Origin of the sequence: Actinoplanes sp. G11-F43 (assembly GCF_050589265.1) — a bacterium.
GTDB lineage: Bacteria > Actinomycetota > Actinomycetes > Mycobacteriales > Micromonosporaceae > Actinoplanes.
Genome location: NZ_JBNZCE010000008.1, coordinates 113,245 through 167,952, shown reverse-complemented (window position 1 = coordinate 167,952; position 54,708 = coordinate 113,245). Strand labels below are relative to the sequence as shown.

Genomic DNA, 54,708 nt, shown 5'->3' with positions numbered 1-54,708 from the left:
CGGTGGCCGGGCACGGCGTCGTGCACACCTGGGAGGTGCTTGCCGACCCCGCGTTCACCCGCATCGGCCACGGGCGCTATCCGGCGGCGCGGAGGGCCCTGGCCGAGCGGGCGCTGGCCCGCGGCCTCAGCGAGGTGTTCGCCGCGGTGCCACGCCCACCGGCGGGTTCCCCGGTGCCGGTGCTGCTGGCCGGGGCCGACGGCCGCCGCGCCACGGCCGGACTGGACGCGCTCGCCGCGGCCCTGGCCGAACACGGCACGATGCCGATGCACCTGGGAGCCGGCCTGGAGCCGGAACTGCTCGCCGAAGCCGTCGCCGGCGCCCGGCCGGTGGCCGTCGTGGTGTGGAGCCCCACCTGGTGCCCGGAGGTGGCCGCCCTGCTCGCCGGGCTGGCCGGGACGCCGGGCGTGGTGACCGCGGGCTGGCCGGGGGCGGACGCCCCGAGACTCGCCGACGCGGTCGCGGTGACCCTGAACCTGGCCGGACGTTGACCGCCGACGCGGGCGCCGCCCTGGACGCGGCGGCTCGGCTCGGGCCCTATTTCGCCTGGGAGCGGTACGACGGCGCACCCGGCTGGCGGCCCCTGCCCGACCTGCTCGACGCCGGTGTGCTGGAGCAGCGGGTGGACCTCGGGCGGCGCATGCTCGCCAGGATGGGCGGGTTCGGCGTCGGCGACATCGAGGAACGGGTGGTCGCGTCGACGATCTTTCTCGGTCTGGCGTCGCGGCTGCTGTCCCCGCTGCTGGGGGCGGTCGCGTCGACCGGGGTGCTGCCGCTGCCCGACCCCGCGCGACTGTGGTGGCGGCCGGTCGAGTCGGGGCCGATGCCGGTGGCCTTTCACGACCTGCCGGTGGAGACCGGGGTGGATGGGTTCGGGGCGGCGTTCACCCGTACGGCGACGCGGGGTCTGATCGTGCCCTTGGCCGGCGCCGTCCAGCGCCGCTTCGTGCTCTCACCACAGGTGGTCTGGGGAAACGTGGCCTCCGCGCTGGGCGGCGCGCTCCGGATGATCCCCGATGCGGGGCCGGCCGTCGCGGTGGTGGGGTCCGCCCTGTCGGTGCCGCCGCTGCGGGGGATGGCGACGCTGACCGGGCGGTCGCTGATGCGCAACAACTGCTGTCTCTACTACCGGATCCCCGGCGGCGGAACCTGCGGCGACTGCGTGCTCAACACCCGCTGACCCAGGACCACCCCGGCGACGGCCAACCCCGCGTGGAGAGTTGCGGTCCGATTCGAGCCGAAAATCACCACCATTGGTACGCCCGACGGCTCCACGGAAGACGGACCGTTCTGTCTCGTCCACGCGAGGTGGGCGGCACACCGGACCGTCCGGCGTCCGCCGGGCCGAATGCGGTGGCCCGGGCGGACGCCGGCGATGTCGGCGTTACGGCCGTGACGCGGTGGCCCGGGCGGACGCCGGCGATGTCGGCGTTACGGCCGCGGATCGGTGCGCACGGCCCCGGTCCGTGGATCCAGCGGGAAGGACAGGTGCTGATGCGTCATCGACCATCCCGAGCCGGTGCGGCGGAACACGCGGGTGCCCCGCGACCACGACTCGACCGGCTCTCCGTCCGGGCCTTCGATCCGCACCCGGTTGAGCCCCCAGGCGACGGCGAGGTCGTCCGCGGCGACCACGGTGAGGTCCGGCACCCGCCAGGTCACCTGACCGGTGCCCGCGTCCAGCCCGTCCCGGCACACCTGCCGGACCTGCTCCCGGCCGACGTGTTCCAGGGGCGCGACGTGCTCGTAGGAGACGACGTCCTCGGCGATCCCGGCCATCAGGGCATCGAGGTCCTTCGCCGCCGTCCCCTCGAACCACCTGTCGTGCAGCGCCCTGATGTCGCGTTCCGCTGCCACCCGGTCCGCCACCTCGGCCAGCGGAAACGAGTGGTGTTCGTGGGCGACCAGCCACCGGCCGGCCTCCTTGCGCAGCCCGAGGGTGATCCGCAGCCGCTGGTCCGGCCGGCGCGCGAGGTCATCGGGTGTGCCGCACCGCGCCAGCACGTGCGCGAACGCGACCTCGGCCCCGGCGGTCACCTCGATGGTCACGATCTCGAACACGGCGCCGCCGGCCAGCCACCGGAAGAACGGCGGCCAGGTGTCCCGGTAGGCGTCGATGCCCCGAACCCCGTCCCGGGGCGGCGGCACGTCGAACATCACGATGTCGTCGGCGTGACCGGCGAGGACGCCCGGCAGGTCACCCGCCCGGATCGCGGCGGCCCAGCCCTCGATCAGTTCGGTGATGGTCTTCTCGTCGTCCCGGTGTCGTTGCACATCCATGTGTGCCTCCTTTCACCGGTACAACCCGGCGCGGGCGGCGGATCCATCGCTGTGTGGAAGATCGGGCAGGCTAGCCGGCAGCCCGAACGCCGGCAGGTCGGCGTCCAGGAACGACACCACCTCGCCGATCCGTCCGTCGCGCAGGGTCAGCACGTCGAGACCACCGGGTAGGTGGACGGCCCGCTGCCGATCCCAGCGGTAGGTCCCGAAGGCGAGCTGGCCGTTGGCGGTCGCCGGCACGAACCGCCACCGGCACCGCAGCGGGCCGTCCAGCAGGAATCCGCGGATCGCCGCCCGGCCGGCGAACCACGTCGGCACCGGCGGCATCGAGTACCGCGCGTCGTCGGTGAGCAGCGCGACGATGGCCCCGACATCACCGGACTCCCAGGCCCGCGCGTACCGCCGGGCCAGCTCCCGGACCGCCTCGTCACCCAGCTCGCGCAGGGTGGCCCGCTGTGTCGCGGCGGGCAGTGCCGGGCCGAGGGCCGCCCGGGCCCGCTGCATCGCGCTGTTGACGGCGGCCACGCTGGTGTCGAGCTGCCCGGCCACCTCGCGGGCGCTGAAACCCAGCACGTCGCGCAGCAGCAGCACGGCACGCTGCGTCCCGGTCAGCCGTTGCAGGGCGGCCACGAACGACAGCTCGACGCTCTCCCGGGCCACCGCCGACGGTTCCGGGCCGAGGTGCTCGTCCGCGTACGGCTCCAGCCACCGCGCCTCGGCGCCGTCGGTGCCGAGGTGGACCGGCAGTGCCCGGCGGCCGCGCTGCTCCAGCATCGACAGGCACCGGTTCGTGGCGATCCGGAACAGCCACGGCCGCACCGAGCCGCGCGCCTCGAACCGGTCGAAGGCCCGCCACGCCCGCACCAGCGTCTCCTGGACGGCGTCCTCGGCGTCGTGGACCGAGCCCAGCATCCGGTAGCAGTGCGCGTGCAACTCGCCCCGCAACGGGCCGACCAGTGCGGTGAACGCGGGATCACCGCGCTGGTCCTCGTTCAGACGTCCGCCTCGGTGGGGTGGAAGAGCAGGTGCAGCTGGCCGTCCAGTTCTACCCGGTGGATGCCGATGCCGTACACCGGCTCCAGGATCTTCGGCTCCAGGACCTCGTCGACGGTGCCGGCGGCGACCACCCCGCCGTCGCCGAGCAGGACCAGGTCGTCGCAGTAGCGGGCGGCCAGGTTCAGGTCGTGCAGCACCACCACCGAGCAGGTGCCCAGTCCGTGGACCAGCCGCAGGATCTCGTGCTGGTAGCGGATGTCCAGGTGGTTGGTCGGCTCGTCGAGCAGCAGGTGGGTGGCCTCCTGGGCGAGCGCGCGGGCGATCAGCACCCGCTGCCGTTCACCACCGGACAGGCCGGTGAACGGGCGGGCGGCCAGATGGGTGGCGCCGACCCGGGCCAGACAGCGGGCGGCCACCTCGTGGTCGGCCGCGCCGGTGCGCTGGAAGGTGGACAGGTGCGGGCCCCGGCCCAGCAGCACCATCTCGGCCACGGTCAGGGCCGTCTCACCACCGGTCTCCTGGACCACCACGGCCATCCGGCGGGCGGACTCCCGTGGGGACAGGGCCGGCAGCGCGTCGCCGTCGACGGAGACGCTGCCGGTGGGCGAGCGCAGGGCCCCGTACAGCAATCTCAGAAGTGTGGTCTTGCCACTGCCGTTGGGGCCGATCAGACCGAGCAGCCGTCCGGGGCGGGCGGTGACGCCCACCCCGTCGATCACCGGGTTCGCGCCGTAGCGCCAGGAGACTCCGGCGGCTTCGATCATTTGAAGCGCTGCACGATCTTCTCCAGGCCGTCGACGGACAGCGGGCTCGGCGGCTCGGTGAAGTTGAACAGCTGCGGCATCACGTTGCCACTGGACACGGCCTTCAGCTTGTCGGCGCCGGGCAGGCTGGTGACGGCCTGCTCGACGGCCTTGGGGTCGCCGTCGCCGTACAGCAGGATCAGCACGTCGGGGTTGCGCCCGAGCAGCTCCTCCAGGGTGACCTCGAAGACCCGCTCGGTGCTGTCGGCGAACACGTTGGTGAACCCGGCCGCCTCCAGCTGCGGGTGGGCCATGCTGGCCGTGCCGTACGCGTAGGTCACACCCCCGCCGACGGTCGGGTAGAGGACCGCGGCGGTGCGCTTCCCACCCGTACCCACCTCGGATTTGATCTTGTCGAATCGGGCCTTGAGGGCGGTGACCGCGGTGGCCGCCTCGGACTCGCGCCCGAACACCTTGCCGTACGCCTCGGTCTGCCGGTAGATGTCGTCGAACGTCGGCACGGCGGTGCTGTCCGGGCACATCGCCGGCTCTTCCAGGAGCGGGATGTCGACGGCGGACAGGGTGTCGCGGGACAGGTTGTCCACCTCGCCGAGCACCAGGTCGGGGGTCTGCGCGATCACCACCTCCTTGGAGATCTGCAGGTGGCCGCTGGTGTCGGTCTTGTCGGTGAGCAGCGGGATCCTCTCGATCTCGGCCTGGGTGGCGGCGTCGTAGTACTCCTTCGGGTACTGCCCGGCCCGCGACACCACCCGGTCCATCACGCCGATCGAGTGCAGGTACGGCACGGCGGCGCTCTTGAGCATCACCACCCGCTCGGGGGCCTTGTCGAAGGTGACGTCGACGCCACAGTTCTTCAGCGTCAGCGGGAAGCCGCCGGCCGTGGCGCCGGCGTCGTCGCCGGTGGCGGAGCCGGTCGAGGAGCCGCACGCGGTGAGCGTGAGCATCAACGCGGCGGAGGCGGCCAGAAGTGCCCTCATCGGGTTATCACCTTTCAGTTCGCGTGCATGCGGCGGATCAGGATCAGCAGGAACGGGGCGCCGAGCAGGGAGGTGATGATCCCGATCGGGATCTCCTGCGGGGCCAGCAGCACCCGGGCGACCAGGTCGGCGCCGACCAGCAGGATCGCGCCGAGCAGGGCGGCCACCGGAACGACGCGCACGTGCGGGGCGCCGACCAGGCGGCGGGCCAGGTGCGGGACGACCAGGCCGACGAAGCCGATGCTGCCCGCGGCGGACACCAGCACACCGACACAGAGTGACACCAGGATCAGCAGCCGCATCCGGAACCGGTCCGGGGAGACCCCGAGGGTGTGCGCGGTCTCGTCACCGACGGCGAGCACGTCCAGCCGGCGGCCGAGGATCGTCAGGTAGGCGATGGTGCCCAGGATGATGATCGCGGCGACGGCGAGCAGGGCGTCCCAGCGGGCCAGGCCGAGCGAGCCGAGCAGCCAGAACATCACCGAGCGGGAGCCCTCGGCGCTGTTCGAGGCGAAGATCAGGAAGCTGGTGGTGGCGTACAGGGCGTAGCCGACGGCGACACCGGACAGCAGCAGCCGCATCGAGGTGATCCGGCCGCCGGCCCGGGCGATGGCGAAGACCAGCAGGGAGGCCGCCAGGGCTCCGGCGAAGGCGCTGGTGGACAGCGCGTACTGGCCGAACCCGGCGCCGGCGCCGAACAGGATGGCCGCCGCCGCGCCGGACGAGGCGCCGGAGTTGATGCCCAGCAGGTACGGGTCGGCGAGCACGTTGCGGACCATGGCCTGCAACGCGACACCGCAGACGGCCAGGCCGGCGCCGACGAGGATGCCGAGGATGACGCGGGGGAGCCGGACCTGCCAGACGATCGCCTCCTCCGGCGGTGCCCAAGTGATCTCACCGAGGCCGAGGAGCTGGTGCAGGATGATGCGGGCGACGGTGACCGGGCTGATGCCGATCGCCCCCGTGCCGACGGCGACCAGCCCGGTCACCACCAGGGCCGCGGTCAGCACGACCAGCCAGAGGCTCGTCCGGCGCCGTTGTGTGCCGACGCCGAGCAGGTCCGTTGCCACCAGCGGCTCCCTTGTTGTTGCCAAGTATGTGCAGCAAACTAACATCATGATCAATGCTGATTGAAGGGGCTGTGTTGCTTCTCTAGTGCAGTTGCAAAGTGACTGCATCGGTGCTTAGCGTGCCCGCATGTTCAACCGCAGACTCCTCGGCCTCGCCGCCCGGCAGCGGGCCGGACTCACCGGCCTGGTCCTGATCGGACTGGCGATCACGGCCACCTACGCCGGCCAGGGTCTGCTCATCGCCCGGGTCATCGCCCAAGTCCTCGACGGTGCCGTCTCCTGGCCCACGATGGCCGGCATCGCCGCCCTCCAGGCCGCCCGCGCCGGACTCCTCTGGGCCCGCGAAACCACCGCCACCACCGTCGCCGCCCGGATCCAGGACGACCTGCGCGGCCGGCTGCTGGCCAGACTGTTCACCCTCGGACCCGGCTGGACCACCGGCACCCGCACCGGCCGCATCCAGTCGACAGTGGTCGACGGCGTCGAGTCGATGCGGGGCTACTTCGCTGACTTCCTGCCCCAGCTGATCTCGTCACTGCTCGGCGCGGCCGTACTGATCGGCTACGTGTGGACGCTCGACCCGGTCGTCGGCGCGACCATCGCCGCCTGCGCGCTGCTCGCCGGCGCCGCCCCACGGATCTCCCGGCGGCTGATGAGCGCGCCGCTGACCAGGTGGTTCACCGAATACCGGGCGCTGTACGCGGACACCCTCGACATCCTCCAGGGCATGGTCACCCTCAAAGGCGTCAACGCGCACCGCCGCCGCGGCGCGCAGATGGCCGCCCAGTCCACCACCTTCGCCACCACCTCCACCCGGCTCACCGCCGCCGTCGCCGCGTACGAGATCGTCGTCGGGCTCGCCGCCGGTGCCGGCACCGGCCTCGCCGTCGGCGTCGGCGCCCTGCGCACCGCCGACGGCCAGCTCGACGTCGCCACCCTGCTGATCGTCCTGCTGCTGTCGAGAGAGTGCTTCCGGCCGCTCACCGACCTGTCCCGGGCGTTCCACGGCGCCTACCCCGGCCTGGCCGCCGCCGACGGCGTCTTCGAACTGCTGGACACCCCGCCGGCGATCCGGCCCGGGTCCGCCGTGGCGATCAACGGCCCCGGAGAGGTACGGGTGGAGAACGTCACCTTCGCGTACGTCCCCGGCCAACCCACCCTGACCGACGTCACCTTCACCGCCGCCGCCGGGCGCACCACCGCGATCGTCGGCCGCTCCGGCGCCGGCAAGAGCACCGTCATCGCCCTGCTGCTGCGCTTCTTCGACCCCGGCACCGGCCGGATCCTGATCGACGGCCACGACATCACCGGCCTGGCCGACCCGCGCGCCCTGGTGTCGGTGGTCTCCCAGGACACCTACCTGTTCCACGGCACCGTCCGCGACAACCTGCTGCTCGCCCGGCCCGGCGCCGACGACACGGCACTCCGGCAAGCCGCCCGCGACGCCGCCGCCCACGACTTCATCACCGCACTACCCGAGGGATACGACACGATGATCGGCGAACGCGGCACCCGGCTGTCCGGCGGCGAACGCCAGCGGATCGCGATCGCCCGCGCCCTGCTCAAGGACGCGCCGATCCTGGTCCTCGACGAGGCCACCTCGGCCATCGACTCGGCCAACGAGGCGACCATCCAGGAAGCGCTGGCACGGCTCGCGCGACGGCGCACCACACTGGTCATCGCCCATCGGCTGTCCACCGTGCGCACCGCGGACCACATGGTGGTTCTCGACGACGGAACGGTGGCCGAACAGGGCCCACCCGATCAACTGTTGGCCAGATCCGGTGGTGCCTACCGTCGGCTAGCCGTAGCTCAGACAGGTAACGCGGCATGACCGAAACCGTGAAACGCCTGCGTACCATGCTTTTCCTGCTGCGCGCCCACCGACTGCTTCTGGCCAGCGCGATCGGCTCCGGCGCCCTCAACCAGCTCCTCACCATCGCCGGCGCGGCCGTCGGCGCCTACCTGGTCGGCCTGGTCGCCACCGGCGCCGGCGCCGACACGCTGATGCCGTGGTTCTGGCTGCTGGTGGTGCTCATCCCACTACGGGCGATCACCCCGTGGCTGGACAACACGCTGTCCCACACGATGGCGTTCCGGGCGCTCGCCGACACCCGTACCCGCGTACACGCCGCCTTCGAACGCCTCGCCCCCGCCGGCCTGGCCGGGCGCCGCAGCGGCGACCTCGGCACCGCCATGGTCGCCGACGTGGAAGCCCTCGAAGTGTTCTTCGCCCACACACTGAGCCCGCTGGTCGTCGCGGTCACCGTGCCGTTCAGCACCCTGGTCGCGCTCGGCCTGATCCACCCCGTACTGCCGCTGGTGGTCCTGCCGGTCCTGCTCGCGGTGGCCACCGTGCCGATGTGGCTGGCCCGGCGCGCCCGCACCCAGGGCGACGCGGTCAAGGCGGCCGCCGCCGACGTGGCCGCCGAAACCGTCGACGCCGTCCAGGGCCTGCGTGAACTCGCCGTCTTCGGCGCCACCGGCCGCCAGCAGAACCGGATCGCCGCCGCCGTCGCCCGGCTGCGGGCCGTGCAACGCTCCCACGCCGGCCGCGGCGGCGTCGAGAAAGCCGCCATCGACACCCTGGTCACCGCCGGAACCCTGGCCGTGCTCGCCACCACCGCGCTGCTCACCGCCGACGGCCGGATGAACCCGGCACTGTTCCCGGTCGCCGTGGTGCTCGCCGCGTTCTCGTTCACCCCGGTCACCACCGTCGCCGAAGTCGCCAAGGACCTCAACCTGGCCGCCGCGGCCGCCGCCCGGGTCGCCGAACTACTCGCCCTGCCGTCCCCGGTCTTGTCCGTCACCACCGCGCCGCCCGCCGTGACGGGCGCGGCGGTCGCCTTCCGCGACGTGGCCTTCCGGTACGGCGATGATCTGCCGTACGCGCTGTCCAGCCTCGATCTGGACATCCCCTCCGGCGGCAGTGTGGCGTTGGTGGGGCATTCCGGTGCCGGGAAGTCCACCACCGCCCACCTGCTGCTGCGCTTCCAGGACCCGTCCCGGGGCGTGGTCAGCATCGGTGGGGTCGATCTGCGCGATCTGCCGTTGGAGCGGTTGCGGGAGCTTGTCGCGTTCGTGCCCCAGGACCCCTATCTGTTCCACGGCACGATCACCGAGAACCTGCGCCTGGCCCGGCCCGATGCCACCATCGCGGAGTTGGAGGCGGCGGCCCGGGCGGCTGGGGCCCACGAGTTCGTGATGGGGCTCGCCGAAGGGTACGAAACCACGGTGGGGGAGCGGGGCACCCGGTTGTCCGGTGGTCAGCGCCAGCGGATCGCCCTGGCCCGTGCACTGCTGACGGACGCTCCGGTGCTGGTCCTGGACGAGCCGGTGTCGAACCTGGACGCCGAGACCGAGCGCGTCCTGGCCGAGGCGATGTCCGGAATCATCGCCGGCCGAACCACCCTGATCATCGCCCACCGCCTGTCCACCATCCGCACAGCCGACCGGGTGGCGGTCCTGTCCAACGGCCGCCTGACCGAAACCGGCACCCACGAGGAGCTACTGGCCACCAACGGCCCCTACGCCCAGCTGATCAGCGCCCAGCTGGCCGTTCATTGACCGTCCGGCCCTCGCCCGCACAAGTGGCCGTTTCCCGGCCCGGCCTCGACCGATCTTGGATGATCTACCACCTTTGTAGAGCCTTGCTCCTGGCCGCCTGATCACTTGCGGTCAATTGCTCACGCGGGCGGCCCGTCCAGCCGAGACCTTGGTGGATTTACCACCGTTTTCGGTGGTAAATCCACCAAGATCGGCTGGGGTGGAGCTGGAAGGTGGACACTCGCGCGGGGAATTGACCCGAGCGGGCCAGCAGCCGAGAAGCAGGCTCACTCCGACAAGGTAGGACACCTCGTCCAGCGGATCTTGCCGTGCTAGGGTGCGGCACGAGTCGACCGCATCCCATGGATGCCAGGGAACTCCGGTGTGATTCCGGGACTGGCGCGCAGCGGTGAGGGCGACGGCGGCACGACTACGCCACTGGGGAGCGGGCGCTTCCTGGGAAGGCCGTGCCGCCGGCTGACCCCGAGTCCGAAGACCTGTCGGCTCACGTGTTCGTCAGTGGGCTCTCGCGACCAGGGTCTCCGACCCGAGAGGCTTCCGCCTTGGATTCGCCGCCCTCCGACGACGGCTACGTTTCGGCAGTAGAGCTGTGTGATCCGCGGTGGTGGGCGGGTGCTGTCGCGGCCTACAGTTCCTGGCTCGGGACCCGGCATGCCGCGCCCGGTGCCGCCTGCTGTCTGCAGCACTACTGCGGCAAGGTCCTGCCCCTCGTCGTGGCGGAGTGGGTCCGGACCGGCCGGCTGCTGTCGATGCGTCACGAGGACTGGCAGGTCCGCGTCGACGAGAACGCGGCCACCACCGCGGCCCGGCACACCGCGGCCCGGCACACCGCGGCCCGGCACACCGCGGCCCGGCACACCGCCGGGCACACCGCGAGCGGCACGCCCGCCGGGGTGCCGGCGGTCGGGCAGGCCGTCGCTGATCATGTCGCGCCGCTGCTGGACGGGGTTCTGGCCGCGTCCAATCTCACCCGGGCGACCGCGCTGGGCGGGCCCGCCGCCTCGCTCGGTGGTGCCGTCGCCCGCCTCTACGCCGCGGCCGATCCGGCGGACCGTGCCGGGATCGTACGGGACGGGGCCGCGATCATCGCCGTGCTGGAGCAGACCGCTGGGCGGGCTCTGATCAGGCTGGACGCCGACGGTGACGTCCTGCTGCAGACCCGGACCACCTGCTGCCTGATCCGCCTCGGGACAGAACGTTCGTTCTGCGATACCTGCCCCCGAATGGACCCCATCGAACGGGTCCGCCGTCAGCGCGCACGCACCCGGAGAGCCCACCCGTGAAACGACGCCTGCCCTTCTGGCCGCTCCTGATCGCCCTACTGCTGAGCGCGGTGGCCAGCGCGATCGCCTCCCTGGCCTTCGGCTCCGAACGAATCCCCCTGACCGAGGTGGTCGGCGCCGTGACCGACCGGTTCACCGGCACCCCACCCGGCCGCTGGGACGTGATCATCTGGGAACTCCGGATGCCCCGGGCCCTGATGGCCCTGACCGTCGGCGCCGGACTGGCGGTAGCCGGTGCCGGCATGCAGACCCTGGTCCGTAATCCGCTGGCCGACCCGTACCTGCTGGGTATCAGTTCCGGCGCCTCGGTGGGCGCCACCGCCGCCATCACCACCGGCGCGCTCGCGGGCCTCGGCGTCTACGCGGTCTCCGGCGGCGCACTGCTGGGAGCGGTCGGCTCGGCCCTGCTGATCTGGCTGATCGCGATGGCCCAGGGCGGCCTGACCCCGCTACGGCTGGTGCTGTCCGGTGTGGTGCTCTCCTCGGGGCTGTCGGCGATCGCGTCACTGCTGGTTTTCCTCAGCGCCGACCCGCGGGCCGCGAACTCGGTGATGTTCTGGATGCTCGGCAGTGTCGGCGGCGCGTCCTGGGAAAAATTGATCATTCCGGCGATCCTGGTGGCCGCCCTGACGGCCGGGATGCTGGCGATGCATCGCTGGCTGGACGCGCTGGCCGCCGGACCGGAGACGGCGGCGTCCTTGGGGATCAACGTGGCCGGGATGCGTACGACATTGTTCGTGGGCCTGTCGGTCCTTGTCGGTGTGCTGGTCGCGGTCAGTGGAGGCGTCGGGTTCGTCGGCCTGATCGTGCCGCATGCCGCGCGGCTGGTCGTCGGCGCCCGCCACCGGGTGGTCCTGCCGGTCGCGGCGGTCGCCGGGGCGGTGTTCCTGATCTGGGTGGACGTGCTCGCCCGGATGGCGGTGCGCCCGCAGGAGATCCCGCTCGGGGTGGTCACCGGGGTGCTCGGTGCGCCGTTGTTCCTGCTGTTGATGGGGCGGGGCATGTACCGGTTCGGCGGCGACCGGTGACCGCGCTGCGCCTGGACGGCGTCTCGGCACGGCTGGGTGGCCGCACGATCCTGCGCGATGTCGACCTGACGATCCCGGAGGGCGTACGCCTGGGCATCGTCGGTGTGAACGGCGCCGGCAAGTCGACGCTGCTGCGGGTGCTGGCCGGAGTGCTGGCACCGGGTTCGGGCAGCGCCCTGCTGGACGGTGTCGACCTGCGCAGGCTCCCGGCCCGCGAGCGTGCCCGCCGGCTGGCCTTCGTACCGCAGGAGGATGTCACCTCCCCGGAACTGCGGGTCGGTGAGATGGTCGCGCTCGGCCGGGTGCCGCAGACCCGGCCCTGGTCCCGTGACAGCCGTGCCGAGCACCGGATCGTCCGTGAGGCGCTGGACGCCGTCGGGCTGGCCGGCCGGTTCGACACCGCTTGCGACCAGCTGTCCGGTGGTGAGCGGCGGCGCGCGGTGCTGGCCCGGGGCCTGGCCCAGCAATGCCCGATCATGCTGCTCGACGAGCCGACCAACCACCTCGACGTGGCCTGGCAGCTCGACCTGCTGGACGTGTTCGCCGCCCGGGCCCGCACCCTGGTCGCCACCATCCACGACCTGGATCTGGCGTTGCGGTTCTTCGACCTGCTCGCCGTCGTCGGCTGGCCGCCCGGCGCCGACCGGGCCATCGACCCGGCCGGCATCGTCGCGTTCGGCACGCCCGCCGAGGTCCTCAGCACCCGCCGGGTGGCCACCCACTTCGGGGTCGGCTCGGTGCAGGTGCCGCATCCCACCCTCGACCAGTCCCACCTGCTCATTCACCCCCGAGAGGACTCATGACCATCCGAACCGGCGTCACGCTGGCACTCACCCTGACCGTCCTGACCGCCTGCTCCAGCCCGTCCCCCACCGGTGAGGCCACCGCCGGGGCGATCACCGTGCAGAACTGCGGGCAGGACGTCGGTGTGGACGAACCCATCAGCCGGCTGTACGCGTACGACGGCGGCATCATCTCCATCGTCCTGGCCGCCGGCGCCCGCGACCAGCTGGTCGCCGTGACCGGCATGGATCAGGACCAGGCGGTGCTCGAACTCGCCTACCCGGACCTGCGCGTCGGTGACCTGAAGGCCGTCGGCGACCAGCACCCCACGCTGGAGAACGTCCTGGCGGTCAAACCGGAGATGATGTTCGCCGGGTACGGCTACGGCTTCAGCGAGTCCCGCAACCTGATGCCCGAGGACCTGACCACGCACGGCATCAAGACATATCTGCTCAGTGAGACCTGCAAGCAGGACGACGGCGCCCGCGGCACGATGGACGCCTGGACCGCGCTCACCACCGACCTGCGCAACATCGGCGACCTGACCGGCCACCGCCCGACCGCCGACACCGTGGTCGCCGACATCGACAAGCGGCGGGCGGCGCTGACCGCGGCGCCGAAGGGCACGCGGACCCCGACCGCGTTCCTGTTCGACTCCGGTGGTGACGCCATCTTCACCTCCGGCTCGTTCGGCGGCCCGCAGGCGATCTTCGACGCGGCCGGAGTCGTCAACGCCACCGCCGACGTCGAGGACACCTGGACCGAGGTGGGCTGGGAGCGCCTGGCCGCCTCCGACCCGGACGTCATCTACTTCGTCGACTACCCCGGCCAGACCTACCAGCAGAAGGTGGACACGCTGAAGGCCAACCCGGCGTCCCGCGACCTGACGGCGGTCAAGGAGGAGCGGTTCGTGAACCTGCCGTACGCCCTGTGGGTGTCCGGCCCTCTCAACATCGACGCCGCCGAGTGGGTCCGCCGGTCGGTGGAACACTTCGGTCTCGCCCCGTCGGCCGGGATCGCCCCCACCCTCGACATCACCCGGCTCACCGAACTGCCCGGCAACGCCTGGCTCCGCTGACCCGGATTCCGGCCGGGGTGCGGTAGAACTGTCGTACACGACGGAGAGGCCGGCCACAGCAGATGTCCCCTGAGGGAGCGTTGACGATCCGTTCGGCTGTCGGTGGTGACGGCGTCGTGCGTCTCGCGGTGGCCGGTGAGGTCGATCTGGCCACCGCCGAGCAGCTGTACGACGCGATCGCCTCGACCGCCGCGACACCCGGGGTGCGTACGGTCGACGTGGACTTCTCCGAGGTCGCGTTCTGTGACTCGACCGGCATCGGCGCGCTGATGCGGGCCCGGCACAGCGCGGGGGAGAGCGCGGTCGCGATGCGGGTGGCCGCGCCGCGGGGCATGGTCCGCCGCACCTTCGAGGTGGCCGGAGTGTGGCAGGTGCTCAGTGACGGCACGCGATGAGAAACCGGCACACGATGAAAGCCCCTGCCTGAGGCGAGGGGCTCTCATCGGTCGCGGCCGGGCACGGGGATCGTCTGCCGCACGAACCCGGACGGTGTCGTGAAGAGACCATGCCCCATCGGGAGGGGATCAATCACACTCACTGTCCGGTTTTGCGCGACGGCGGGATCCGGACCGCGAGCATGGCGACGTCGTCCTCGTGGTCGGTGCCCGCGAACCGGGTGTAGAGCAGGTCCAGCAGCTGCGGCAACGGCGTGCCCGCGTGTGCGCCGAGCGTCTCCCGGAGATCCCGCTCCCGGTCGCCGAAGGCCCGACCCCGGGTCTCGATGAGCCCGTCGGTGTAGAACAGCACGGTCGATCCGGGTGGCAGCGGACGGCTGTGACCGGTGCGCGGCACCTCCCGCCGCAGACCGAGCAGCGGATTCCGGCCGGTCAGCTCACGAACACCGGCCTCGGTGATCAGGAGCGGACTGGGATGCCCGGCGGTCGACCAGCGCAGCCGGTACCCGGCGCCGACCGGATCCGGGTGCAGATCGGCCAGCACCACGGTGGCGGTGACCGGGTCGCCGAGCATCCACCCGGCCGTGTCCAGACGGTGCAGCAGCTCGGCCGGGGACTCCTCGCGATCGACCAGCAGAAGCCGCAGCTTGCTGCGCAGCCGGCCCATCCGGGCGGCGGCCCGCATGTCGTGGCCGGTGACGTCGCCGATGACCAGGGCCAGCCGTTCGGGGCCGAGCCGGACCGCGTCGTACCAGTCCCCGCCGACCTGTTCGCTGCGGGCGGCCGGGTCGTAGCGGGCGGCGATCTGGAACGGCGCCGCGTCGGGCAGGTCGGTCAGCATCGCCCGCTGCAGCACCCGGGACACGTTCTCCCGGGACGACAGATGGTCGGCCCGGTGCAGCGCCTGCGCCACATAACCGGCCAGGGCGGCGAGAACGGCCTGCTCGGCGGCGTCCAGGGTGTACGGCTGCTTCCAGACGAAGGTCAGCGCCCCGACCGTGCCGTCCGGTCCGGGCAGCGGCACACTGGCCGCGGACTGCCAGCCCATCGTGTCGAAGGTGGCCGCCGCGTCCGGGGCGATCCGGTACACCGCCGGCAGATCGGGCAACAGCACCGGGGTGCCGAGCCGGGCGGCCAGCGCGGACGGGGTGGCGGCCCGGTCCCGCGGATCCACCAGGGACACATCGACGTACGCCGGATCCAGCGTCCCGGTGACCAGATGCCGGACCACGCCCACCACGTCGTCGACGGTCCCGGTGCCGGCCAGCGCGACACTGGCCCGCAACAGCAGCTGACTGCGGTCGAACGCCGCCCCGGCCCGCTCCTCACGATGCCGCAGGCCGCTGTGCGCGATCCGCAGCCGCAGCATGTCCGAACACGCGGCGGCGAAATCGGTCAGCAGCCGCAACTCCTCGCCGGTCCAGTCACGGGCTGGTGATCGATCGCGCACAACGACCCCAGGACGGTGCCGGCCGCGTCGGTCAGGGGCAGGCCCGCGTACCCGATCACCTGGAGATCGGTGATCGCCGGGTTCCCGGCCACCCGGGGATCGGTGCGCGCGTCCCGGACGATCAGCGGCGCCGCGCCGGCCACCACATGCCGGCAGAACGAGTGCGACATCGGGGTCTGCCGCCGCCGGTCCCACGGGTCGGCGAGCCCGGCCGCCCCGGGAAACACCTGGCGGTCCGTCTCGACCAGGCTGACCAGCACCACCGGCACGTCCAGCACGGTGCGGACCAGCCCCGCGAAGCGGTCGAACGCCGGATCCGCCGCCGCGGTCAAGCCGGTGCCGGACAGCGCCGCCTCCCGGCGTGCGGGCCGGGCTCCGGGCACGGCCGTCGAACAGATGTCCATCCGATCCTCACACACCCGGGGGAGCGCTTCCAAGGCACTCCCCACGACACCGTCCCGGCGCTCGGCGGTGTTCTGCCGGCGCCACCCCGAACGTAGGTTGACGGTCATGACGAACGTTCGGCTGGAGCCGATGACAGCGGAGCAGTATCAGGCGTGGCGGGCCGCCGCCGAGGCGCACTACACCCGGAGCCTCACCGCGTCCGGGCAGCCGGCGGAGGCCGCGGCCCGCAACTCCGCCACCACCTATACGCGGTTGCTGCCGGACGGGCAGAAGACCCCGGACCATCATTTCTGGTACGCGTACGACGGTGACCGCCGGGTCGGTTTCCTCTGGCTCACAGTGACCGATGACGCCGCGTTCGTCCACAACATCGCCGTCGAGGCAGAGTTGCGCCGGCGGGGTTACGGGCGGGCGATCATGCGGGCCGGCGAACGCTGGTGCCGGGACAACGGCCTGACCCGGATCGGCCTGCACGTGTTCGCCCACAACACCGGCGCGCGGGCCCTCTACGAGCAGCTCGGTTTCACCGAGACCGGCCGCAATCTCGCCAAGGCCCTATGACGTCTCCTGGCCGAGAACTGGCCGTTTCCTCATACAATTCTGGCCATTAACTCGAATTTGAGGATAATTGTTTGGTGAGTTCCGCGGAGTGGGAATCCCGGCGTCGTAGCCACCATTTCTGAGGAGCGTTTCGTGGAAGTCACCGGGTTCTTCGCCGCCATCATCATCGGCCTGGTCATCGGCGCTCTGGGCCGTCTCGTCGTGCCGGGCAAGCAGAACATCCCGATCTGGCTGACCATGCTGATCGGTGTCATCGCCGCCATTCTCGGCACGTTCCTCGCCGCCGCCCTGGGTGTCGACGACACGCCGGGCATCGACTGGATCGAGATCGCGCTGCAGGTCGGCCTGGCCGCCGCCGGGGTCGCCCTGGCCGCCGGCACGTACGGCCGCCGCCGGCACTGACCTCGCACGCCGCGGCCCGCCGCCCACTCCATCGAGTGGGCGGCGGGCCGTTGTGGTCGGTGAGCCGGCTCACGTGCTCACCATTTTTACCAAACGTTCGGTAATATTGGGTCTCATGCTGAAGCCCACGGTCTTCCACTGGGGAGAACTCGAAGCGCAGGCCCGAGCAGGCCTCACCGACAAGGCGGCGGCCGTCTCCCGCCTGGTCCAGCCACACCTGCCGGAGGGCGCCGGCGACTTCCTCGCCCACCAGAACCTGCTGGTCGTCGGAGCGCAGGACGACGACGGCCGGCTGTGGGCGTCCCTGTTCACCGGGCCGCGGGGCTTCGTCACCGCCCCCGACGACGAGACGGTGCGGGTGGCGGCCCGGCTCGCCGCCGACGACCCGGCCGAGCCGATGACCCGCCGCGACGGCCGCCTCGGGCTGCTCGCCATCGACCTGGCGACCCGCATTCGGCTGCGGATGAACGGCACGTCGGCACCGACACCCGACGGGCTCCGGCTGACCATCGAGCAGAGTTTCCCGAACTGCCCGAAGCACATCCGGAAACGTACCGTCGCCGGGCCTGCCACCGGCCACGGCGGGGGAGCGGAGCCGGTCCGGGCCGCCGTGCTGACCACCACCATGACCGACCTGGTCCGGCGGGCCGACACGTTCTTCGTGGCCACCGCGTCCGACACCGGCGATCCCGACGTCTCCCACCGCGGCGGCAACCCGGGCTTCGCCGAGGTGCTGTCGCCGGCCCGGTTGCGCTGGCCCGACTACCGCGGCAACAACATGCTCATGACCCTGGGCAACATGATCGAGAACCCGCATGCCGCCCTGCTCGTCGTCGACTGGGCGACCGGCGCGACGCTGCAGCTCACCGGCCGTGCCGAGGTGCTGTGGCCGGCCGGTTCACGGGCCGTCGAGTTCACCGTCGACGAGGCGGTGTACCGCCCGTCCGCGCTGCCGGCCACCTGGTCGGAGCCGGCCCTGTCCCGGTTCAATCCGCCGGCGGGGACGAGGTAAGCGTCCGGGGCAGCCCGGCCAGCGCCGACCGGAACTCGGCCGGGTCGTCGAGGACCCGGGCCAGGACCAGCGCGCCCTCGATCGTGACCAGGGCGGCCCTGGCCCGGCGCGCCGCCTCCGCCCGCGGGGCTCCGGCCCGCCGGGCGACGTCGGCCATCGCCGCCAGCCAGGCGGTGGCCATCCGGGTGGCGTGAGCCCGGATGCCGTCCGGCGCGCCGCGCAGCGTCATCGTGTCCAGCACACAGGCCAGCCGCCCGTCCGCGTAGAAGACGCCGACCCGGCGGGCCATCTCCGCGACGGCCGCCGCCGGGTCGGCCTCGGCCGTGAGCGGGTCGAGGATCGTGGCGAACTCCCGCTCCACCGACTGCAGGACCGCCGCGGCCATGCCCGGCTTCCCGTCCGGGAACCGGTGATAGAGGCTCGCCCGCTGCAATCCGGTCGCCGACGACAGCGCGGAGAGCGAAGCGCCCTCGTAACCCGACTGGCGGAAGACCTCGGACAGCCGCCGCAACAGGGCGTCGTCGTCGATGCTCGGTGCGCGTCCCATACGCCGAATATTACCGAACATCCGGTAAAGTGTCGGGCGCGCTCCGCAGGCCCAGCTCGATGACCAGTTCCGCGCAGCGCAGGCGGGCCGGGGAGAGATCGTAAGGCATCTTGCGGGAGGCTTCGATCACGCTCATCGAGCCGGGCTTCCGCTTGCCGGGGCCGGGATCCTCCTCGGCGGACTCCGGGTGCAGGATGTCCCAGGCATCCACGATGGTGTCGAAGTCGTCCAGGCCGGACGCGTCGATGGCGGCCTGCAGAGCGTTGTCGAAGGCGTGTCGTTCGGCGGCCACCTGGGCCACCCGCGGATCGTCGACGGCGACGCTGTCGTCGAGCGCCTCCTCGGCGGCCTCGACGCGGTCGGACTCCGCGCGCAGGGCGGGATGCGTGGCCAGGGTGATGTAGAGGGTGGCATTGATCGCCGCGCCGAGCGGGCCGAAGATCCGCTCCATGACCAGGAGGTTGTCCAGGTCATTCTGGCGCAGGGAACCTTCCGGCAGATCCTTGAGGCGTTCGGTGACGAAGTCGGACAGCAGTCCCATCCGGCTGCCTTCGGTCCGCATCCGCTGCACGACGGTGCGCCGCCGCCGCAGTTCCGCCTCCTGCGCGGCGAGGGTCTCCTCCAGCCGCTCCAGGACACCCGCGATGTCGTCACCACCGCCGGGAGGGGCCGTGCCGGGAGTGGTGGTGCCGGAAGTGGCCGTGCCGGGAGTAGTGGTGAAGGCGGCGCGGATGTCGTCCAGGGCGATTCCGGCGTCGGCCATCTTGCGGATCCACAGCAGGCGGATCATGTCCTCGTACCCGTAGCGGCGTCGGCCGTCACCGCCCCGCTCGGGTTCTGGGAGCAGGCCGATCGCGTGGTAGTGGCGGATCGCCCGGGGTGTGCTGCCGGCGAAGGCCGCCGCGTCGCCGATCTTGACGTGGCGGGGTGGGAAGAACGACGAGTAGTGCACGGGTGGAGACCTTTCGCCGGGCGGATCGGGGCGTAGGTCAACTGGATCACATGCCGTTACGTGAGGTGCAAGCCCGCATCCGGCCGGCCGGTCTGAGGCGAGACAGTCCATCGTCGATGCGTTGACAGGTTCGTTTCGAGAATGTTTCAATCTGCCGACATCAATGTGTTAACGCTAACAAGCTTCAGGAGGTTGCGTGTCCTCGCTCCCGGTCTCCCGTCGCCATGTCCTCGGCGCCGCCCTGGTCTCCGCCGCCGGGCCGGCCCTGCTGCGCGCCACCCCCGCCGCCGCGGCCGTCATCCCCCCGGTCCGCCCCGACCTCGGCGTCTCCGCCGCCGCGTTCGACCACGGCCAGGTCCGCCTGACCGCCGGCCGGCTGCTGGACAACCAGACCCGAACCCTCAACTACCTGCGCTTCGTCGACGTCGATCGGCTGCTCTACGTCTTCCGCGCCAACCACGGCCGGTCCACCGGCGGGGCCACCGCCAACGGTGGCTGGGACGCGCCGTCGTTCCCGTTCCGCAGCCACGTGCAGGGCCACTTCCTCACCGCCTGGGCGCAGGCCTGGGCCGTGCTCGGCGACACCACCTGCCGGGACAAGGCCGACTACATGGTCGCCGAGCTGGCCAAATGCCAGGCTGCCAGCGGATACCTGTCCGGGTTCCCGGAAGCCGACATCACCGCCGTGGAGAACCGGACGCTCAACAACGGCAACGTCCCCTACTACTGCATCCACAAGACCATGACCGGGCTGCTCGACGCGTGGCGGCTGATCGGCAACACCCAGGCCCGGACCGTACTGCTCAATCTCGCCGCCTGGGTCGACACCCGCACCGGCCGGCTCACCAGCGCCCAGATGCAGGCCATGCTCGGCACCGAGTTCGGCGGGATGAACGCCGTGCTCACCGACCTGTACCAGCAGACCGGCGACGCCCGCTGGCTGACCGTGGCCCAGCGCTTCGACCACGCGAGCGTCTTCAACCCTCTCGCCAACGGCACCGACGCCCTCAACGGGCTGCACGCCAACACCCAGGTGCCCAAGTGGATCGGCGCGGCCCGCGAGTACAAGGCCACCGGCACCACCCGGTACCGCGACATCGCCGTCAACGCCTGGAACATCACCGTCGGCGCGCACACCTACGCCATCGGCGGCAACAGTCAGGCCGAACACTTCCGCCCGGCCAACGCCATCGCCGCCTACCTGGCCAACGACACCTGCGAGCACTGCAACACGGTCAACATGCTGCGCCTGACCCAGGAGTTGTGGCTGATCGACCCGAACCGGTCGGCGTATTTCGACTTCTACGAGCAGGCTCTGCTCAACCACGTGATCGGCGCGCAGAACCCGGCCGACTCGCACGGGCACGTCACCTATTTCACCCCGCTGCGCCCGGGTGGCCGCCGGGGTGTCGGGCCGGCGTGGGGCGGTGGCACCTGGTCGACCGACTACCACTCGTTCTGGTGCTGTCAGGGCACCGGGATCGAGGTCAACACCCGGTTGATGGAGGCCGTCTACTTCTTCAGCGGGTCGACGCTGACGGTCAACATGTTCGTGCCGTCGACGCTGAACTGGACGCAGCGCGGCATCACCGTCACCCAGGCCACCACCTTCCCCAGCAGCGACACCAGCACGCTCACCCTGTCCGGGACGATGAGCGGATCGTGGAGCATCCGCGTCCGGATCCCGTCGTGGACCTCCGGCGCGTCGATCAGTGTCAACGGCGCGGTCGTCAGCACCCCCGGAGCCGGCGGGTACGCCACGGTCACCCGGGTGTGGGCGTCCGGTGACGTCATCACCGTCAGACTGCCGATGCGGATCGTGCTGCGGCCCACCCCCGATCGGGCCGACGTGCAGGCGATCACGTACGGGCCGATGGTCCTCGCCGGCGACTACGGCAACACCGCGCTGTCCACGTTGCCGTCGCTGGACGCCGGGTCGGTCACCCGCACCACCGCGACCGCCGACGGCGCGCCGGTCAACCTGGTGCCGTTCCATGACGCGCACGGCATCAACTACACGGTGTACTGGACGACCGCGGCAGCGACTCCGGCGTACAAACTGGTCAATGTCGCCAGTGGTCTGGTCCTCGGCATCAAGGACATGTCCACCGCCAACGGCGGCCTCGCCCTGATCTGGGGCGACACCGGCACCGCCGACCACCGCTGGACCCGGATCCCGGACGGCGACGCGATCCGGCTGCGCAACGTCAACAGCGGCAAGGTCCTCGGGGTGCAGAACATGTCCACCGCCGACAACGCCGTCGTCCTGCAGTGGGACGACAACGGCACCGCCGACCACCGCTGGCAGTTGCTCGCCCAGGGCAACGGCACCTACAAGATCCGCAACGCCAACAGCGGCAAACTCCTCGCCGTGCTCAACAACGCCACCGCGCGGGGATCCCAGGTGGTCCAGGATCCCGACAACGGCACGGCCGACAACATCTGGCGGTTGACCCCGATCAATTGACGGTACGACCGCCGGGGGCGGCCAGCATCAGATACCCGCCGGCCGTCCAGGTGTACGCCCGATCGCGCAGCCCCGCGCCGGTCACCGCGTCGAAGTTCTCCGCGAACCCGGACCGCTCACACAGGGTCCGGAACCGGCGGCTGATCTCGTCGGCCAGCCCGGTGAACCCGGCCCGGCGCAGCCCGTCCTCGATCAGCACCGTCGACGGCGCCCAGATCGGGCCACGCCAGTACCCGTCGGCCGCGTACCGAGGCGAGTCCACCGGCTCGGTGGCCAGGCCGTACTCGGTCAGATGGTCCTCGATCCGGCGGGCCAGGGCGGCGGCCACCGGCGCCGGCAGGTCCGCGCCGAGCACGATCGGCATCAGGTCGAGCAGGCTGTCGCTCGGCCGCCGCTCGCCGGTGCGCGGGCACCGGGCCACGAACCGGTCGCCGTCCCACAGATCCCGCAGCATCGCGGCGCCGATCCGGTCCGCCTCCCGCGCCCACGGCCCGGCCGGCTCGCCGAGTTCGGCGGCCAGATCCGCCAGGCAGCGCAACTGGACGACCAGGAACGCGGCCAGATCCGCGCTCTGCACCACCCGGCCGCCGTCGAAGGTGGTGGCGTTGTCCCAGCCGCTGTCGTTGCCGTGGGTGTAGTGCGGCAGATCGGCGCCCGGCGCCCGGCGCGACTCCAGCCAGAACCGGGTCCACCGGGCCAGCCGCTGATAGGTGCGCTCCAGTTCGGCCCGGTCGACCGGGCCGGGCAGCCGCTGGCGGAGACGCTGGAGCGCCCACCCGTGGATCGGCGGTTTGACGAAGTTGTAGAGCACCTCGGAATGGGTGATCGAGTCCGGCAGCGCCCCGCCCGGATCCTGATGGTCGAACGGCAGCTGGAACTGGTCCCACGCCAGGCCGGGATCGCCGGCGGCCAGGGCGATCGCGGTGAAGCAGTGGTCCCAGCTCCACACCTTGTCCATCCAGTGCTTGCTCATCAGCACGGCCGGGCGGGTGACCAGTGCCGCCGGCCGGACGGTGGCCGACCACAGCACGTAGGCGGCCAGCTCCGCCGCCGGGGTCCGCGGAGCGACGGCCTCGGCGAAGGCGGTGAACGCGGCGGCCGACCGCTGATGGACCCGGTCGAAGTCGTCGGCGGCCCGGTACGGCGCCCGCGCGGTCTCGTACTCCTCGATCGCCAGCTCCCACCGGCCGGCCGGCAGGGACATCCCGCGCTCGGCGGTCCCGAGGGCCTCGACCCCGCTGACCTGCTCCGCCGCGCCGGACAGCACGGTGACCCGGTAGCGGCGGCCGGTCTCGTAGGAGGTGAACACGTGCGCGCCGTCGACCGGATCCTGGAAGAGGTAGGTGCCGCTGAACGGCGTCAACGTGCCGGCGGCGGCGGTGATCCGCATCCCCAGCCCGTCGCCCCGCAGCCGGATGGTGTCCGGGCTCTGGTAGGCCAGGTCGACGCGCCCGGCGTCGTCCCGCCAGGTCAGCAGGGCGGGGGTGGCGGTCACGGTGGCCGGGCCGGCCGGGGCGAACCGGAGGACCGGATGCATGCCGGCCTGATGCGAGACCAGGTGCAGGTCGTCGGCGACGGTGTTCTCGGCGATCACCGGCGAGACGCCGAACCACGATCCCCGGTGACTGAACGGAATTTCCCGGACGGCGAACCGCATGGCGCCCACGTGCCTTTCGGTGATGCCCCGGATCGAACCGGGACCAGCGTGATCGATCGTGTTCGAATCGTTGACAGCCCGTGTGATCGTTAACATCCTAGCCACATGACTGCCCGCCGAGCCGGCTCCCTGGTCGCCACCACCGCCCTGATCACCGGAAGCGTCGTCGTGCTGTCCGGGTCGGCCGCGCACGCCGCCACCCTGCCCACCGGCGCCCGGTCGCTGGCCTCGGTCAACCATCCCAGCCGCTACCTGCGCCACCTGGACAGCCTGGCCCGCATCGACCCGGTCAGCACCGCACAGGAGAAACTCGACGCCACCTTCACCGTGATCAACGGCCTGGCGTCCCCGTCGTGCTACTCGTTCCAGGCCAGGAACGGCCGGTTCCTGAGGCACCGCGACTACCGGCTGCGCCTGGACACCAATACCGGTGACGCGACGTTCCGCGGCGACGCCACGTTCTGCGCCGTCGACGGCTCGGTCACCGGCTCGGTCGCGCTGGCCTCCTACAACTATCCGGACCGCCGGATCCGGCACCGCGACTACGCCCTCTGGCTCGACCCCTACCAGGACACCGCCACGTTCCGGGCCGACAGCTCGTTCCGGCTCACCACCGCCTGGGCATCCAGGACCGGCAGGAACCCGGTGCTGCCCGGCCTGTTCGCCGACCCGCACATCACCCACTTCAACGGCCGCTACTACCTCTACCCGACCACCGACGGGTACGCGAGCTGGGGCGGCACGTACTACAAGGCCTTCTCCTCCACCGACCTGGTCGACTGGACCGACCACGGCGTCGTCCTCGACCACGGCCCCGACGTCACGTGGGCCGACAACTCGGCCTGGGCACCCGCCGTGGCCACCCGCAACGGCAAGTACTACCTGTACTTCTCCGGCGGCCTGGCCAGTGGGAACACCGCCAAACAGCTCGGTGTCGCGGTCGCCGGCTCGCCGGCCGGCCCGTTCCGTGACGCCCTCGGCCGCCCGCTGGTCACCAGCGGCCAGTTCTCCGGCGGGCAGGCCATCGACCCGGCCGTCTTCACCGACACCGACGGCCAGTCCTACCTCTACTGGGGTCAAGGCGTGGCCCGCGCCGTGCGGCTCAACACCGACATGACATCCTTCGACCCGTCCGCCGTACGCGTCATCACGCCCAGTGGCTACAACGAGGCACCGTTCGTGTTCAAGCGCAACGGCGTGTACTACCTGATGTGGTCGGAGAACGACACGCGCAGTGAGGACTACCGGGTCGCCTACGCCACCGGCACCTCACCGCTCGGCCCGTGGACGAACCGGGGTGTCGTCCTCCAGAAACGCCTCGACCTCGGCATCAGGGGCACCGGCCATCACTCGGTGGTGCAGACTCCCGGCACCGACACGTGGCACATCGCCTACCACCGTTTCGCCGTGCCCGCCGGCGACGGCACCAACCGGGAGACCGCCATCGACCGGATGGAGTTCAACACCGACGGCACCATCCGCCCGATCGTCCCCACCCTCTGACAGGCGTCCGACGGCCCACTCATCGGGGTCGCGCGGCAGCTCCACCGTGGGGCAGCATGTCGTGGTGACCGAGGCCCAGCCACTCCCCGGCGGCAACGACGGCGGCGCGGTGCGGATCGGTGACACCGTCCGCCGCGCCCCCGGCCCGTGGACCCCGGCGGTGCACGCCCTGCTGCGGCATCTCCACGACGTGGGCTTCGACCGGGCTCCCCGGGCACTGGGTTTCGACGACCAGGGCCGCGAGGTGCTCTCCTTCCTGCCCGGCACCGTGGTCGGAACCACACGACCGTGGCCCGGTTGGGTGCACAGCGACGACGCGTTGCGCCAGGTGGCCCACTGGCTGCGGGACTTCCACCGGGCCACCGCCGGTTTCGTCCCGCCGCCCGGCGCGGTCTGGCGCTCGGGAGACCAGTGGCGACCCGGGATGATCATCGGCCACAACGACGCGGCCCCCTACAACGCGGCCTGGACCGATGGCCACCTGAACGGCTTCTTCGACTGGGATTTCGCCGGCCCCGTCACGGTCGGGTGGGATCTGGCGTTCACCGCTTTCGGCTGGGTGCCGTTGCACGCCCGCCACGTGGTGGAAGCGGAGGGTTTCACCGCTTTCGCCGACCGCCCACGCCGCCTCCGTCTGTTCCTGAACTCCTACGGCTGGGACGGCTCGATCCCCGACTTCATCGCCGTGGTCCAGCAGCGAGCAATCGCCTCGGCCCGCGGCATCCGGCGAGCGGCAGCCACCGGCGATCCCACCTTCACACGAATGATCGCGAACGGTGTCGACGAATCCCTCGAGACCGCCGCGAAGGAACTGGCCGGCTTCCCCACAGCCTGAGGTCGCCGCGGCGAAAGGTGCTTCCTGCCTCGGGAGCGGCGGCGGCTGGAGCGTCTTCTGCGTACCGGGGATCCCGTCGGTGACGCGTTCGGGCGGAAGGCGGCCGTGGTGCCGTCAGACTTCGGACTCTGACCGGGCGGCCACCTCGCGTACGGCGTCGGCGATGACCGGGAAGTCCTTCTTGAGCAGCGCGCCGTGGTTGCTGGTCACCTTCGCGTGGACGCGGATGTTCGGGTTTCGGGTGGTGACCGCGTCGAGGCCGGCCCGGATGCGTTCCTGCTCGTCGCCGCGGCTGCCGAGGGACGTGCCGGAGGCGATCACGTACCGGGTGGGGACGGTGATGGCGTCGAGCACCGGGCCCAGCTCGCGTTCGCGGGACAGCTTGCCGAGCTCGATGTTGCTGTCGGCCTGCTGGTCGGCGGTCATCCGCGGGGTCAGGCCGGTCGGGCGCATCAGTGGCAGGAACCAGCCCATCCGCCGGAACATCTTACGGATCCGCACCTCCATGGCGTCGTCGAGCCAGTCGTGCGGGAAGGCGCCGTCGACCATGACCGCGCCGATCGTACGGCCGGGGTTGCGGTGTGCCCAGTGTGCGGCGACCACCGCACCGTAGGACCAGCCGATCAGCAGGGCCCGGTCGACGCCGCGGGCGGACAGGACGGCGTCGACATCGCGTACGGCGGCCTCGAAGGAGTAGTCCGCCGAACGGTCTGATCTGCCGCGGGCCCGCTCGTCGTAGGTGATGTGCCGCCACTCGGGGCCCAGCTCGGCGATGACCCGCCGCCAGTACCCCTGGGTGGCGAATTGTCCGTTGAGGTAGACCACCGGGATGCCGTCGCCCCCGGTGTCGGTGACGGCCAGTGCGGTGTCGTCGACCTGAACCATGCCGGACCACTTCGACGCGATCATGAGAACCACCTTCTCCTTCGATCAGTTGTTTCTGATGAGGGAAAAGCTACGTTGCCTTCATTGATCCAGCAATCTCCAGGTTGGGGAATCCCTACGTTATTGCTGCTCAGAGCCTCGAATTCATTGCAACGAATGAGCGGGTAATGCAACGTTCTCGAAGAACGTTGCAATGAGTATCGACTGAACGCAAAGAGTCGCCGTCACGCCTGAGGTGGGTTGTCGATGCGGTCGCTCATCGCCCGGCCGTGCGCGGACAGGGTGCCCAGGTCGTCGAGTCCTCGTCGGCGGGCCGGGCTGAACAGGGCGGTGAAGCGCGAGCGGCGTCTGCGCCGGAGTGCGCCGGCCGCCCGGGCGAGGTCCTCGTCGCCGGCCCCGAACTCGACGGCCTGGGTCTCGGCTGCCTCGGTCAGGCGTGCGGCCTCGGCCTGGATCGCCGTCAGCGCCGACAGTGTGGCCAGCCAGGCGGACCGGCGCTGCTGCGGGGACAGGCCGGGCTCCCAGGGGGAGTCGGCCTCCATCGCGTGGTGGCCGGTGGGCTGCTGTCGGGCCAGATCCCATGCGAGCCGCTGAACCGCCGTCGTGAGTGCCTCATTCTCCGCCATCACTCCATGAAAGCGGCCGGCGTCAATCGTGGACGCTGGGGGCCGGCCGACGATCGGTGCCGGGTGTTCGCGCCGGAGGAGGATGGAGGAAAGAACGTTCTATGTGGCGGAGGCGTTGGCGATCATCCGGCGCATGACCTTCAGGGCGACGACGTACTCCTCGTCGGAGATCCCCTCGTGGATCCGGGTCCGCAGATCGCCCACCAGCACCCGGATCCGGCCCTGGGCGGCGCGGCCGGCATCGGTCATGCGCAGACGACCGTTGTCGTCAGCCGCGATCCAGTCCCGATGTTCGAGCTGGGCGATCGCCCGCGGCACCTCGGACGGGCCGTCGGCGACCTCCGCCAGCTGGGCGGCCACCTGATCGCGGGTGAAGTCCCCGGCATCCACCCGGGTCAGCACCCACCACTGCGGCTGCGTCACGTCGATCCCGGCCATGGCGTCACGCAACCTGCCGACGACGGCCTTGTGCACCGCCCCGGCCCAGTACCCGACGGGCTGAGCGGACAGCGCCTGCTCGGACGCGTACGGATCGGCGGTGTTCATGATCTTTCTCCTTCGGTGTATTCGCGCATGACCGCATGCAGCCTGCTCAGTGCGGTGTCGATCAACTCCAGGTCGGCGGGGGAGTAGTCACCGAGGGCGGCGACCATCCGCGCGGCCAGCGGCTCGAAATAGCCGGCCGCGGCCTCCCGGACCCCGGGTGTGGCCCGCAGCGTGACCATCCGCCGATCACTGCTCTCCCGGGTGCGGATCACATGCCCGGCCTTCTCCAGACGGTTCAGCAGGATCGACGTGGCTCCGGTGGTGAGGCTGATCCGCTCGGCCAGCCGCGCGGGTGTGAGTGGCCGCCCGTTCTTCTCCGCGGCGACGATCGACACGACGGCCAGCGCATCGGTGTCGTGCATCTGCTGGTCACGGGCAAACGACCTACCCATCTCACTGTGCACGGCGGAGAGGTCCCGCACCCGCGCGAGCACCTGTTGCCGGGGGTCGATCTGCCGGGGGTCGATGTCCACCCGGCAAACCTATCATGCCGCAAAGTAACTTTCCGAGAAAGCTACTTTCCTGCAAAGCTGAACCCATGAACGAAGTCAGCTCCCGGGACGGCACCCGGATCGGCTACCTGCGCCGCGGCACCGGGCCGGGCCTGGTGCTCGTGCAGGGCGCGATGGGCACCGCCCACCACTTCACCGATCTCGCCGAGGCGCTGGCGGCCGACTTCACCGTCTACCTTCCCGACCGGCGCGGCCGGGGGATGAGCCCTCGGCCGTACGACGGTGGCCACCACATCGCCCGCGACGTCGAGGACCTCGACGCACTGCTCGCCGCAACCGGCGCGGACCGGGTGTTCGGCCTCAGCTCCGGCGCGATGATCACCCTGGAGGCGGCCCGCACGCTGCCGCGGATCACCCGGGCCGCGGTGTACGGGCCGCCCTTCTACCCCGACGGCATCGACCACGACAGCATCCGGCGTATCGGCACCCACCTCGACCGGGGCCGCCCGGCCGGGGCCCTGGTCACCGCGCTGCGCACCACCGGAGTCGGCCCCGCCCCACTGCGCCTGCTCCCGGAGCCGGTGGCCCGGCTGCTCGCCGCCGCCCTGCTCGCCGCCGACGCGCGGGCGAAGAACCCAGCCCCGAAACTGCGCGACATGCTCCCCGGCATCCGTTACGACTTCCATGTCGTCGGCGGCATGGACGGCCGGATGCCGAGCCTGGCGTCCGTCGGCAAGCCGGTGCTGTTGCTCAGCGGCACGGGAAGTCCCGCCTTCCTGCGTGCCGCCATCCGTGACCTGGTTCGGGTGCTGCCCCGGGCGGAGCACATCGAGTTCACCGGCCTTGACCACTCCGGCCCGTGGAACGCCGGCCGGCCGGAGATCGTCGCGGCGGCGCTCCGGCACTTCTTCGCCTGACCGGTCACCCGGCAGGGGACGGCATCGGGGTCCTCCTGAGCAGTGGGTATCACGTGTCAACCAGGCGTGCGAGAATCGTCAGGTGACCGAAGCGACCAGCGCCGACGTGGCCCGCCTCGCCGGCGTCTCCCGGGCCACCGTCAGCCACATCCTCAACGGCCGCGGCCAGCGCTTCACCGCCGCCACCCACGAGAAGGTCCGCCGCGCCGTCGAAGAACTCCACTACCGTCCGTCACCGGCCGGCCGCGCCCTCGTCCGCGGGCGAAGCGACCTGGTGGTGGCGCTCATCCCCTACACCACGTTCGGCACCAACCTGCAGGACGCCATCGACCGGCTCAGCGCCGAGGTCGCCACCATCGGCCTCAAAGTCGTCGTCCGCCTCGCCGGCCCCGACCTCACCGGCACCGTCGAGGCCCTGCTCGACCTGCGCCCCGCCGCCGTCCTCGACTGGGACACCCTGCCGGCCGCGGACCGCGACACCCTGCGCACCGCCGGCGTCGCTCTGATCGACGCCGCGTCCACCCGCCTCAACCAGGACGCCGGCCGCCTGCTCACCGTCGCCGTCCTGGCCCGCGGCCCGCGCACCCTGCTCTACGCGGCCCTGCTCGACACCCGGTCCGACATCTTCGGCCCGGACCGCTACGCCGGCATGGCCGCCGAAGCCGCCGACCGCGGCCTGCCCGCACCCGACCTGGTCGCCGTCCCCCTCGACCCGGCGGGCGCGGCCGTGGCATTACAACCCCACTTCGCCGCCGGTACGCCCCTCGCCATCGGCTGCTACAACGACGAGGTGGCGATCGCCGTGCTGTCCGCCGCCCGAACCCACGGCCGCACCGTCCCGGCAGAGGTGACCGTGGCAGGCGTCGACCACACCCCGGTCGGCCAGCTGATCACCCCACGGCTCACCACGATCCGGGTGGACAGCAGCCACCTGCTCGGCACCACCGCCCGCCTGCTCGCCGACGCGCTCCAGGCCCCGGCCCCGTCACCCCCGGTCACCGCTCCCACCCAGCCGGCCCTCCGGCTGATCCCGGGCGAGACCACCTGAGGATCTAACCGCGGTCCGCTGGGCCCCGGATCGTGGCGGCAAGCATCGCGTCCGTCTCCGGATCGGGCATGATCTCCCGAACCCCTGGGCACGACGGCACGCGGCGGCGATCTCGGCGGGGGCGAGATGCCCGAGATGGCTGGTCGCGAAGCCGAATCAGAATCAGTCGAATCCAATTGTCGTACGGCTACCGAACGGTTCCCGGTGTCAGCGGCGATCTCGGCAGCCACCGCCCTGCCCCGCTCGACGTCGCGCACCGCCAGGGGGACGGCAGCGCCCCGGCGGGCGAGCGCTCTCCACGCCGACGCCCGACGCCCCGCCGGTGACGACGGCCCGCCGCCCGCTCAGATCGATCCCCTCGGTCATTTCGTCCGCCGTCGAGAACGCCCCGACCGGTGTGGCGATGAAAGCGTGCTCCATGCCCTCAGGGCGAGCGGCCGGCATCGGGTGTGACGACCCGCCGGTCAGGCGCGCTCGATGCCGAGTTCCCCGAGCAGGATCGACAGGGCCGCCGGATCGGCGAAGACGAACCCCGACCCGTCGCCGTCGTCCACGACCTCGACGAAGACCCGTGGGTCCGTGTCGTCGCGCGGTCGGAGCCGCCCGGCGATCTCGGAGACCATCAGCGTGTCGAGGTACCGGTCCGACCGATGCTCCAGGTGCCACACCAGTTCGTCGCCGTTGACCAGCATCCGGATGCGCTCACCGCCGGCATGGTCGAGGAGTTCCACGTCGCCGATCGTCACCGTGCCACCGCTGGCGGCCGTGAACCGGTCGAACAGGTCGCGGTAGCCGGACAGAAGACTGTCGACCTCCGGGTGGACCCGCACCCCGGCGCCCCACGCCTCCATCATGTCGAGCAGCGCACCGGCGGGGTCGTGGCCGTAGTAGGACAACGGCTGATCGCGCAGTTCGTCCTTCCCCGGCCCGGCCACCACGTCGATGCCGAGCTCCACGGCCCGGTCCGCCAGCCGCCCCACTGTCGTCAACGCCGTCCACCGTCCTCGCGTGTGCCGGTGCTCCGGAGGATGCCAGCGGGCGGCCGGATCCGCGAGCGCCGGACACCGCGTGGGCGGGAGGTCACGACCGGACCGGTTCCGCCACGCTGATCAGGGCGGCCGCGCCGGAGATGCGCAGCACCCGCTCGACCGCTGTACTGGTGTTGATCAGGCGATAGCCCCGCCCGAGGCGGCGGGCCTCGACGGCGCCCCGCAGCAGGGAACGGACGCCGGCCGCGGCGACGAACGACACCTGCGCGAGGTCGATGTTCAGCTGGGTCACCCCGGGCTGCCCGGCGGCGTTGGCGATGATCGCGGAAAGGGTGTCGCTGACATCCTCGTCGAGTTCGCCGGTCACCGCGAGACGCACGACGCCCCCGCAGCCCTGCTGTTTCTCGATGGAGAACGGACGGATCACGTGTTCCCCCGTTCGGGTTTTCCGTGGAGCGGCCGGTGCGCGGCGCCGAGTTCCGACCCTATCCTCCCGGCACGTGCCGGCAGGCGTGGCCGAGCAGAAATCACTCGGGTGCGCGCGTCACCGGAGTTCCGGGTCACGGTGGCCGGACCCGCGGCCGGTTCCCGGCGAGTGACAATGGCCGGGTGACCGCGATCCGCTGTGACGTCGAGCCGATCGGCACACACCTGCTGGTGCGCGTCACCGGCGAGTTGTCCATGGTGTCGGCGCCGCGGGTGCGTGCGGCGCTGACCAAATGCCTGGTCGAGCAGCCCGACTCGATCGTGATCGACGTGGCTGGGATGCGGGTCGCCGAGCCCCGGGCGCTGTCGGTGTTCCGGGCGGTCAGCCGGCAGGCCGTGATCTGGCCGGGCATCCCGCTGCTGTTCGCCGCGCCCACGCCTGAGATCGCCGAGTTGATCGTCGTCTCGGGTGAGGGCCGGCCGGCGGTGTTCGGCTCGGTGGAGGCGGCGCTGGCGGCCGGCCCCCGCCAGCGGATGCCGGTGGTCAGCGACATGCTGCTACCGGCGGTGGGGTCCGCGAGCCGGGCCCGCGAGGTGGTGACCGCCGCGTGCGCCCGATGGGATCTGCCGTATCTGACGGAGCCGGCCGTGGTCATCGCCGGGGAACTCGTGACGAACGCGGCGCAGCACGCGCGCACCATGATGACCTTGCGGCTGACGCTCAGTCGCCGCTATCTGCTGATCGCGGTCCGGGACGGCTCCACCGTCGAGCCGAAGCCGCCCGTGACCGCCACCGGCGATCCCGACGCGCCGCGTGGCCTGCTGCTCGTCGACGCGCTCGCCGTACGGTGGGGGAGCCACACCACCTTCGACGGAAAGGTGGTGTGGGCGACGCTGTCCCGCCCGGCCAGGTGAACCGGTGCGGCTTCCGGTTGCGGCCGGGCGCCGGAGTGGCAGACTGGCGGAGCCGATGTACGTACCCGCGAGGTTGACCCTGCCGGTGGCCCACATGCATGTCAGACGCTCGGAGACGCTCGACGGCTGTGAGCTGGTCTGGGCGGACGGCGAGATCACCGTGGACGGCGCGATCGACCAGGCCAACGCCGGCACGATCACCGAGCGGCTGTGCGCGGCGATCATCACCGGTGCGGTCACGCTGGTGGATTTCAGCCGGGTGACCTTCTTCAGCGCGGCCGGGTTGCACCTGCTCGAAGCGGTCGCGGTGGCGGCCCGGGCGGCGGACGCCATCGTCCGGGTGCGCTGCTCCGCCCCGGTCTGGCTGATCCTGGACCTGTGCGAGACGGCCGAGTTGCCCGGCCTGGTGCTCGACCGTCATCCCGAACCTGACGGGACCTGGTGATGAGCGCACCCGCCGGCCGGCCGACGCGGGGACGATTCGAGCACACCGCTCTCATCGTCGACTCCGACGACAGTCTCGACCGGCTCCTGATGCCCGTGCTGCGCCGCCATGTCAGCGACGGCGAGCCCGTCATGATCGTGGTGAGCCCCGGTACCGAACGGGTCCTCCGTACCCTGTTGGGCGCCGACGCCCTGGCGCTGACCTGGGGTGAGGCGGGTGCCTTCTACCAGCGGCTGGGATTCGCGTACGAGGCGTTCCGCCGCTTCCTGCGGCAGCAGCACGCACAGGGCCGCAGTGTGCGCGTGATCGCCGAACCGGACATCCCGACCGATCTGGACGCGCCCGTCGACCGGGTCGCGGCCTACCTGTCGTACGAGTCGGCGTGCAACGACGCCTTCGCCGAGTACGGATGCCCGGTGATCTGCCTGTGGGACAGCCGCCGGCATCCCACCCTGGTCATCGAGAACGTCCGCAGCATCCACGATCACGAACTCACCGACCGGGGCAAGCGGCACAACAGCGCGTTCGTGCCCGCTCAGGACTACCTGGCCGGCCGCGCCGATGTCACGATGCCGGCCACACCCGCCGACATCGACATCGACAGCACCCTGTCGGTGATGGCCGACGTCGGCCGGGGCCGGGAATCGGTCGCCGGATGGGCCACCGATCACGGGTTCGCCCCGGCGGCGACCGCTCAGGTGGTCGCCGCCACCAACGAGGTCCTGACCAACGGCTTCCAGCACGGGGCGCCACCGGTGCGGCTGCGCGGCTGGCAGCACGGCAGCACGCTGGTGGTCCAGGTCGACGACCGTGGTGGCCGTGCCATTCCGCCGGATGCCGGTTATCGCGCGCCCGCCCGGCCGGCCACCGGGGCCGGGCTGTGGATAGCCCGGCAGTTCGCCGACATCGTGCTCACCCGGACGGTCACCGGAAACACCGCCGTACGGATGTACTTCCCCCACGCCCTGACCCACCGCGACCCGGGCGGCTCATGACGGCGGATCGGTGTCCGGCCGTCGGACAGCGCGCAGCCGCCTGGCCCACCTCGCCGGAGGCCACCCATGAGCGGTCACCTGCTCCTGCTCTACCGCGATGCCCACGACCTCGGCGAACAGCTGGCCGCAGCCCGGCCACCGGCCGGCCACCGCGTCGTCGTGGCCTGCCGTCCGGAGAACCGGGACGTGGTGTTCGCCGGCCGCGACACCGTGCACATCGAACGGCCCGACATCCACACCCGCCCCGCCGCGGCGCTCGCGCTCTACCGGCGACTCGCCCGCCCGCCGGACGCCGGGCCGATGACGATCGTCGCCGAACCCCGTCCGGGCACCACCGGGCGGGACTGGATCCGGGCCGCCCGATGCGAGGCGGCCTGCGATCTCGCCGGTCCCGGCGACCATGCCGACCTCATCTGCGCCTATCCGGAGAACACCCCGGAGCCACTGCTCAAGAACCTGATCAACACCCACCCCGAACTGCTTACGCGGTACGGCCGGCAACTCAATCCGGACCATGCCGAGCCGGTGTCGGTACTGCGTGAACTCACCCCCTGCCGGCCGGGGCCGGAACCCTTGCACGCGCCGGTGCTGGAGATGACCGGATTCTCGACCATCACCGAGCTCGGGGCCGTCCGGCGCGAGATCGCCGCACACCTGGCGGGACTGCCGACGCTGGTCCGTACCGACTTCGTCGCCGCCGTCAACGAACTGGTCACCAACGGTCACCTGCACGGGGCCCCACCGCTGGGACTGCGGATGTGGGTCACCGGCGACCGGGTCGAATGCCGGGTCACCGACCACGGCCCCGGCGTGCCGGACCCGGTGGCCGGGTACCGCCCGAATCCCGGATCACGGCGCTCCGGCGCCGGGCTGTGGCTGGCCCGGCAGCTCTGCGACGACATCGACATGTGGCGCGCCGGCCGCGTCTTCACCGTCCGGGCCGCCACCGCCGTCTCCGCCGAACGCAACCGGCAGCACTTCGGCGCGGTCGCCCGTGCCGAGACCGCGCGCACCCGCGCCGGCCTGGCCGCCGAGCGCACTCATCAACGCCGATCGTGACCGGACGTGCCCGGTGGGCGCGCGGCGTTCTCAGCCGGTGACTGCTCGATCGTCAGCCGGGCAGAGTGAGGCAGGCGATCCGGGCGCCCGCCGCGCCGGCCTCACCCGGGCCGGTCTTGGTGGTCTGCGCGTGAATGATCAACGACTTGGGGGTACGCGCCGGGTCGAACCTCCACGCCAGATCGCTGGCGGCGGTGGCGTTGCCGGCCGGGCCGGTGGTGAAGTCCAGCCACACCTCGTTACGCGGGTTGGCGTAGTCGGGGTCGACCGACGGCGGTGAGGCCTGCGCCGCCGGGTCGGCCTGATGCTGGTAGTGCGGGCCGGCCGCGTCACCGGCGGGACCACACGGTTTGACGTGCAGGTGGGCGCCGTAGGCACGGTTCGCCGGGAATCCGCTCACCGACAGCCGCACCGATGTGCTGTCGGCGGCCGGCAGGACCGTGACGGTGGCCGTCGACCCGGCGGGCGCCAGTTCCGGGTCGTAGGTCACGGCGACGATCCCTTCCGCGTACGGCGTGAAGATGCCTGTGGCGATGTCCTGCTCACTGATCGCACCCTGGCCGGCGACTGTCGCCGACGACGTCGGCACCACCGTCGGCTCGTCGATGTCCTCGGCGCATCCGGTGAGCAGCGAAGCCGGTAGCAGCAGGGCGGCGGTCACGAGTAGGCCGGTACGGTGACGCATGGCGGTCTCCTGTCGTCGAGTGGCCCATCGGATACCGGCATACCCCGCAGAATCCGTGCAAACCGAACCCGGCCCGGATGTGCCGCGAACGGGGTCAGCCGATCACTTCATCGCGGCCAGCTGGATCAGGTTGCCGCAGGTGTCGTCGAGGACCGCGGTGACCACCGGGCCGTAGTCGACCGGATCCTGGGTGAACGCCACGCCCAGTCCCTTGAGCCGGGCCACCTCGGCGTCCATGTCGTCGACCGCGAACTGGGTGAACGGGATGCCGTCGGCGACCAGGGCGTCCTTGAGCGGCTTGGTCGCCGGGTGGCCGGCCGGCTCCAGCAGCAGCTCGATCCCGTCCGGGTCGGCGGGGGAGACCACGGTCAGCCAGCGGGCCTCGCCGGTGGGGATGTCGGTCTTCTTGATGAACCCCAGCTTCTCGGTGTAGAACGCCAGGGCCTTGGCCTGGTCGTCGACCCAGACGCTGGTGAGCTTGACGCTGATCATGGTGGTGGTTCCTCTCGCTGTCGCGGCCAGCGCTCGCTGATCGTGCGCAGTGGGCTCGTGTCGAGGTGATGGAATTTGAACCGGCCCTGGCGCCGGGTGTGCACCAGGCCGGCCTGTTCGAGGACGGCGAGATGCTGCGAGATGGCCTGCCGCGTGGATGTCAGACCGTGTCGCATGGTCAGCCGGGTGCAGATCTCGAACAGCGTCTGACCGTCCCGCTCGGTCAACTCGTCCAGGATGATGCGGCGGGTCGCGTCGTCGAGCGCCTTGAACAGCACGGGCTCGTCGGGCATGTGAACTTTATAGGCAAGCCGTCACTTGCCTGTCAAGGTCCTCAGCTGTTCTCAGCCTGATCTCAGCGGGCAGGGCAGAGACTGCGGCCTATGTCTTCGGTGTTTCCGGCGGCGTTGCACGCCGCGGTGCCAGGAGTCTGCTGCCTGCCGTTACTGTTCTGGGGGCCGTTGCTCGGCGCGGTCGCCTACGCCTACGCACGTCGTCGGAGGGGAAATGGCTGACCGGTTGCTGCCGGTGCTGTGGGATCTGCGCCGGGTCCGCCGGCGCGGCGGGGTCGCCGAGCGGCAGCGGGAACGACTCCACGAGATCATCGGGTACGCGCGATCCGCCTCGCCGTTCTACCGCGACCTGTACCGGGGCCGGACCGGCGACCTGGAGTCACTGCCGGTCACCACCAAGGCGGAACTGATGGAGCGGTACGACGACTGGTGCACCGACCGGGCGGTGACCCTGGCCGGGGTGCGGGAGTTCGTCGCCGACCCGGACCGGGCCGGTGCTCTGCTGCACGACCGCTACCAGGTGGTCACCACGTCCGGGACCAGCGGGGTCCGGGGGATCTTCGTGCAGGACGCGTCGATGCACACGGTGCTGTCGGCGATCACCGTGGCCCGCGCCAGCGGATCGTGGCTCACCGGCGGCGACTACCTGTCGATGCTGCGGCGCGGCAACCGGGTCGCCGCGGTGTGGGCGACCGGAGGCCACTTCGCCGGGTACGCCACCGCCCGCCGCCTGATCCGCCAACGCCCTCTCCGGCAGCGCGCCATCCGCATCCTCTCGGTCCACACCCCGCTGGACGACCTGGTCGAACAGGTCAACGACTTCCAGCCGACGATCCTCAACGGGTACGCCAGTGCGGTCGCGCTGCTGGCCCGGGAACAGCGGGCCGGGCGCCTGCACATCGATCCGTTGCTGGTCATCACCTCGGCGGAAACGCTCTCCGGGACCGAGCGCGACGACATCCGGGCCGTGTTCTCGGGCCGGTTGCGCGACCAGTACGGGTGCTCGGAGTTCATGGGCCTGGCGCACGGCTGCGACCGGGACTGGCTGCACGTCAACGCGGACTGGGCGATCCTGGAGCCGGTCGACGAGGCGTACCGTCCGGTGCCGGCGGGGCAGCCGTCGCACACCGTGCTGCTCACCAACCTGGCCAACCGGGTTCAGCCGATCATCCGGTACGACCTGGGCGACAGCGTCACCGTCCGGCCCGAGCCGTGTGAGTGCGGAAACCGCTTACCGGCGATCCGGGTGTCGGGGCGCACCGCCGACGTGCTGTCGTTCTCCGGGCCGTCCGGGGTGACGGTGGAGTTGCCGCCGCTGGCGCTGGGGACGCTGGCCGACCGTACGCCCGGGGTCCGGTTGTTCCAGATCGTCCGGGAGTCCCCGCAGCGCCTGGCCGTCCGGCTGCTCACCGAACCGGGCGCGGACGGGGACGGGGTGTGGGAGCGGGTGCACGAGCAGGTCCGGGCCTTGCTCGACGGGCACGGGCTGACCGGGGTGGTGATCGAGCGCGATCCGCGGCCGCCGGAACGCTCGCCCGGCGGCAAGTTCCGGTCCGTCCACTCGGCCTGACCACCGGCCGGTACAACGATGGTCCTACGCTCGTACCGTCGGCACCTGCCGTGAGTGTGGGTTCTTCTGGTGAGTGGGCGGTTGTGGAAAAAGGAACGATAGTCAGATTCGACGATGTCCGTGGGTACGGTTTCATCGCACCCCAGCGTGGCGGCGACGACGTTTTCGTGCACGCCAACGATTTCGGTGACCAGCGGCATCAGGTCACCGTGGGGATGAAGGTCAGCTACGAGGTGGTGCACTCCGACCGAGGGCTCAAGGTGGCGAGCGTGCGGCTGGAGGCCAAGGGTGGGGGTGTCGTCACCGAGCCGGTCGACCCGCCGGCCTCGCTGGAGGACGGCGAGTACGACGTGCTCACCACCGGCCAGTTCGAGGCCACGATCACCGAGCTGCTGTTGACCAACGTGCCGACGATGACCGGTGCGCAGATCGTGGAGGCCCGGCGCGCGCTGAGCACGATGGCCCGAGCCCACGGCTGGGTCGACGACTGACGGCCGCCGGAGGCACCGGCACCGGTTCACCGGTGCCGGTGCCCGGCTTTCGTCATCCGGTGCCGAGCCGTATCGTCCGCGCGCATCCGGCGGCGACGTGGTCGTCGTGGGTGGCGAGGATGACGGTGCGGCCCTCTTTGTTGAGTTCGCTGAGCAGAACCATGATCACGTCACGGTTGTCGTCGTCCAGCGAGCCGGCCGGTTCGTCGGCGAGGACGATGTCGCAGGGCTTGATCAGCAGCCGTGCCACGGCGACTCGCTGCTGTTCACCGCCGGACAGCGAGTAGATCTTCCGTTTCTCCGATCCGGTCAGCCCGACCTGATCGAGGGCGGCCGCGATGGTCCGGCTCTTCGAGCCGCGGCCGCGGGAATCCGTCAACGCGACCTCGAGGTTGCCCGCGACGGATTCGTCGTCGATCAGGGCGAAGTTCTGGAACAGGTAACCCAGGTGCCGCCGCCGGAGCCGGTTGGCGGCGCGGCTGTACGGCCGGGGCGCCCTGTCGCCGAGCAGCCGGATCTCACCGGCGTCCGGCGATTCCAGGAGCCCGATCATGTTGAGGATGGTGGATTTTCCGGACCCGCTCGGCCCGGTGAGTGCGAGCATCTCCCCGGGTTCGGCCCGGAGGCTGAATCCGGTCAGGATCGGCCGGTCACCGTAGCGTTTGTGGACGTCCAGGAGTTCGACGCCGGTGTCCATCGCTAAAGCTCCTTCAGCCGTCGGACCGCGTTGCGGCGTTCCACCACGATCGCGGTCAGGAGCAGGAACGGGATCTCGATCAGCAGGGCGCCGGTCAGGACCAGGACCAGTTCGACCAGGGTGCCGGTGAAGCCGTCCACGGCGATGCCGATGGCGGCCAGCAGGACGGTGAGCACCCCGGCGAGGATGGCCTGCCAGACGGCGGCGGTGCCCAGGAAGGCGAGCAGTTCCCGGTACGACCGGGCGAAGCTCATGCCGTGCAGCCGCCGCATCCATGACGACGGCTACGGCCTGCTCTGCGTGGCCGGCCTCGACTCCTCCGAGGTGATCCGGCGGCTCGACGGCCGGGCGATGACCGAGGACGAGCTGCTCGCCCACTACGACGTCGAGGTCGACGAGGACTGGGTGCCCGGCGCGGACCCGGACGACTGGCGCTGGCTCGACGACGTGCGAGATCTGCTGCTCATCGGCGTCACCGACGTCCCCGGTGGCTGTGTGGTGTCCCAGCCGTGGGGCTACCAGCCGCAGACCCCGCTGGTCGGCACGCTGCTGTCCGCGGGGACGGTCGCCTACGGCCTCTACGCCAACCCGAAGAGCGGCAACCAGGGCAGTATCTACCGCGACGGCGTTCCCATCGCCGGTGACCTGCACCCGGGCGGCCCGCCATGGGAGACCGACGACGCCGGCCGGGTCCCGCTCAGCTATCTGTACGCCCATCGCGCCGCGATGTACTCCTGCGGCTACGTCGGCTTACGCCCACCGGACGCCCGCTGCGTCACCGGCCCGGCCGACCGGTGGGTGCTGCTGCCCGACCGCGACTACTGGATGCGGCGATAGCGCGGTGAATGGCACCGCCGGGACCGGCACAGGGCTCACCCGGGCATGGCGAATGCTTGATCGCTGGACGCCGTACCATCCGGCGATGGAGATCGGGCAGATCATGGCGTCGGTGGAGGAGATGGTGTCGCGGCCCTTTCCCGACGCGGCCCCTGATGTCAGTGACTGGCTGGAAGGTGTGGGGCAGAGTGGGGCGGGAGCGCACTTCGTGCCCGTCGCGGTGTTCGAGAGTCTGTATGAGACGCCCGCCGACTACGACCTCACCGCCGCGGCGGTCTATGCGGAGGTCTACGAACGCTTCGAGGGACAGCGGCAGGAGATCGCGGCCGCGATGACGGCGCTGTGGGGGCCGCCTCGGCGGTACACCTTCCGGGCCGAGTATGACCGGGTCCTCGCCGGTGACGGGAACGTTTCGGGGCTCGCGTACGACCTGGCGATGTTCGCCGGTGAGGACATGATTCCGGCATGGTCTCGTCACGACCGGATCGTCACGCTGCTGCTCGGCCAGATGGACAAGGAGTTTCCGATCGTGCTGACCGTGGCCGTCATCCGGCCGGGCGTCGGCGGTCCGGCGGCGGCGTCATGAGCCGGCGTCAGGAGGTGATCGGGCATGTCGCGGGACGGATTCCGGCCGGGCGGGGCGGTGACTGCCTTCGGGTTGCCGTCGACGGGCCGGACGGGTCGGGGAAGACCGTCTTCGCCGACGAACTGGCCGACGCCGTCGGTGCGCTCGGCCGACCCGTCGTGCGGGTGTCGATCGACGACTTTCATCACGTTCGGGCCGTGCGATACCGGCAGGGGCGGGAGTCGCCGATGGGGTTCTGGCAGGACTCGTACGACTATCAGCGGTTTCGGGGCGACGTTCTGGAACCGTTCGCGCCCGGGGGGACCCGGCGCTATCGGGCTGTCGCGCACGACGTGGACACCGACGCGGTGCTCGACCCGCCGGTGCGGACCGCAGCGCCGGGAAGTGTGCTGATCGTGGACGGATTGTTCCTGCACCGCGACGAGATCGGCGACGTGTGGGATCTGTCGGTGTTCCTGGACGTCCCGTTCGATGTGACGGCGAAGCGGATGGCCGGGCGGGACGGCACCGACCCGGACCCGGGACATCCGGCGATGCGCCGCTACGTCGAGGCGCAGCGCATCTACTTCACCGTGTGCGCGCCGCAGCAGCGGGCCGGCATCCTGATCGACAACGAGGACTTCGCGGCGCCCCGGATCGTCGAGGTCACCCGGCCAGGCGTGCCACCAGGCCGTGCCGTGGGGCCAGCAGGTGGGCGATCAGAAACGCCCCGGTCAAGGTGAGCACGATGGTGCCGCCGACCGGCAGGTCCCACGACCAGGACAGGTAGAGGCCGACCAGCGCGCAGCCGGCGCCGATCACCGGGGCCAGGGCCATCATCACCGGCAGGCGGTCGGTGAGCAGGCGGGCGGTGGCGGCCGGAGTCACCAGCAGCGCCAGGACCAGGATGTTGCCGATCGTCTGCACGGCCATCACCACCGCCAGGGTGACCAGCACGTAGAGCAGCAGGTCCAGCCAGAACACGCGCAGGCCCAGCGCCCGGGCCGTCTCCCGGTCGAGGGTCACCGCCACGAACTCCTTGTGCAGCAGGAACACCGCCAGCAGTACGGCGATGGTGGTGCCGCCGACCACGTACAGATCCCGGTCCGGAATGCCGGTGATCGAGCCGAACAGGAACTGCTGCAGCGAACCGGCGTATCCGGGCGCCCGGGAGATCACCACGATGCCGAGGGCGAACGCGGCCACGAAGAAGATGCCGATGACGGAGTCCTCCTTCAGCCGCCGGTTCTGGGCGAAAACGGTCACCAGCAGGGCGGTGACCACCCCGGCGATGGTGCCGCCCAGGACCAGGCTGCCGGAGAACAGGAAGGCGATCGCCAGGCCGGGGAAGACCGCGTGGGCGACGGCGTCACCGATGAAGGCCATGCCGCGGAGCACGACGTAACAGCCGACCACCCCGCACATGATCGCGGACAGCACGGCGATGGTGAGCGCCTTCGGCAGGAACGCCAGATCGGGGTTGGCCAGGTCGGCCAGGAACTGCCACGGTGACATCTCAGGCCTCCACCAGATCGAGCGCTTTCAGCAGGTGACTGCCGGGGCCGACGTCGAACGTCCGCATCCACAGCCCGGCGTCCCGCAGCGATGCGGGCGGGCCGCAGGCGATCACCGTGCGGTTGAGGAGGATCAACCGATCACAGGTGTACGCCGCGGCGGTCAGATCGTGGGTAGCCATCAGGACGGCACGATCCCGCGCGATGTCACCGAACAATGCGGTGAGCGTCTCCTGCGCCGGCATGTCCAGGCCGGTGAACGGCTCGTCCAACAGCAGCACCGACGGCTGCAACACCAGCGCCCGGGCCACCAGCACCCGCTGCCGCTGCCCGCCGGACAGTTCACCGACCGGACGTTTCCGCAGGTCGGCCAGGTGAACCTGATCGAGGGCGTCCCACACCGCCTGCCAGTGCGCCGCGGTCGGGCGGCGGAACAGGCCGATGCGGCGGACCAGCCCGCTCAGCACCGCGTCCTGCACACTGGCCGGGAAGTCCCAGGTGAATTCGTGGCGCTGGGGGACGTACCCGGCGCTGGTGCTGTTGATCTTGCCAGCGCGGAGCGGGACCAGGCCGAGGGCGGCACGCATCAGGGTGGTCTTGCCGGCGCCGTTCGGGCCGAGCAGGGCGGTGAAGTCCCCGGCGTCCAGGCGCAGATCGACATCCCGGAGCACGGGGCGCCCGCCCAGGTCGGCGGCCACCCCGGTCATCTCTAGGGCCGCGGTCATCGGGTGGCCTCGCGCTCGCGTTCGGCCCGGCGGCGGACAGTCGACTGCCGGAACACCAGCCCGCCGATGATCAGCACGGCCAGCGCACCGGCGCCGATGAGGGCCGGCGCGGCGAACGAACTCGATGCCTCCCGGGCGTCGGGGGCGGCAGCGGCGGCCGAACCGGAGGCGGCGGCCGGCGGCGCGGTGAAGGCGGTGTCGTAGTCGGGTGCCGTGGCGTCCCCGACGGCCAGGCGCAGCATGGTGCTCGCCGAGGCGGTGGAGCCGTCGGCCAGGTCGGCGGTGACGTCGACGGCCAGCTGATAGTTGCCGGGCTTGGTGAAGACCCAGTTGGCGTGGGTGTGCGTGTTGGTCTCCACCCACAGCGGCTGGGGGAGCGGTTTCGCGGTGTTCCACAGGACCTGGGGCGCGCCCAGATTGCCCGACTGCAGGTAGACGGTCACGTCACCGGGGCCCTGGGCGCCGCGCAGGCTGAGGGTCACGCCACGGCTGATCGCCTGCATGACCGCCGGGTCCTGGGTGTTCCAGCCGATCCAGACCACACCCTGCTTCTCCGTCTGCGGTACGACGTGCACCTTCTCGCCGGGCTGCGCGCCGAGGAACGCGTACGCCGGATCGTCCGGAACCTCCAGGAGAGCGGTGTCCCGCACGTGCAGCACGGTGTCGGCGGGCTCGCGCCACACCGACGGCACGGCGTGGTCGTCGTGGATCTGAATGCTCCACCTGCCGTCCTGCAGGCGCGGCCCGATGTCGACGTGCCCGGTGTCCAGGACGACACGGCCGGTGGCCTGGGACTGGTTCGGGTCGACGGTCTGTGACAGCCCGCCGTCCGGCGACGGGGCGGTGGGGGTGGTGGCGAGCAGGACGGCGAGCACCGCGGCAGCGGTCTTCATCGGGGGTTCCTCATCAGGTCAGGCATCGGTTCAGGGAGTCGGCGTTGAAGCGCATCATGGCGAGGTAGCTGGTCACCCGGCCGTCGAAGGCGTCGCCGTAGATGTCGCACACCCGCACGCCCTCCTGCCCGGCGACCTCGACCAGGGTCGACGACCGGGCGCGCAGGTTGGGTTCCAGGAAGACGGCCTTGATGTGCAGGTTGCGCAGCGTCTCGGTGAGGCGGCGGCGGTCGGCGAGGCTGGGCTCGACGGCGGGGTTGGGGGTGACGAATCCGGCGACCGGGATGCCGTACGCCTTGGCCAGGTAGGCGAAGGCGTCGTGGGTGGTCACCAGATGGCGGTTCGGCGCCGGGATGGCGTCGATCCGTTCCTTGACGTACGTGTCCAGGGCGCTGAGTTCGCCCAGGTAGCGGTCGGCGGCGGCCCGGTAGTCGGCGACCCCGGCCGGGTCGGCGGCGATCAGGCTGTCCCGGATCAGCTCGACGTAGGACTGGGCGTTGCCGACGTCCTGCCACAGATGCGGGTCGATCTCCCCGTGGACGTGCCGGCCCAGCACCGCCTGCGGCAGCTGGTGGATCTGTGTCCCGGGCCGGCCGAGGAACCGGAACCCGGGTCCGGCCGGCACCTCCTTGAGAGCTTTGGCCGGCACCTCGATGACGGTGGTGGCCGGCTCGTGCCGGACCTGGTCCTTGCCGTGGTCGTCGGACCAGAGGTACAGCTCGGCGGTGTCGATGTCGGCGGCGATGTCGGTGTGCCCGTCGCGCAGGATCGTGGCGCCGGCCATGCCGGGGACGGTGTGCGGATCGACACCGACGGCGAAGGTGAAGGTCTGCTCGCCCATCGGCACCGGCTTGGTGTCCACGGCCACCGCGAGTTCGGCGCGCAGTGTCAGCCGGTAGACGCCCGGCGTGTCGAAGGCCCAGCTCATGTGGGTGTGCGCGTCCGGCGGCAGGGCGATCGTGTCGTCGCGGTAGCCGTTGGCCGGGTCGAAACCGTCACCGGAGTCGAAGGTGATGTCCGGGTTGCCGAACGACTCGGTGAGGTATGCCGACAGCCGGCCCGGCCCGTCGGCCCGGGTGGCGGACAGCCGGACGTCGGAGGAGCGGTTCACGCCGTACGCCGAGCCGGTCCCGCGGGCACGCAGACCCAGCCAGATGGTGTCCAGCGAGACGTCCTCGACCAGCGGGATGATCTCGGCGGCGTACTTGGTGGCGCCCTCGGCCAGCGAGATCTGCTCGACACCGTCGGGCAGATTGGCGTCCATCGTCTTGATGACGCTCTGCGCCTCCAGCATCAGGTAGTTGCTGAACGCCACGTCGGCGTACACCACATTGCGTACGTCGCGCAGCGTCGGCTCGTACGCGTGCGCGTCGGCGTCGTCCGGCACGATCGAGGCCACCCGGACCCGGTCGCCGCCGACGTTGCGGACCAGGTCGGCCAGCACACCGGTGGTGGTGACGACCTGGATCCGGTCGTCGGATTCGGTCAGCGTCGGCGGCGCCGTGCATCCGGCCATGGTGAGCAGGACCGCCGCCAGGCAGGTCAGTCGTCTGGTCGGCATCACTCGGCCGGGGCCTCGTCGCGTCGCCGGGTGAGCCGCATGACGACCACGCCACCGACCACGAGCAGCGCGCCACCGCCGACGAACGCGACGATGTTCATGCCGGTCTTGGCGAGGTCGCCGCCACCGGACTTGCCGTCGCCGGTGCCGTTGCTGTCGCCGCCGCCGGTGGTCGGGTTCGTGGTGGAGCCGCCACCGGCGGGTGGGGTGGTTCCGCCGGTTCCGGTCGAGTCGCCGACCGCCAGGGTCAGGACCTTGCTGTCGGTGACCGATTTGCCGGCCTTGGTGGTGGCGGTCATCGCGACGGTCAGCCGGTAGCGGCCCGCCTTGGTGAACGCCCAGCTGCCGTGCGCGTGGGTGTTCGGCGGGATGCTGATCTGCTGCGGCAGCTTCTTCGCCGAGTCGAACAGCACTTCGGGGCCACCGAACGAGTCGGTGAGGAACAGCTTGAAGCCGCCGGGGCCGTCGACCTTGGTGAGCTTCCAGGTGACGTTGCCCTTGGTGCCGCTGACCACCGACTCGTGCTGGGTGTTCCAGCCCGGCCAGACGATGCCGGACTCCTGCTTCTGGGGCAGGACGAACACCTGGTCGCCGGCGGTGCCGAGGAACGCGTACCGGCTGTCGGCGGGGACTTTGATCTCGGCTTTGCCGGTGACCTCGAGGACCACGTCGCTCAGCTCGCGCCAGGTCGGTGGGGTGGTCGCGTCGTCCTTGAGGCGGATGGTCATCCGGTCGCCGCTGAGGTTCGGCCCCATGTCGACGTGGCCGTCGGCGATGACCTTCGGAGCGGCGGCATCGGCTGCGGCCTTCGCGGCCGGGGCTGCGGCGTTCTCGCGCGGAGCGGACTCGGCAGCGGGCGCTGCGGCTCCGGGTGGCGCGGCGGCTTGCGGTGCGGCCGGAGGTGCGACTGCGGCGGCGGGGACCGCCACCGAGTAGACGGCCTGGTCGCTCACCGTGGTGGAACCGTCGCGTGCCGAGGCCCGCAGCGTCACCCGATACTCGCCGGCCGCGTCGAACATCCACACCACGCCACCGATGCGCTGGCGGCCGGGCAACGTGGTGCTCTTCGGGCCGTCGCTGTCCAGCAGCAGGCGTGGCCGGCCCCACTCGGAGAGGGTGTAGGCGGCGAACGAGCCCGGCCCGTCGACCGAGACCAGGTCGAGGGTGACGTCGCCGCGCGGCACGCCGGTGGTGTCGAAGGTCGAGAAGGGCGAGTCCTGCTGCAGCGACCAGACCGGAACGCCGGGCCTGCCGAGGAAGGCGAAGCCGGGATCGTCGGGAACCACACCGGCCGGCGTGCCGGAGGCGGTGAATCGCAGCGTCCGCGGATCGGCCGGCGTCTGCCCATCGGTGCGGAACCGCATCGTCAGCTCACCGGACTCCACGGACACGGCGATGAGATCCGCGCCCTCGGCCGTGGGATCAGCGGCCAGTGCCGGACCGGCCGAGGTGATGGCGGCCAGTGTCGTGACCGTGGCGGCGGCCGCTGCGGCGCGCAGGCGGTTCATGAGGTTCCCTTCGAATCCGAGGAGGTCGCCTGCTCGCGTCCGCGCTGTTCGGCGGCGGCCAGCGCGGCCCCCATCCGGGTGCGGCGGCGACGGCGGGCGAACAGCCAGGCTGCGGTGAGTGCGATGACGAGCCCCAGCACGGCCAGCTGTGACCACGGGATCAGCCACAGGGTCCGGGTGTCGGTGATCCGGGCCGGGGCGGGATCGATGGGCCGTCCGTCGGCGGGTGCGGGCATGATCTCGCTGATCACGTACTCGTGGAACAGCGGCGGCACCGCGTCCAGGGTGACCGCGGTGCTGACCGATCCGCCGGGCAGGATCTCCGGGATGGCCGCCGCCGTCGCGGTGCGCACGCTGAGACCGAACGGTCCTTCGACCCGGGTGGAGGGGGTGCCGGTCAGGCGTACGTTGCCGGTGTTGGTGACGGTGAACGACGCCGTGACGCGCGGCAGGGTCAGGGGATTCCAGGACGTCGCGGCTTTCACCCGTACGTCGGAGATGGTCAGTTTCGGCGTCAGCGGACCGGCCACCCGCAGATAGACGCGGGTGCCGACCCGGTGATCGACGGTGACCCGGTTGCCGTTGCCGTCGGTGACGTCGGCGGCCAGCGAGGCGACGAGCCCGGCGGCGTGGTCACCGGGGGTGGCGTTGTCCGGAACGGTCACGGTGAACGGCACCACCACCCGTGACGAGGCCGGCAGGGTGAGCGTGGAGCGGCTCGGCTTGACCCACGAGCCGGCGTCGACGGCTTTGGCGTCACCGGCCAGCAGCCCGAAACCGCCACCGGCGGTGGTCAGCGCGTCGGTGGCGTACAGACGGAGGGTGAGCGGTTCGGCCGCGTGGTTGGTGACCGCGACGTGATCGGTGATCGCAGCGCCCGGGTCCAGTTTGTAGTCCAGGGCGGGACGGCCGTTCGGCCCCCGCGGCCCGGACGGGGCGACCGACCAGGTCAGGGAGTCGGCGGCGGCCGGAGCCGGCGGCACGAGGACACCGAGGGCCAGAGCCAGGGCGGCGACGGCATTGCGGGTACGCATGAGGGGTTCTTCCGTTGATACACAGTCGCGGGGGGGGGGGGGGGGGGNACGTCTCAGATGGCCGTCAGGGTGAGGGTGCCGGTGTAGGTGCCGGCGTCGGTGTCGGTCGGGACACTGAGCTTCAGCTCGGCGTCGAGCTGGGCGGTGCCCAGGCCCTTGCCGTTGGGTGCCGAGGCCAGTGCCGCGTTGTCGCCGAGGCCGGTGTGCGGCTGACCGGAGACGTACGGTGCGGAGACCGGTCCGGCGACGACGCCCTGCTGGTCCCCCTGCGTGGTGATGCTGGGCGTCCAGCCGAGGTAGCTGCCGGCGAAGGTCTTGCCGTCACCGGTGCGGAACCCGTCGGCGACCTGCCCGGACGCGGTCCAGCCCGGCTTGGCGCTGCGGGTGTCGGTGACCGTGACCGGCTTGAGCGCGCCGACGCTCTCCCACCTGTCGCCGGTGGCGTTCAGGGCGGCGGCCGGCAGGGTGACGGCACGGTTCTCGGGATCGACGCTGATCACGAGGGCGCCGTCGGAGGCGTTGATGGTGGCGGTCACCGTCTTGGCGGCGCTGCTGCCCGGGTCGGGGAAGGCCACCCACAGCCAGGACGGTGCGCTGGTCGCCACCACCTTGCTGCCGTCGTACAGCTTGACCAGGTATTCCGCGCCGTTGAGGGCCCGGGTCGCGGTGAAGGTGTACGAGACGCCGGTCTCGCCCTCGATGGCGGTGTAGTCCTGCTCGCCCGGCTTCCTGCTGAACCACTGGTATTTCGTCAGTGATCCCCGCGGGGTCTGCACGGCCTGGAGGGTGACCGAGGTGCCGGGCTGCTGATCGCCGTCCGGCATGCCGCTGACGGTCAGTTCCACGTCGCCGCCGCCCGGCTGCAGGTCGCCGACGACGAACCGGTAGTCGACCGGCCCGGTGCTCAGCTTCGTGCCGTCGGTCAGCGTGGCGTCGGCCTGGAACTTCAGCGTGTACGCGCCGGTCGCGGAGAACACCCAGCCGGCGTGGGCGTGGGTGTGCACCGGGACGTCGAGCTTGTCGGGCAGGCCGTCGTTGCTGCGGAACTTGATGCTCGGCGTGCCCAGCGAGTTGGTGTCGAACAGGGTGACGTCACCGGGCCCGTCCACCCCGACCAGGCTGAGCTGCACCTTGTCACCGGTGAAGACACCGGACTTCAGGGTGGTGGTGTTCCAGCCCGGCCAGAGCAACTCCTGCTCCTGGACCTGCGGAAGCATCCAGACCTTGCTGCCGGGTGTGCCGAGGAAGGCGAACGACGGCAGATCCGGGACCAGGGTCTCGGCGGCCGGGAGGACCTGGAAGGTGACGTCGGCCGGATCCCGTACGACGGCGGGGCTGATGGTGTCGTCCTTGACCTTCAGCTTCAGCGCGCCGCCCTCGTAGTGCACGTCGACGGCGTCGGTGTGGCCCTTGGACAGGACCACGGCCTCGGCGGCCAGTGCGGGGGAGGGGTGCAACAGAGCCACGGTGAGACCGGCGACGAGGGATACAGCCCATATGTCAGGTCTCTTCACGCGGGTACTCCTTTCTGGACCTGTTAATGAAAACGAGTTTCGTTTCGGGGGACGCTAGCATGCCCGGCCCGGACTACGGGAGGACGGTGAAGGTGAAGACCTTGGCGCCGGTGGAGACGGTCGCGCCCGTGCCGGCCAGGCGGGCGGTCACCTCGAAGGTCGCGGAGTAGGTGCCGGCCTCGGTGAAACCCCAGTTGGCGTGGGTGTGCGCGTTCCGGGTCACGGTCCGGGTGTCCGGCAGGCCGTCACTGGAGTCGAACAGCCGGGTCGGGGTGCCGGTCGACACCGTGTAGACGCTCATGTGGCCCGGCCCGCTGACACTCGTCAGTTTGAAGGACATAGAATTGCCCTGGAGTACGCCGGACGGCACCTCGGACGTGTTCCAGCCCGCCCACAACAGCCCACTCGTGTTGCTCTGCGGCAGCACCCAGGCGGTGTCACCCGGAGTGCCGAGGAAACCCCAGCCGGCGCCACCCGGGACGGTGATCTTCGCGGCGGCCGGGACCTGGAACACCACGTCGGCCGGATCACGCTCCACCAGACTCCCGCCGGTCTCGTCGCCGACCGACAGGGTCAGCGCGCCCGCGGCGTAGTCGACATCCAGCACGTCGACATGCCCGCTGGTCAGCGTGGTCGCGGCGAGGACCGTGCCCAGAAGTGCGGAGAGCGCGCTCACGGCTGGACCACGACCCTGTAGACGGCCGGGTCGGAGGTGACCGTGGTGCCGTCCAGCAGGGTGCCGGTGGCCCGTACCTTGATCAGGTAAACGCCGGCCTTGGAGAACGCCCAGCTCGCGTGCAGGTGCGTGCCGGTCTCCAGGGGCAGCGCGTCGGGCAGCCCGTCACCACTGTTGATCAGCACGTCCGGGGTGCCGACGGCGTCCTCGGTGAAGACGGCGACCTTGCCGGAGCCGGTCACCTTCTCCACGTTCAGGGTGACCTGGTCGCCGGCGAAGACACCGTCGTCGATCTCCTCGGTGGCGATGCCCGGCCAGAGCAGATCCTCGTTCTGCGCCTCGGGCAGGATCCAGACGGGTTTGCCGGCGGCGCCCAGGAACCCGTAGGCGGGGTCGGCCGGAACGGTGGTCCTGGCGGCCTTCCTGACCAGGAAGACGACGTCGTCGACCTCCCGTTCGACATCCGGTTCCACGGTCTCGTCGTGGACACCGATCTCCAGCGCGCCGTCCTCGTAGGCGATGTCGACCAGGTCGACGTGCCCGGCACTGAGCACCACGACGGGCGCGGCCTGGGCCGGAACAGCGGTCCCGAGCAGGGCGGCGGCAAGCACACCGGTCCCCAGCAGCAGACGCAGCGGTTTACGCAAGACAGTCTCCTCGTATCGGTCCGGCTCGATGGCGGCCGGATCAAGGAAGACCTTAATGGTTTTCATTTTCATTAGGAAGGCCTGGCGCTTCTTCAGGCCGACGCCCCTCCGCCGGGTCGGCGGCAGACCTCAACCCCGCGGATGTACGCCCGTCGGGTCCACGAAGATCGGGTCGCCCCGCCTGGTCCCCGCAAGGCGGGCGAATCCCCGGCCGTCCCGCGACCGCCGGGCGAATGCGCTGCTCACCGCCACCGGGCCCGATGCGTAAAACGCCCGGCCCACCCCTCACCCAGGCGACCCCTCAATTGATCTCGGTGGATTAATAACCGGAAAGATCCCTGCTCGTGGCCGCCCAATCGTTCGCGGCCAGCCCCTCGCAGCCAGTCCCTTGTGGTTGATCGTTCGTGGCCAGTCCTAGCGGCCAGTGCGTCGCGGCCAGTCGTTCGTGGCTAATCCCTCGCGGCTAGTCCTTCGCGTGGGCGACCCGCCCAACCGCGATCTTGGCGGACTTGCCGCCGTTTCGAGTCTTGCTCCCGGCCTCTGGCCCGCTCGCCGTTAATTCCCGCGCGGGTGTCCGCTTCCCGCCCGCCTCGGGCCGATCTTGGAGGATTTACCGCCAGAAAAGAGTCTTGTTCTCGGCCGCCTGATCACTTGCGGTCAATCCCTCGCGCGGGCGACCTGCTCAGCAGAGATCTTGGCGGATTTACCACCGGAAACGGTGGTAAATCCACCAAGATCGGCCAGGGCGGAGCTGGGAGGCGGACACTCGCGCGGGGGACTGACCGCGAGCGGGCCGGCAGCTGATAAGAAGGCGCTATCCGGTGGTAAATCCACCAAGATCGGCCAGGGTGGGGCCGGAAGGCGGACACTCGCGCGGGGGATTGACCGCGGACGGGTCGGCAACCCAGAGGAAGACTCGAAAAAGTGGTAAAACCACCAAGATTGGCCAGGGATCGGGCCAGAAGTGGACACTCGCGCGAGGGATTGACGGCGAGCGACTTGGTTGCCTACTGAGAACACTCGAAACGGCGGCAAGTCCGCCAAGATCGCGGTTGGATGGGCCGCCCACGCGAAGGACTGGCCGCGAGGGATTGGCCTCGAACGATCAGGTAGCTACGGGCAAGGCTTTTTCCGGTGGTGATCATTCAAGATCTGCTGCGGGAGAGCGAGCGCGGGGAGTGGGGAGCCGCCGGTGCGCCGACGAGAAGACTCAAGGCGGTGGTGAATCCACCAAGATCTGTGCGGCCAGCCCCTCTGTGCGGCCGGCCCCTCTGTGGGGCCGGCCGTTCTGTGGGACTGGGCTGTCTGTGGGGCCGGCCGTTCTGTGGGGCCGGGCTGTCGCTGCGGCGACGGGCTGGGTCCGCGTGCGGTACGGGACGGTGCGGAAGGCCTGCAACGGTGGTTGATCCGCGAGAAATCGGCCGGGTGGCGAGCGGTTGTGGCGGGGAATCGACCTCGCTGGCCGGGCGGCCGAGACGAGGCACCGCGCGTTTCGCCCTCGAACGGGGGTGGTCGAGGGCGAAACGCGCGATTGAAAGAGATGCGGACCGTTCGAACGGGACTACGTGGTGAGTTCGGGTCGTGCCGGTGTGCGGGTCAGCCGGCGTAGCGGATCGCCGGGCGGGGTGGGGTGGGCATGTTGTAGCCGAGGAAGTAGTCGACGTGGTGGGACTGCATGTAGCCCTTCAACGTCATCGCGTTGCGGTAGGCGGGGTTGTGAGCGAGCGTGTACAACCTGGTGGTGCTCGGCAGGTTGGTGGTGAAGATGATCAACTCGGTGAAGGCGGCGTTCGTGTAGACCGCCTCCTCGCGCCAGTCGCCCAGGAAGTCGCCGTAGAGGACCGGGTTGATGTTCTGGCTGGCGTTGACCGCGCCGAACGAACCGGCCGACAGCAGGCGGGGGAGGCTGCTGCTGTTGGAGGGGCTGTTCGGGTTCCACTTCTCGAACTTCAGGTTGTTCAGCAGCTCGGCGCCGGTGTCGCCGTCCCAGTAGAAGGGCAGCTGCGGCCACGGGGCCTGGGTGGTGCTCTGGGTGAGCTGGTTGGAGCGGGCGTTGTACACCCCGTCGAACGACCACACCTCCATGCCGGGATGCCGTGAGTCGATGTCGGCGGCCACCCCACGGCCCACGTCGGCCACCCCGGAACCGGTGTGCTTCCAGATCATGCTGCCGGTCGCGGCGTCGTAGTAGTACTCGCGGAGCCCGCTCGGATTGTCCTGCTGGACGCCGTACCCCTGTAGTCCGGGTCGGTTGGGGTCGATCTTGGTGATGTGGAAGCGGTCGCCGTGCACGATGCCCTGCGGGGCCAGGGAGTAGCGCAGGGTGCCGTTGCCGTTGAGGACGAAGCCGATCTCGGCGACCTCGTCGCGGCCGTCGCCGTCCACGTCGATGACGCGGGTGTTGTGGCCGTCCGGCAGGTCCTGGTTGCCGCGCAGGAACTTCCACTGCTGGGTCAGGGCGGTGCCGGTGAACCGCCAGGCGGTGTACATCAGGTTGAATCCACCATTGCCGATCCGATTCTTGGTGTACGCCACCAGGCTCGGTGTGTTGCCGTCCAGATGTCCGACGCCGAAGCGGGCGTACATCGGCCCGTCGGACAGGTAGTCGGTGGGCAGTGCGGCGGTGGCCCGCGGTGCCCCGGTGCGGCCGTCGAGGATGGCGATGGCCTGCCGGGTGTTGTCGCTCATGGTGAAGGTGGTGCCGTTGGCGAACACGACGCCGTTGGCGATCCGGACGGCCACCTCGGCCCGGCCGTCGCTGTCCAGGTCGTACACGGTCACGCCGTCGTTGTGACCGACATTGATCGTGGACGCGCCGCCCTCGATGTTGTCCTGATTCGTACTGTTCGGGCCCATGTTCATCGACCACAGGAACTGGCCGTCGCTGCGGTAGGCCTCGATCGTCTGCGGGCTGGTCTGCCGGTCGAGCACATAGTCGTACTCGCCGTCGCCGTCCAGGTCACCGACCCACAGGAACTTGACCGCCCCGCCGGGCCGGATCGGTACCCGCAGCACCGGCTCGGTGGCGTTGTTGGCTTTCAGGGTGAAGGCGCTGCTCGCGGTCTGTTCCACCCCATTGACCACCGGGCGTACGTGGTACGAGGTGGCCTGTCCGAGATTGGCCGTGGTGTCGGTGTAGTTGGTGCCACCGGTCAGCACTGTCGCGTTGAGTTTGACGGGTGTGCCGCCGCCGGCCGACCGGTACACGTTGAATCCGATGCCGTCCGGGTCCAGTCCGAGCAGTCGCCAGCTGACCAGGGTGCTGGTGCTGCCGGTCCGGACCGCGACGACGCCCCGGCCCAGTTTCTCCATGGGACGGCCCGAGGATGACGGCGGAGGTGACGAGGACGGCGGCGTTACTCCACCCGTACACGCTGTGCCGTTGAGGGTGAAGCCGGTGGGTATCGGGTTTGCGCCGGCCCAGGCGCCGTTGAAACCGAACGACACGCTGGCGTTGGTGGTGATGGCGCCGTTGAATCCGGCGTTGACCGCGGTGACCTGAGTGCCGGATTGGGTGACGGTGGCGTTCCAGGCCTGGGTGACGCTCTGGCCGTTGGCGTACGACCAGCGCAGCGTCCATCCGTTGATCGGGTCGCCGAGGTTGGTGACGGCGACGCTGGCGCCGAAACCACCCTGCCACTGGTTGGTGATCGTGTAGTCGACGCGGCAGCCGGCGGCGGCCGAGGCGGTG

Annotated in this window: 57 protein-coding genes and 1 riboswitch (2 of these 58 cut by a window edge); of the genes, 26 read left to right on the top strand and 31 right to left on the bottom strand. The window is 70.9% G+C overall.

Annotation, left to right across the window (positions count from 1 at the left end; genetic code table 11):
- On the top strand, positions 1 to 491 hold the 3' portion of the coding sequence (locus tag ACQ0O7_RS09920; RefSeq protein ID WP_430781588.1) for a MerR family transcriptional regulator. Its footprint begins 352 nt before the window's first position; only the last 491 of its 843 coding nucleotides appear in the window; its start codon lies beyond the left edge, outside the window; its stop codon occupies positions 489 to 491.
- On the top strand, positions 488 to 1,180 hold the full coding sequence (locus ACQ0O7_RS09915) for a (2Fe-2S)-binding protein (protein WP_430781587.1): 693 nt from the start codon (positions 488 to 490) through the stop codon (positions 1,178 to 1,180). Before ACQ0O7_RS09920 ends, ACQ0O7_RS09915 begins: the two co-directional genes overlap by 4 nt.
- A 251-nt stretch (positions 1,181 to 1,431) precedes the next feature.
- On the opposite strand, the gene ACQ0O7_RS09910 is transcribed toward ACQ0O7_RS09915, so the two are convergent.
- Genes ACQ0O7_RS09910 through ACQ0O7_RS09890 form a run of 5 tightly spaced genes read right to left on the bottom strand, consistent with a single transcriptional unit; the run spans position 1,432 to position 6,087 of the window.
- Complete coding sequence (locus ACQ0O7_RS09910; RefSeq protein WP_430781586.1) at positions 1,432 to 2,280, bottom strand: YybH family protein; 849 nt, start codon at positions 2,278 to 2,280, stop codon at positions 1,432 to 1,434.
- Positions 2,281 to 2,292: 12 nt separating this feature from the next.
- Positions 2,293 to 3,276 (bottom strand): sigma-70 family RNA polymerase sigma factor, encoded by a 984-nt coding sequence (locus tag ACQ0O7_RS09905; RefSeq protein ID WP_430781624.1) that lies wholly within the window; start codon positions 3,274 to 3,276, stop codon positions 2,293 to 2,295.
- Entirely contained in the window at positions 3,273 to 4,040 is a 768-nt protein-coding gene (locus ACQ0O7_RS09900) for an ABC transporter ATP-binding protein (protein WP_430781585.1), read from the bottom strand. The genes ACQ0O7_RS09905 and ACQ0O7_RS09900 overlap by 4 nt, the downstream gene beginning before the upstream one ends.
- On the bottom strand, positions 4,037 to 5,017 hold the full coding sequence (locus ACQ0O7_RS09895) for an ABC transporter substrate-binding protein (RefSeq protein WP_430781584.1): 981 nt from the start codon (positions 5,015 to 5,017) through the stop codon (positions 4,037 to 4,039). Before ACQ0O7_RS09895 ends, ACQ0O7_RS09900 begins: the two co-directional genes overlap by 4 nt.
- Positions 5,018 to 5,031: 14 nt before the next feature.
- A complete protein-coding gene (locus ACQ0O7_RS09890; protein WP_430781583.1) occupies positions 5,032 to 6,087 on the bottom strand; it encodes a FecCD family ABC transporter permease in 1,056 nt (351 codons plus the stop codon).
- Between the two features lie 127 nt (positions 6,088 to 6,214).
- Between ACQ0O7_RS09890 and ACQ0O7_RS09885 the strand changes: the two genes are divergently transcribed.
- The 7 genes from ACQ0O7_RS09885 (at position 6,215) to ACQ0O7_RS09855 (ending at position 14,221) form a co-directional block, all read left to right on the top strand.
- The gene (locus tag ACQ0O7_RS09885) at positions 6,215 to 7,921 is read left to right on the top strand and encodes an ABC transporter ATP-binding protein (protein WP_430781582.1); all 1,707 of its coding nucleotides are present in this window, start codon (positions 6,215 to 6,217) and stop codon (positions 7,919 to 7,921) included.
- Positions 7,918 to 9,654: an ABC transporter ATP-binding protein gene (locus ACQ0O7_RS09880; protein WP_430781580.1), complete on the top strand. Its 1,737-nt coding sequence runs from the start codon at positions 7,918 to 7,920 to the stop codon at positions 9,652 to 9,654. Before ACQ0O7_RS09885 ends, ACQ0O7_RS09880 begins: the two co-directional genes overlap by 4 nt.
- 312 nt (positions 9,655 to 9,966) lie before the next feature.
- Positions 9,967 to 10,152, top strand: a riboswitch (cobalamin riboswitch).
- 44 nt (positions 10,153 to 10,196) lie between these two features.
- Positions 10,197 to 10,937, top strand: a complete 741-nt coding sequence (locus ACQ0O7_RS09875) for a hypothetical protein (RefSeq protein WP_430781578.1) — start codon at positions 10,197 to 10,199, stop codon at positions 10,935 to 10,937.
- Positions 10,934 to 11,965 (top strand): FecCD family ABC transporter permease, encoded by a 1,032-nt coding sequence (locus ACQ0O7_RS09870; protein WP_430781577.1) that lies wholly within the window; start codon positions 10,934 to 10,936, stop codon positions 11,963 to 11,965. Before ACQ0O7_RS09875 ends, ACQ0O7_RS09870 begins: the two co-directional genes overlap by 4 nt.
- Positions 11,962 to 12,768: an ABC transporter ATP-binding protein gene (locus tag ACQ0O7_RS09865; protein WP_430781576.1), complete on the top strand. Its 807-nt coding sequence runs from the start codon at positions 11,962 to 11,964 to the stop codon at positions 12,766 to 12,768. The genes ACQ0O7_RS09870 and ACQ0O7_RS09865 overlap by 4 nt, the downstream gene beginning before the upstream one ends.
- On the top strand, positions 12,765 to 13,826 hold the full coding sequence (locus ACQ0O7_RS09860) for an ABC transporter substrate-binding protein (protein ID WP_430781574.1): 1,062 nt from the start codon (positions 12,765 to 12,767) through the stop codon (positions 13,824 to 13,826). The genes ACQ0O7_RS09865 and ACQ0O7_RS09860 overlap by 4 nt, the downstream gene beginning before the upstream one ends.
- Positions 13,827 to 13,942: 116 nt before the next feature.
- Positions 13,943 to 14,221 carry an STAS domain-containing protein gene (locus tag ACQ0O7_RS09855; RefSeq protein ID WP_430781572.1) on the top strand — a complete coding sequence of 93 codons (279 nt, stop codon included), beginning with the start codon at positions 13,943 to 13,945 and terminating at the stop codon, positions 14,219 to 14,221.
- Positions 14,222 to 14,360: 139 nt separating this feature from the next.
- Here the strand turns inward: ACQ0O7_RS09855 and ACQ0O7_RS09850 are convergent, their stop codons facing one another.
- On the bottom strand, positions 14,361 to 15,671 hold the full coding sequence (locus ACQ0O7_RS09850) for a PP2C family protein-serine/threonine phosphatase (protein WP_430781571.1): 1,311 nt from the start codon (positions 15,669 to 15,671) through the stop codon (positions 14,361 to 14,363).
- Positions 15,617 to 16,183, bottom strand: a complete 567-nt coding sequence (locus ACQ0O7_RS09845; RefSeq protein ID WP_430781570.1) for a GAF domain-containing protein — start codon at positions 16,181 to 16,183, stop codon at positions 15,617 to 15,619. Before ACQ0O7_RS09845 ends, ACQ0O7_RS09850 begins: the two co-directional genes overlap by 55 nt.
- Between ACQ0O7_RS09845 and ACQ0O7_RS09840 the strand changes: the two genes are divergently transcribed.
- The 3 genes from ACQ0O7_RS09840 (at position 16,182) to ACQ0O7_RS09830 (ending at position 18,051) form a co-directional block, all read left to right on the top strand.
- Positions 16,182 to 16,637, top strand: coding sequence for a GNAT family N-acetyltransferase (locus ACQ0O7_RS09840; protein ID WP_430781569.1), 456 nt, complete (start codon positions 16,182 to 16,184; stop codon positions 16,635 to 16,637). The two genes, ACQ0O7_RS09845 and ACQ0O7_RS09840, sit on opposite strands and share 2 nt — an antisense overlap.
- A gap of 132 nt (positions 16,638 to 16,769) precedes the next feature.
- On the top strand, positions 16,770 to 17,039 hold the full coding sequence (locus tag ACQ0O7_RS09835; protein WP_430781567.1) for a GlsB/YeaQ/YmgE family stress response membrane protein: 270 nt from the start codon (positions 16,770 to 16,772) through the stop codon (positions 17,037 to 17,039).
- Positions 17,040 to 17,154: 115 nt separating this feature from the next.
- Positions 17,155 to 18,051: a pyridoxamine 5'-phosphate oxidase family protein gene (locus ACQ0O7_RS09830; RefSeq protein WP_430781565.1), complete on the top strand. Its 897-nt coding sequence runs from the start codon at positions 17,155 to 17,157 to the stop codon at positions 18,049 to 18,051.
- Here ACQ0O7_RS09830 and ACQ0O7_RS09825 read toward each other — a convergent pair.
- Both ACQ0O7_RS09825 and ACQ0O7_RS09820 read right to left on the bottom strand, forming a co-directional pair.
- Positions 18,026 to 18,598: a TetR/AcrR family transcriptional regulator gene (locus ACQ0O7_RS09825; protein ID WP_430781563.1), complete on the bottom strand. Its 573-nt coding sequence runs from the start codon at positions 18,596 to 18,598 to the stop codon at positions 18,026 to 18,028. The two genes, ACQ0O7_RS09830 and ACQ0O7_RS09825, sit on opposite strands and share 26 nt — an antisense overlap.
- Before the next feature lie 10 nt (positions 18,599 to 18,608).
- Positions 18,609 to 19,550 carry a MerR family transcriptional regulator gene (locus tag ACQ0O7_RS09820; RefSeq protein WP_430781562.1) on the bottom strand — a complete coding sequence of 314 codons (942 nt, stop codon included), beginning with the start codon at positions 19,548 to 19,550 and terminating at the stop codon, positions 18,609 to 18,611.
- 196 nt (positions 19,551 to 19,746) lie between these two features.
- On the opposite strand from ACQ0O7_RS09820, the gene ACQ0O7_RS09815 reads away from it, so the two are divergent.
- Positions 19,747 to 22,017, top strand: a complete 2,271-nt coding sequence (locus ACQ0O7_RS09815; RefSeq protein WP_430781561.1) for a beta-L-arabinofuranosidase domain-containing protein — start codon at positions 19,747 to 19,749, stop codon at positions 22,015 to 22,017.
- Here ACQ0O7_RS09815 and ACQ0O7_RS09810 read toward each other — a convergent pair.
- Positions 22,010 to 23,674, bottom strand: coding sequence for an amylo-alpha-1,6-glucosidase (locus ACQ0O7_RS09810; protein WP_430781559.1), 1,665 nt, complete (start codon positions 23,672 to 23,674; stop codon positions 22,010 to 22,012). The genes ACQ0O7_RS09815 and ACQ0O7_RS09810 overlap by 8 nt on opposite strands.
- A gap of 105 nt (positions 23,675 to 23,779) precedes the next feature.
- On the opposite strand from ACQ0O7_RS09810, the gene ACQ0O7_RS09805 reads away from it, so the two are divergent.
- Positions 23,780 to 25,177: a family 43 glycosylhydrolase gene (locus ACQ0O7_RS09805; RefSeq protein ID WP_430781557.1), complete on the top strand. Its 1,398-nt coding sequence runs from the start codon at positions 23,780 to 23,782 to the stop codon at positions 25,175 to 25,177.
- A 64-nt stretch (positions 25,178 to 25,241) separates the two neighbouring features.
- Positions 25,242 to 26,012, top strand: coding sequence for a phosphotransferase (locus ACQ0O7_RS09800; protein WP_430781556.1), 771 nt, complete (start codon positions 25,242 to 25,244; stop codon positions 26,010 to 26,012).
- A 114-nt stretch (positions 26,013 to 26,126) separates the two neighbouring features.
- Here the strand turns inward: ACQ0O7_RS09800 and ACQ0O7_RS09795 are convergent, their stop codons facing one another.
- The 4 genes from ACQ0O7_RS09795 to ACQ0O7_RS09780 all read right to left on the bottom strand — a co-directional run bounded on the left by ACQ0O7_RS09795 (position 26,127) and on the right by ACQ0O7_RS09780 (position 28,542).
- Positions 26,127 to 26,921, bottom strand: coding sequence for an alpha/beta fold hydrolase (locus ACQ0O7_RS09795; RefSeq protein WP_430781555.1), 795 nt, complete (start codon positions 26,919 to 26,921; stop codon positions 26,127 to 26,129).
- 200 nt (positions 26,922 to 27,121) lie between these two features.
- Positions 27,122 to 27,523: a hypothetical protein gene (locus ACQ0O7_RS09790; protein ID WP_430781554.1), complete on the bottom strand. Its 402-nt coding sequence runs from the start codon at positions 27,521 to 27,523 to the stop codon at positions 27,122 to 27,124.
- Between the two features lie 99 nt (positions 27,524 to 27,622).
- Positions 27,623 to 28,069 (bottom strand): MarR family winged helix-turn-helix transcriptional regulator, encoded by a 447-nt coding sequence (locus tag ACQ0O7_RS09785; protein ID WP_430781553.1) that lies wholly within the window; start codon positions 28,067 to 28,069, stop codon positions 27,623 to 27,625.
- Complete coding sequence (locus tag ACQ0O7_RS09780; RefSeq protein ID WP_430781551.1) at positions 28,066 to 28,542, bottom strand: MarR family winged helix-turn-helix transcriptional regulator; 477 nt, start codon at positions 28,540 to 28,542, stop codon at positions 28,066 to 28,068. Before ACQ0O7_RS09780 ends, ACQ0O7_RS09785 begins: the two co-directional genes overlap by 4 nt.
- A 65-nt stretch (positions 28,543 to 28,607) precedes the next feature.
- On the opposite strand from ACQ0O7_RS09780, the gene ACQ0O7_RS09775 reads away from it, so the two are divergent.
- Both ACQ0O7_RS09775 and ACQ0O7_RS09770 read left to right on the top strand, forming a co-directional pair.
- Positions 28,608 to 29,438, top strand: a complete 831-nt coding sequence (locus tag ACQ0O7_RS09775) for an alpha/beta fold hydrolase (protein WP_430781550.1) — start codon at positions 28,608 to 28,610, stop codon at positions 29,436 to 29,438.
- A gap of 82 nt (positions 29,439 to 29,520) precedes the next feature.
- Positions 29,521 to 30,486, top strand: a complete 966-nt coding sequence (locus tag ACQ0O7_RS09770) for a LacI family DNA-binding transcriptional regulator (protein ID WP_430781548.1) — start codon at positions 29,521 to 29,523, stop codon at positions 30,484 to 30,486.
- 464 nt (positions 30,487 to 30,950) lie between these two features.
- Here ACQ0O7_RS09770 and ACQ0O7_RS09765 read toward each other — a convergent pair whose 3' ends face one another.
- Together ACQ0O7_RS09765 and ACQ0O7_RS09760 are read right to left on the bottom strand one after the other, a co-directional pair.
- Positions 30,951 to 31,475: a hypothetical protein gene (locus ACQ0O7_RS09765; protein ID WP_430781547.1), complete on the bottom strand. Its 525-nt coding sequence runs from the start codon at positions 31,473 to 31,475 to the stop codon at positions 30,951 to 30,953.
- A 91-nt stretch (positions 31,476 to 31,566) separates the two neighbouring features.
- On the bottom strand, positions 31,567 to 31,902 hold the full coding sequence (locus ACQ0O7_RS09760) for an STAS domain-containing protein (protein ID WP_430781546.1): 336 nt from the start codon (positions 31,900 to 31,902) through the stop codon (positions 31,567 to 31,569).
- Positions 31,903 to 32,084: 182 nt separating this feature from the next.
- Between ACQ0O7_RS09760 and ACQ0O7_RS09755 the strand changes: the two genes are divergently transcribed.
- The 4 genes from ACQ0O7_RS09755 (at position 32,085) to ACQ0O7_RS09740 (ending at position 35,315) form a co-directional block, all read left to right on the top strand.
- A complete protein-coding gene (locus ACQ0O7_RS09755) occupies positions 32,085 to 32,816 on the top strand; it encodes an STAS domain-containing protein (protein WP_430781544.1) in 732 nt (243 codons plus the stop codon).
- Between the two features lie 94 nt (positions 32,817 to 32,910).
- The gene (locus tag ACQ0O7_RS09750) at positions 32,911 to 33,261 is read left to right on the top strand and encodes an STAS domain-containing protein (protein WP_430781543.1); all 351 of its coding nucleotides are present in this window, start codon (positions 32,911 to 32,913) and stop codon (positions 33,259 to 33,261) included.
- A complete protein-coding gene (locus ACQ0O7_RS09745; RefSeq protein ID WP_430781541.1) occupies positions 33,261 to 34,256 on the top strand; it encodes an MEDS domain-containing protein in 996 nt (331 codons plus the stop codon). Before ACQ0O7_RS09750 ends, ACQ0O7_RS09745 begins: the two co-directional genes overlap by 1 nt.
- A 66-nt stretch (positions 34,257 to 34,322) precedes the next feature.
- The gene (locus ACQ0O7_RS09740) at positions 34,323 to 35,315 is read left to right on the top strand and encodes an ATP-binding protein (RefSeq protein WP_430781539.1); all 993 of its coding nucleotides are present in this window, start codon (positions 34,323 to 34,325) and stop codon (positions 35,313 to 35,315) included.
- A gap of 52 nt (positions 35,316 to 35,367) precedes the next feature.
- On the opposite strand, the gene ACQ0O7_RS09735 is transcribed toward ACQ0O7_RS09740, so the two are convergent.
- The 3 genes from ACQ0O7_RS09735 to ACQ0O7_RS09725 form a co-directional block, all read right to left on the bottom strand.
- Positions 35,368 to 36,000, bottom strand: coding sequence for a superoxide dismutase family protein (locus ACQ0O7_RS09735; RefSeq protein ID WP_430781538.1), 633 nt, complete (start codon positions 35,998 to 36,000; stop codon positions 35,368 to 35,370).
- Positions 36,001 to 36,102: 102 nt separating this feature from the next.
- Positions 36,103 to 36,489 carry a VOC family protein gene (locus ACQ0O7_RS09730; protein ID WP_430781623.1) on the bottom strand — a complete coding sequence of 129 codons (387 nt, stop codon included), beginning with the start codon at positions 36,487 to 36,489 and terminating at the stop codon, positions 36,103 to 36,105.
- Complete coding sequence (locus tag ACQ0O7_RS09725) at positions 36,489 to 36,785, bottom strand: metalloregulator ArsR/SmtB family transcription factor (protein WP_430781537.1); 297 nt, start codon at positions 36,783 to 36,785, stop codon at positions 36,489 to 36,491. Before ACQ0O7_RS09725 ends, ACQ0O7_RS09730 begins: the two co-directional genes overlap by 1 nt.
- Positions 36,786 to 36,999: 214 nt before the next feature.
- Between ACQ0O7_RS09725 and ACQ0O7_RS09720 the strand changes: the two genes are divergently transcribed.
- Positions 37,000 to 38,355 (top strand): phenylacetate--CoA ligase family protein, encoded by a 1,356-nt coding sequence (locus tag ACQ0O7_RS09720; protein ID WP_430781535.1) that lies wholly within the window; start codon positions 37,000 to 37,002, stop codon positions 38,353 to 38,355.
- Between the two features lie 83 nt (positions 38,356 to 38,438).
- Complete coding sequence (locus tag ACQ0O7_RS09715) at positions 38,439 to 38,846, top strand: cold-shock protein (RefSeq protein ID WP_430781534.1); 408 nt, start codon at positions 38,439 to 38,441, stop codon at positions 38,844 to 38,846.
- A 52-nt stretch (positions 38,847 to 38,898) separates the two neighbouring features.
- Here the strand turns inward: ACQ0O7_RS09715 and ACQ0O7_RS09710 are convergent, their stop codons facing one another.
- Both ACQ0O7_RS09710 and ACQ0O7_RS09705 read right to left on the bottom strand, forming a co-directional pair.
- Positions 38,899 to 39,543: an ABC transporter ATP-binding protein gene (locus tag ACQ0O7_RS09710; RefSeq protein ID WP_430781532.1), complete on the bottom strand. Its 645-nt coding sequence runs from the start codon at positions 39,541 to 39,543 to the stop codon at positions 38,899 to 38,901.
- Between the two features lie 2 nt (positions 39,544 to 39,545).
- Positions 39,546 to 39,797 (bottom strand): hypothetical protein, encoded by a 252-nt coding sequence (locus ACQ0O7_RS09705; protein WP_430781530.1) that lies wholly within the window; start codon positions 39,795 to 39,797, stop codon positions 39,546 to 39,548.
- Between ACQ0O7_RS09705 and ACQ0O7_RS09700 the strand changes: the two genes are divergently transcribed.
- From ACQ0O7_RS09700 to ACQ0O7_RS09690, 3 genes are all read left to right on the top strand, one after another.
- Positions 39,796 to 40,380 (top strand): hypothetical protein, encoded by a 585-nt coding sequence (locus tag ACQ0O7_RS09700; protein ID WP_430781529.1) that lies wholly within the window; start codon positions 39,796 to 39,798, stop codon positions 40,378 to 40,380. The genes ACQ0O7_RS09705 and ACQ0O7_RS09700 overlap by 2 nt on opposite strands.
- 85 nt (positions 40,381 to 40,465) lie before the next feature.
- Positions 40,466 to 40,966, top strand: coding sequence for a hypothetical protein (locus tag ACQ0O7_RS09695; protein WP_430781527.1), 501 nt, complete (start codon positions 40,466 to 40,468; stop codon positions 40,964 to 40,966).
- Positions 40,963 to 41,688: a uridine kinase gene (locus ACQ0O7_RS09690; RefSeq protein WP_430781525.1), complete on the top strand. Its 726-nt coding sequence runs from the start codon at positions 40,963 to 40,965 to the stop codon at positions 41,686 to 41,688. Before ACQ0O7_RS09695 ends, ACQ0O7_RS09690 begins: the two co-directional genes overlap by 4 nt.
- Here the strand turns inward: ACQ0O7_RS09690 and ACQ0O7_RS09685 are convergent.
- From ACQ0O7_RS09685 to ACQ0O7_RS09640, 10 genes are all read right to left on the bottom strand, one after another.
- On the bottom strand, positions 41,612 to 42,460 hold the full coding sequence (locus ACQ0O7_RS09685) for an anchored repeat-type ABC transporter permease subunit (protein ID WP_430781524.1): 849 nt from the start codon (positions 42,458 to 42,460) through the stop codon (positions 41,612 to 41,614). The two genes, ACQ0O7_RS09690 and ACQ0O7_RS09685, sit on opposite strands and share 77 nt — an antisense overlap.
- A gap of 1 nt (position 42,461) precedes the next feature.
- Positions 42,462 to 43,184, bottom strand: a complete 723-nt coding sequence (locus ACQ0O7_RS09680) for an anchored repeat-type ABC transporter ATP-binding subunit (protein ID WP_430781523.1) — start codon at positions 43,182 to 43,184, stop codon at positions 42,462 to 42,464.
- On the bottom strand, positions 43,181 to 44,077 hold the full coding sequence (locus ACQ0O7_RS09675; RefSeq protein ID WP_430781522.1) for a choice-of-anchor M domain-containing protein: 897 nt from the start codon (positions 44,075 to 44,077) through the stop codon (positions 43,181 to 43,183). The genes ACQ0O7_RS09680 and ACQ0O7_RS09675 overlap by 4 nt, the downstream gene beginning before the upstream one ends.
- Before the next feature lie 13 nt (positions 44,078 to 44,090).
- On the bottom strand, positions 44,091 to 45,638 hold the full coding sequence (locus ACQ0O7_RS09670) for an anchored repeat ABC transporter, substrate-binding protein (protein ID WP_430781521.1): 1,548 nt from the start codon (positions 45,636 to 45,638) through the stop codon (positions 44,091 to 44,093).
- Positions 45,638 to 47,146, bottom strand: a complete 1,509-nt coding sequence (locus ACQ0O7_RS09665) for a TIGR03773 family transporter-associated surface protein (RefSeq protein ID WP_430781520.1) — start codon at positions 47,144 to 47,146, stop codon at positions 45,638 to 45,640. The genes ACQ0O7_RS09670 and ACQ0O7_RS09665 overlap by 1 nt, the downstream gene beginning before the upstream one ends.
- A complete protein-coding gene (locus tag ACQ0O7_RS09660; protein ID WP_430781519.1) occupies positions 47,143 to 48,180 on the bottom strand; it encodes a WxL protein peptidoglycan domain-containing protein in 1,038 nt (345 codons plus the stop codon). The genes ACQ0O7_RS09665 and ACQ0O7_RS09660 overlap by 4 nt, the downstream gene beginning before the upstream one ends.
- Positions 48,181 to 48,233: 53 nt before the next feature.
- Positions 48,234 to 49,694 (bottom strand): choice-of-anchor M domain-containing protein, encoded by a 1,461-nt coding sequence (locus ACQ0O7_RS09655; RefSeq protein WP_430781518.1) that lies wholly within the window; start codon positions 49,692 to 49,694, stop codon positions 48,234 to 48,236.
- Between the two features lie 73 nt (positions 49,695 to 49,767).
- Positions 49,768 to 50,370, bottom strand: coding sequence for a choice-of-anchor M domain-containing protein (locus ACQ0O7_RS09650; RefSeq protein WP_430781517.1), 603 nt, complete (start codon positions 50,368 to 50,370; stop codon positions 49,768 to 49,770).
- Positions 50,367 to 51,017: a choice-of-anchor M domain-containing protein gene (locus tag ACQ0O7_RS09645; protein WP_430781516.1), complete on the bottom strand. Its 651-nt coding sequence runs from the start codon at positions 51,015 to 51,017 to the stop codon at positions 50,367 to 50,369. The genes ACQ0O7_RS09650 and ACQ0O7_RS09645 overlap by 4 nt, the downstream gene beginning before the upstream one ends.
- Before the next feature lie 1,596 nt (positions 51,018 to 52,613).
- A protein-coding gene (locus ACQ0O7_RS09640; RefSeq protein ID WP_430781514.1) for a cellulose binding domain-containing protein crosses the window boundary here: on the bottom strand, positions 52,614 to 54,708 show its 3' portion. 71 nt of this gene lie beyond the right edge of the window; the window shows 2,095 of its 2,166 coding nt (coding positions 72-2,166); its start codon lies off the right edge, out of view — the gene reads right to left on this strand; its stop codon occupies positions 52,614 to 52,616.

Coding starts and splice junctions, on each gene's coding strand:
- ACQ0O7_RS09775 (WP_430781550.1), top strand. CDS start 28,608: ATGAACGAAGTCAGCTCCCGGGACGGCACCCGGATCGGCTACCTGCGC.
- ACQ0O7_RS09670 (WP_430781521.1), bottom strand. CDS start 45,638: ATGCCGACCAGACGACTGACCTGCCTGGCGGCGGTCCTGCTCACCATG.
- ACQ0O7_RS09895 (WP_430781584.1), bottom strand. CDS start 5,017: ATGAGGGCACTTCTGGCCGCCTCCGCCGCGTTGATGCTCACGCTCACC.
- ACQ0O7_RS09860 (WP_430781574.1), top strand. CDS start 12,765: ATGACCATCCGAACCGGCGTCACGCTGGCACTCACCCTGACCGTCCTG.
- ACQ0O7_RS09680 (WP_430781523.1), bottom strand. CDS start 43,184: ATGACCGCGGCCCTAGAGATGACCGGGGTGGCCGCCGACCTGGGCGGG.
- ACQ0O7_RS09910 (WP_430781586.1), bottom strand. CDS start 2,280: ATGGATGTGCAACGACACCGGGACGACGAGAAGACCATCACCGAACTG.
- ACQ0O7_RS09805 (WP_430781557.1), top strand. CDS start 23,780: ATGACTGCCCGCCGAGCCGGCTCCCTGGTCGCCACCACCGCCCTGATC.
- ACQ0O7_RS09690 (WP_430781525.1), top strand. CDS start 40,963: ATGAGCCGGCGTCAGGAGGTGATCGGGCATGTCGCGGGACGGATTCCG.
- ACQ0O7_RS09740 (WP_430781539.1), top strand. CDS start 34,323: ATGAGCGGTCACCTGCTCCTGCTCTACCGCGATGCCCACGACCTCGGC.
- ACQ0O7_RS09845 (WP_430781570.1), bottom strand. CDS start 16,183: ATGACCGTCAACCTACGTTCGGGGTGGCGCCGGCAGAACACCGCCGAG.
- ACQ0O7_RS09720 (WP_430781535.1), top strand. CDS start 37,000: ATGGCTGACCGGTTGCTGCCGGTGCTGTGGGATCTGCGCCGGGTCCGC.
- ACQ0O7_RS09810 (WP_430781559.1), bottom strand. CDS start 23,674: ATGCGGTTCGCCGTCCGGGAAATTCCGTTCAGTCACCGGGGATCGTGG.
- ACQ0O7_RS09685 (WP_430781524.1), bottom strand. CDS start 42,460: ATGTCACCGTGGCAGTTCCTGGCCGACCTGGCCAACCCCGATCTGGCG.
- ACQ0O7_RS09700 (WP_430781529.1), top strand. CDS start 39,796: ATGCCGTGCAGCCGCCGCATCCATGACGACGGCTACGGCCTGCTCTGC.
- ACQ0O7_RS09830 (WP_430781565.1), top strand. CDS start 17,155: ATGCTGAAGCCCACGGTCTTCCACTGGGGAGAACTCGAAGCGCAGGCC.
- ACQ0O7_RS09900 (WP_430781585.1), bottom strand. CDS start 4,040: ATGATCGAAGCCGCCGGAGTCTCCTGGCGCTACGGCGCGAACCCGGTG.
- ACQ0O7_RS09885 (WP_430781582.1), top strand. CDS start 6,215: ATGTTCAACCGCAGACTCCTCGGCCTCGCCGCCCGGCAGCGGGCCGGA.
- ACQ0O7_RS09785 (WP_430781553.1), bottom strand. CDS start 28,069: ATGAACACCGCCGATCCGTACGCGTCCGAGCAGGCGCTGTCCGCTCAG.
- ACQ0O7_RS09660 (WP_430781519.1), bottom strand. CDS start 48,180: ATGCGTACCCGCAATGCCGTCGCCGCCCTGGCTCTGGCCCTCGGTGTC.
- ACQ0O7_RS09710 (WP_430781532.1), bottom strand. CDS start 39,543: ATGGACACCGGCGTCGAACTCCTGGACGTCCACAAACGCTACGGTGAC.
- ACQ0O7_RS09745 (WP_430781541.1), top strand. CDS start 33,261: ATGAGCGCACCCGCCGGCCGGCCGACGCGGGGACGATTCGAGCACACC.
- ACQ0O7_RS09675 (WP_430781522.1), bottom strand. CDS start 44,077: ATGAAGACCGCTGCCGCGGTGCTCGCCGTCCTGCTCGCCACCACCCCC.
- ACQ0O7_RS09880 (WP_430781580.1), top strand. CDS start 7,918: ATGACCGAAACCGTGAAACGCCTGCGTACCATGCTTTTCCTGCTGCGC.
- ACQ0O7_RS09840 (WP_430781569.1), top strand. CDS start 16,182: ATGACGAACGTTCGGCTGGAGCCGATGACAGCGGAGCAGTATCAGGCG.
- ACQ0O7_RS09750 (WP_430781543.1), top strand. CDS start 32,911: ATGCATGTCAGACGCTCGGAGACGCTCGACGGCTGTGAGCTGGTCTGG.
- ACQ0O7_RS09705 (WP_430781530.1), bottom strand. CDS start 39,797: ATGAGCTTCGCCCGGTCGTACCGGGAACTGCTCGCCTTCCTGGGCACC.
- ACQ0O7_RS09790 (WP_430781554.1), bottom strand. CDS start 27,523: ATGGCGGAGAATGAGGCACTCACGACGGCGGTTCAGCGGCTCGCATGG.
- ACQ0O7_RS09665 (WP_430781520.1), bottom strand. CDS start 47,146: ATGAACCGCCTGCGCGCCGCAGCGGCCGCCGCCACGGTCACGACACTG.
- ACQ0O7_RS09725 (WP_430781537.1), bottom strand. CDS start 36,785: ATGCCCGACGAGCCCGTGCTGTTCAAGGCGCTCGACGACGCGACCCGC.
- ACQ0O7_RS09825 (WP_430781563.1), bottom strand. CDS start 18,598: ATGGGACGCGCACCGAGCATCGACGACGACGCCCTGTTGCGGCGGCTG.
- ACQ0O7_RS09695 (WP_430781527.1), top strand. CDS start 40,466: ATGGAGATCGGGCAGATCATGGCGTCGGTGGAGGAGATGGTGTCGCGG.
- ACQ0O7_RS09795 (WP_430781555.1), bottom strand. CDS start 26,921: ATGATCGCGTCGAAGTGGTCCGGCATGGTTCAGGTCGACGACACCGCA.
- ACQ0O7_RS09735 (WP_430781538.1), bottom strand. CDS start 36,000: ATGCGTCACCGTACCGGCCTACTCGTGACCGCCGCCCTGCTGCTACCG.